The sequence below is a fragment of the Qipengyuania pacifica genome (assembly GCF_019857205.1).
Classification (GTDB): domain Bacteria; phylum Pseudomonadota; class Alphaproteobacteria; order Sphingomonadales; family Sphingomonadaceae; genus Qipengyuania; species Qipengyuania pacifica.
Genome location: NZ_JAHWXO010000013.1, coordinates 1 through 48,703, shown reverse-complemented (window position 1 = coordinate 48,703; position 48,703 = coordinate 1). Strand labels below are relative to the sequence as shown.

The window sequence follows — 48,703 nt, the reverse complement described above, 5'->3', positions numbered from 1 at the left end:
AGGGTTCGAATCCCTTCGCCCGCTCCAGATTTTCTAAGAAAATCAGTAACTTGCTAGGGCATTCAAAAATGCCTCTCGGGCTAAAAAAGCTCGGGCTACAACCGGGCTACAACCGATTGCGGAAGCTTTGATGTCCGAAAATTCGGCTAGTGGCTATCGCGAGAATTGAGCGAGGTGCAGCTTCGATGGGATCGCCCACGTTTAGCTGACCGATTCCCGTTTGATGAGGCGGCGGTATCAGCACCCACCCTTCAACCTCTCGCCATTCAAGCGTGAGTCCTGCATCTAGAACAGCGATGACCGATCTCGATCCAGCAACTGCGGCCGCCGCCGACTTCTACGACCAGCACTACGCTTGCTGCAAACCTCTCTTCCTCGAACCCGGAATGAGATGCACACTCGGTAGCCCTGATCGTCCGAAGCACTGCCGCTTCTGTGGCCTCAGCGAACCCGAGGTTCAGTTCAAGACCGATGCCCATGCGCTACCGGCAGCCTTTGGCCGGATCGGCCTGTTCAGCAACTACGAGTGCGACGCCTGCAACAGCTATTTCGGTAAGGGAATCGAGAACGATCTGGGAAACTGGACCAAGCCCATGCGGACGCTCATGCGCATTAAGGGCCGCAGCGGCGTTCCGACCATCAAGGAGCCTGGCGGTGGCAAGGGTTGGCGAGTCGAATACTCCACTGGAGCCTTCCAGCTCAGCGAGTATGAGGGCGACCCCCATTTTACGATCGACGAACAAGCAAAGCAGCTCCGCTTCGAGCTTCACCGCGATCCCTATATCCCGGTCGCCGCACTCAAGGGGCTCGTGAAAATCGGCCTGACCCTGCTTCCTGAAGTCGAGTTGGCCCATTTCTCCGAGACGTTCGACTGGATACGCAACCCCGATCATAGTCAGAGTTTCGTCGCGGAATTTCCAATCATCCGCACCTTCATTTCGGGTCCGATGCCCAACGACAAGGTGACGCTGATGTTGCTGCGCCGCCGGTCGGGCGTCACCACGGTCCCCTATGCCTTCTATGTGATCGGCCTCGGCAACGAGGTGCTGCAAGTCTTCATCCCGTCGCTCTCCCAAGACCAATGCATCAACGGACAACCGCTGAGTCTGGTGCCATTTCCGACACCGGGATCGTTCGACGCGAAGGCTTATGGGCGCCCCAGGGTGAACACCATCGACCTTACAGGGCGGGAAACGGTTCGCGGCGAGAAGGTGCCCGCGACCTTTGGTTTCGACGGCATCGTCCAACCCGAAGCGGATAGCAACGCCGGGGGTGCTGGACAATGATCGCCACGCCGATCGACGTGTGGAACGTCGCAACTTTCGACCAGGGCATTAACGAAAGGCTGCGGGGAGCGTCCGACCTCATACGCAAATACTTTGAGACCGACCGGCGCCAGCAGCGCGAACGCACCCTGTCGCACCATTGCGGCCCGCCCCCGAGCAATCCCTTCGCTGCCGGGTTCCTCAAATTTCAGGAGGAGTTGTCGGCCCAGATCGCTGACCGGACGATCCGAGCCTGGCACTATACGCGCCTGATGGATGATGAGGCTGACGCAATCATCGTGCGCGGTGCGGTGCCCTCGACGCTAGAGACAATCAAGGCCCGCCTCGACCGCCAGGTCGGCGCCGGATTGTTCACCTCCGAGATGGCCGACGCCCTATTCACTGCCAGCCCCTTTCACGGCAGCCAGCACGATGCCCGCGCGGGGAAATTCTGGTTGACGTCTCTTCCAAGGACGATCGACGATGGCGGTGTCGAACTGCTGCTCTCAAGCTGGGGTGGCGAAGCCGTCTATTTTTGGCAGGATGACGAGATGCTCCAGGCGCAACTCGCAACCCTCGGCCGACCAAGAGTGATCGAGGCCGCGGTGCCACTTGCCCTGACCAATCATCGCTATGACGCGAGTTGCGCGCTGGTGGCGAGCTTCGCTCGAACGCTCGGCTGCCAGACCGACACTCCCTCCTTCGACCTCTATGTGACACAGCCACTCGGTCCCGAGGCAATCCTTGCCGTCCACAGTGAGGGGGACATGATCTTCGACCAGATCGGGCGCGGCTATCCTACGGACTTTGCCTCGGACATATAGCGCCGAACGGCTGTGGAACGCTAAACTTCTGGCGCTCGCCCGGCTGGGATCAGATTTCCTTTTCGGGAGCCGAAGCCCTGTAGCCCCACGCCCGCAATCGTCGGGCACGCATGGGTGACTTGCCCGCGATCCGCGTCAGAGCCTCCTGGAGCGATGATTTCATGGACGGGTCTTCGTGCTCGTGGCGTGCGGCGATCTGTAGCGCCGTTTGGACGACCAGACGCAAATCCTTGCCCTCCGTTTCCTCAATCATGGCCTCGAAGGCGTCGATGGTAACATTCGCCAGAAGCCTGACGTCCTCATCCCGCCAAGGCTCGCCTCGGCCAATGGCCAGCAGCACCCCCTTGGGATCGCGCTCATCCTTGAAGCTCGACTGCCGTGCCTCAAACGCGGCTTTCAATGTCGGATCGACAGGCGCGTCCGTTGAAAAATGGTGATAGCTCAAATCGAAGAAGCGGGGATCGTCAGGCTGTGCCGCAGTGTAAGCACGAGCAAGCTCATCAGCCTCATCGTTGCGGCCGAACTCGCGCAAGAACAATATGGTGCCATTGATGTTAAGAGAGTCGATCGTGGCTAGGTTTTCCATTGCGCTCTGGTAAAGCGTATCGAGCACCACTTCGTCGTCGTCCGTCAATGACTCGTGATAGCGGTCCCAAGCTCGGGCGAAACTGTTGTCGCGGCTGTTGCGGTTCAGCGCTTCCTCTAGGATCTTCGCCTCTTTCAGCAAGCGAGCTTCGTCAAAATAGCCGGCCGAAACGCCCTCGAAGATCGTTCGGTCGAAATCGTCCGGGTGCGAGAATGGCAGCGCGGAGAGCTGATCGCGCCATCGCACTATCTCATCTGTGGGGTCGTTGTCGCGATCTTGCATGGCTGCGATGAGCGCATTGTAACTCTGGATAAACTCCATCGGCGGCGCGTGATCGCGCTCAAACACTGCCCAGCCGGACAGCAGGCAAGCTGTGACAGCCTGTGTCAGAACTTCCGGGCGATAGGGTTGCAGATAGCCGGCGAGCCGATGTGCGAGCCGTTCGATCTTCTTGATGACGCGGATATTGGTGATGCCGAGCGCGACAACGCCGCCCCGTAGCAGGGCACTCACGGGCTCATCATCGACGATGGCGATCCTGGCCGCTTCCTCAGCGGTCGGGGCGAACACGATGGATGTGTCGATCGCTTTTTCCAGCAGGCGTTCGAAATCCTTCCGCTTCTCCTGTTCCATCGCTTCATCGTTGAGCAGCAGCACGACACGGCAGTTGCGCTGCTCCTTCAGAAAGGAAACGAGCCCCAATACATCACGCGGCGTCAGATCCACGCCCGCACGTTCGAGATCATCGAGGCAAACGAGCCGGTCGCGCACCAGCAGGAAGGCGGATCGCGCCAGGGCGTTTCCAATCTCGCCAAATCCCACGGCACTGAGAGCCGGGCCGATCCAGCCCCGCGCCTGCCGCCCGACGGATTTTCCTTTCTTGATCAGCGCCCCGAATGTTTCGGCATCGGGGCCGGTAAGCGCCTGTGCGGGTGAAACCGTGCTCTCGAAGATCGCATAGCGCAAGTCGTCGAGTGAATTGAGGCCGAACAGGGAAACGTAGGCATAGTCCTGTTGGTAGAGATCGCCGCTTTCCTGGGCCTTTTCGAGATAATGGCGCCAAGCGTAAGTCTTGCCAACACCCCAGCGCCCCTTGATGCACAGAACCTCAGCATCCTTGCTGGCGAGGAATCGCTGAATCTCTTTGATGACCAATTCTGCGGACATGCCTGCTTCTATCCGGCTCGGGTCGCTGACGGTAGGCCCAAACCGGCAACGGCGGTTCGCGTCCGATTGAAAACACGATGGGCGTGAGGGGAAAGCGTTCCCCTGATCGGGAGCCCGATGGTCTCCCGCTACCCCTTCGAGCGGGGACACCCCGCAACGCCCCGTTCGGCGCCTCCGCGCCGATCCGTAAATCCGTTTGGGCGGATTTGCGTCTTTCCTGAATCTTCGGAGATCGGGCCAGGGCGTTCGCCGGCCCGATCGCGTTTGTTTGTGACTCTCCCCGTCGGTGGGGTGGGCGGGCGCGTCCTTTAGGCCCGCCGCGCCGGGGCGCAACGCGCGGCAAGCCGCGCTTACCTCCTCTGCGTTCCAGCCCTTCGGGTGCGCCCCGGCTCCGCCGGCGGGCCTGCCGGTCGCTCTTTCGCCGCCCACCCCATTCCGGGGTGAGTGCGGTTTGAAGGAGTAAGGAAGATGAACGCTGTTACCCCAACGACCGCTGTTGAGCCTGTGTCGGGCATCGAGATTTTCGTGCCGCTGAACAAGCTCAAGAAGTCCCCCAAGAACGCCCGCAAGGTGCCGCATGGCGAGGCCGCCATCGAGGCGCTGGCCGCTTCCATCGAGCATAAGGGCTTGATCCAGAACCTTGTGATCGAACCGGAAATGAAGAGCGAGAAGCCGACCGGCGCCTATTTCGTCACTGCTGGCGAAGGCCGCAGGCTGGCCTATCTGTTGCGCGCCAAGCGCAAGCAGATCAGGAAGAACCACCCGGTTCGCTGCCGCCTCGACACCGAGAACGACCCGTCCGAGATCAGTCTGGACGAGAACGTGACCCGGACCCCGATGCACCCCGCCGATCAGTTCGAGCGGTTCCGCGAGCTTTCCGAAGACAAGGGATGGGGCGCGGAGGAAATCGGCGCGCGGTTCGGCGTGTCGGGCGGTGTGGTGAAGCAGCGGCTTCGCCTTGGCGCTGTCAGTCCGAAGCTGTTGCAGGTCTATCGCGAGGACGGGCTGACCTTGGATCAGCTTATGGCCTTCGCCATCACCGAGGACCACGCCCGGCAGGAGCAGGTGTTCGAGAACCTGCACCACAACCGGGAGCCGTGGATCATTCGGCGCGACATGACCGCCAACAACGTGCCCGCCGATGATCGCCGTGCGGTGTTCGTCGGGGCCGACGCCTATATCGAGGCGGGCGGCAACATCATCCGCGACCTGTTCAGCGAGGATCGAGGCGGTTTCTTCGAGGATGCGGGCTTGCTCGACATGCTTGCCGTCGAGAAGCTGCGCGAGGTCGCGGACGGAGTGCAGGCCGAGGGGTGGAAATGGGTTGAGGCCCATATCGACTATCCCCACGCCCACGGTATGCGGCGCTTCTATCCGCAGGCCGTGGACCTGTCCGACGAGGACGAGGCCCGGCTTGAGGCCCTGTCCACCGAGCATGACGAGCTTGCCGAAGGCTATTCGTCCTATGACGAAATGCCCGAGGACGTGGCGGCGAAGCTGGAAGCAGTGTCCGATGAGATCGACGCCATTTCGGCCAAGCGTTACGCCTACGATGCCAACGTGATCGCACATGGCGGGGCGTTCGTGGTGCTTCACCATGACGGCACGGTCAGGATCGAGCGGGGTTTCGTGCGTCCCGAGGATGAGGCGCTTGCCGATCCGCAGCCCGAGGACGAGGTGGAAGCCATCGACCCGGAGGCCGTGGAGGATGAGCAGGCCGAGGACGGCGACGAGGACGTTCAGGATTTCGAGGATGAGGACGAGGAACCGGGCAAGCCCATTTCCGACAGCCTCATTCGCGACCTGTCCGCCCACCGGACGCTGGCCCTTCGCGTGGCGCTTGGCGAGCAGCCCGGCATTGCGTTGATCGCCCTGACCCACACGCTCACGGCGCAACTGTTCTACAGCTACGCCGAGGCCGGTTGCCTTGAAATCCGTCCGACCGTGACCCCGCTTGGTGGTCATGCGGCGGGGATCGAGGATACGCCGCTGGCGGCGCGGGCGAGCGAGGCGCATGACGCATGGGCCGAGCGCATGCCGCGTGACGTGGCCGACCTGTGGGGCTTCATCGTCGCACTGGACGATGAGCAGCGGCTGGCGTTGCTGGCGCATTGCGCGTCCCGCACCGTCAACGCCCTGCGCCTGCCGTGGGATCGCAAGCCCCGGACGCTGCAAACGGCGGACAGGCTGGCGAGCGCGCTGGCGCTGGACATGGCGAAGGACTGGACGCCGACCGTGGGCAGCTACCTTGGCCGTGTCACCAAGGCGCATATCCTTGAGGCCGTGGCCGAAGGGGTGTCGGAGGATGCGGCCCGCCGTATCGCGGACAAGAAGAAGCCGGACATGGCCGAAGCCGCCGAGCAGCGTCTTGCCGGGAAGGGCTGGCTTCCCGCTGTGTTGTGGACGCCGGAACCGGAGGCCGAACCCGTCGAGACGGAGGACGCCGAAGGGATCGCGCAGCCGTCCGAAGCGGAGGCCCGCGATACCGGAGCGCAGGACGGCGAGGCCGTGGAGGTCGAGGCGGTGGAGCTGCCGACCGAACCCGAAGCGGTGGACGAGGAAGCCGCCTACTCGGTTGCTGCTGAATAGGTGATGGAGCCGGGGCCGCTCTGGCGGTTCCGGCTTCCCTTTTCCCCACGGCCAGACAATTCGCGGCCGCGCCCCTTACCGGGCGCGGCCGCTCTGTCATGGGATGATCGTCGCTCGCCGGGCATGGCCCGGCTCGCGTCTATGAATCCTCACTCAGCAGGCTCTCGAAGTCCCGACCGCCGTAGAAGATCCCGACAATGACGACCGCCGTGTCTTCCACCGCAAAGGCGATGGTGACACGACGCCGCCAGGCCGTCGTTCGCAAGCCGGGCCGCAGATCGTCGCGCATCGTGCCGCGCCGGGGAAAGCTGGTCAGCTTGCCGATATGATCGAGGATGCCATCGGTGAAGCGTTGCGCGATGTCCGGGGACGCGGCGGCAGCGATATAATCGTAGATGGCATCGAGATGGTCACGCGCTTCCGGCGTGAGGATAATGGAATGTCCCACGTTCAGCCGCGCTTGACGGCTCGCTTGTGTCGCTCGGCCAGACCGGCCCGCACGTCGTCGAGCGGAATGCCGCGCGAGGGATCGGCCTTGTAGGCGTCATAAGCGGGGACGACCTCATTGCGCAGCCATTGCTCGACGGCCCGGTCGCGCGCCTGGAGCGCGCGCAGCCCGTCGCGGATCACTTCGCTTTCGCTGGCATACTCGCCCGACGCCACCTTGGCACGGACCTGCGCCGCCATGTCGTTCGGCAGCGTTACGCTGAACTGTTGAGTCGTCCGCATGGATAGCACTCCTTACGGGTAGGATTTAATCCTATTCGTCCGAATCTTCAAGGTTGCTCGCCGCAGCCTTACGCGAACAGGCCGGGCAACTCCGGCATGGGCTCGCCGTGCGCCATCGCACGCGCCGCATTGCCGGGCGCGGCCACCGTCACCCATTCCACGCTCCAGTCGAGCCGCAGCACATCGCTGTCGCCGTCGCGCTGAATCCGCACGATCCCGGCGCCTTCCTCGCTGACAGCGAACCGGCAATCATCATCCTCGCCATAGGCCGCTTCGATCAGTGTCCCGTCCGAGAAGCTAAGCCAGCAGCGCCCGGCGCTGTCGGCCGGAACCGCCAGATCGGCTTCCACATCGCCCATGACCTTCAATCTCGTGCGGCCCTGGCCGCGGATCATCACGCTCATACGCCGTTCCTCGATCTCGATTCGGAAAGGTGCAGTATGGAACAAAGGACGAACATCATGCAATGTGAAGTGTCGCCATAGTCGGATGGCGGGGAAGGGAGCGCCCCGCCCATTCCGGGCGAGACGCTGCGCCGACCAGCGCGGTCAACCCATATTCGCCAGCAGTCCCGGCCCCGAATCCGGCGCCAGGCCGGCATCGCATCGACCGGGCCTGAGCCTGTCTGAAACGTAGGCCGCGCCCCTCCCGCTGGTTTTCCGCCAGACGCCGCCGCGCTCCGCTGCATCGACCGCAACAACGCGAAAGCCGGCGCCACGTCGCCCTGCACCTCGCCCGCGCGAAACCCGCCCATCACGCCTGCCTCGGGCACCAGACCATCGCCGGCGCCGCCACGGCCGGCGGCGGCAAAGCTGCCGCAGAACATCCCGTCAGCGCCATGATCTTGCACGTCGCCGCCGCCACGCGGCCTCTCGAAAGGCTTGTCTGGCCGAAGCCCGCCCGTCTTCCCGCAACGGCGCCGGGCGATTTTTTTCCGCCGCCGGCCATGCCGGCTTTGCATCGCGAAAGCAAAAAAACCGCCCGCCGCCGCCAGCCACTCCGTTCCGCCCTGCGGGTGCGGGCCGGTCGTCCCCCGTCCGATCGACAGCCATCGAGGCCGCGACAGGCGCGGTTCCGAGGCAAGAAAGGACTGACGTTATGATCTGCGGAAACTTCACTACCACCGACCACGGCTTCTCCGGCGAAATCCGGTTCTTCGGCAAGCGCGAACAGGTCGTGCTCCTCCCGATCGAGGGCCAGGACAACGAGAAGGCCCCACACTTCCGCATCGTCGCAGCCGACGACGAGCGGATCGAGTTCGGCGCCGCCTGGCGGAAAACCAGCAAGGAGAAGCGCGACTACATCTCGTTCAAGCTCAATCCCGTCGTTGCTCAGCCGGTCTATCTCCGGCTTTTCGAGTCCGAGACGGTGGCCGGCGAATACGAGCTGCTCGCAAGCTGACCGGCTCCGCGCCCCGCCCGAAATGGGCGGGGCGCTCTCTTTCCTTCCAGCTTCTTAGGAAAGGGCCGCCAGATGCTCTCGACTTGCAGCGATCACGCCGGCCACGAAGGTGAAGCTGGTCGCCAATACCGACTCCAGCGATACTTCCTCAATGTCCTCGCCAGCTACGCGGTAGTTCGTGAGGATTTGGACTCCGACGTTTGGAAAGGGCTCGGGGGCCTCCCAGATCGTGTAGCTGTCGTTCGCGGAAAAATGATCTGCTGGCATCTCTACGATCCGGTGCTGTTGCGATCCAGGCGGGAACCATTGAACGGCGAGCGCTCCGGCGGTCCCGGCGATCAGTTCCCAATGCTTCGACTCGCGCGAAAGAATCCGAACCAATTGGAGATAATGGAGATAGGGGCGGTGCGCCTCGCGTGCGGCAGCGAAGATGTCGATCCAAGGCTGGTCGATGTGAATTGCGACCTTCTTTTCGATGGCCTTGGCATAATCGTCGTCGTCGCGCTCGATCGGGAAATAAAGGTTCCTCGGGTTGGGGAGACCAGCAGATTTACGCGCCGCAGCCGTAACATGGTCGAGCGCGTGAACGAGATTGTTGGCAACATCAGCCAGGATCGGCTTGGCCCGGCGCTGTGCGCCCCGGTCGATCCTCAGCTCGGCGCGATGTTGGCCATCGGCCGAGATTGAGCGTCCGATGTTCCACAGGAGGCCGGGACCGGCACCTAGGAGACCGCCAAGCTCTCGCTTGTGCGTCTGGGCACGCTCGAACAGCAATTGCGCATCGTCCAGAAGATCCGTTGCCACCATAGGCTAGTCTTAGCTGGCGAGATGTCTCCACGCCATCACAACCCCGAGCGCAAGGAGCGAGAATCCTTGTGCGCCGCAGACGCGGCGCGGGGTTGCTAAGGGCGTTGCCCTCGCGCCGGGCAAGGTAAGTGGAACCGTCCGGGGCGGTATCCCCAGCCTTCCGCGCGTCGCTTGTGCAGGCCGGGTGATCCCCCTCCGCCCCGGCCGCCCTTGCCCTTTGCTACCCCTGGCTCGCCGCCGGGCAGGGTTTCAGCGCGGCGCTTCCCGCTGCGCGGAAACCCAGACCCAAGGAAGGAAAGACCTATGAGCATCCATCACCTTGCTACCCGGTTCGGCCGCAACAGCCATCAGATCGGCGGCTATGAGGCGCTCGACAACGAGGCGCTGTATCGCCACGTCCCGTCCATCTTCGCCCGCGAGGCGCACGACAGCCGTTCCGAGCGGTATGTCTATGTCCCCACCATCGACATAGTGGAGGGGTTGCGCCGAGAAGGATGGTTCCCGTTCTTCGCGGTGCAGTCTGTCCCCCGCGACGGCAGCCGCCACGGCCACGCCAAGCACATGCTGCGCCTGCGCCGGGATGACGGCATCGGCAAGCCGGAGGCCGCCGAGGTCATCATCGTCAACAGCCATGACGGGACCAGCGCCTATCAGATGTTCGCCGGGATGCTGCGTTTCGTCTGCACCAATTCCATGATCGCAGGCGAGCGGTTCGAGGAGGTCCGCGTGCCGCACAAGGGCAATATCCAGCATGACATCATCGAGGGCGTTTACACCGTGGCCGAAGACTTCCCCCGGCTGATCGACGCCAGCGAGACGATGAAGGAGGTTCGGCTTTCCGAGGATGAGCAGCGCTTGCTAGGCGAGGTCAGCCTTGTCGCCCGCTACGGCGACGACGAAAGCCCGCTCACCCCCGAGCAGATCATCGAGCCACGCCGCTACGAGGATCGGGGCGATAGCCTGTGGACCACGTTCAACGTGATACAGGAGAACGTCATTCGGGGCGGATTGCATGGCCGCAAGCGCAACGCCGAGGGCCGTATCCGCCGCAGCCGTTCGCGTCCGATCAACGGCATCGACCAGAACGTGACGCTCAATCGCGCGCTCTGGACGCTGGCCGAGGGGATGCAGCGCCTCAAGACGGGTTGAACCCCATTGCCGCAGGGCTGGACCGTCCGGCCCTGCGGTTTCCCTTCCCATCGCCCGCATGACGCCGCCGATCCGTTCCCTCGGATCGGCGGCGGCCGCGCGTCCCGATGGTCCGCGCGGCCGCAGGGCGGGCTCGCCGGGCGAACGCCCGGCTCGCCGTTAGCCTATTCCCATTATACCAAGACGACTATAATAGTCGTTTTCATGGCGAATGGCGCGTGGGTTGTGGAGGTGATCGTGCATGATCACTTCCCGCCAGGTGCGGGCCGCTCGCGCACTTCTTGGTTGGACGCAGGAGATGCTTGCAGACGAGGCCCTTGTTGCTCTGACCGCGCTCAAGCGGCTCGAATCAGAGAACGAACTGCCTGTGCGCGAGGATACCCGGCATCAGGTGGCCAAGGCGCTGGAGGCGGCGGGGATCGTGTTTCTCGATTCGGATCGGGGCCAGGGCGTGCTGCTGGTGAGCAATGCTCAGGGCGAATCGCGAAAGTAACACGCCGTCACGCTCGCCGGATTATCCTGTCGTCATCATGGCGTCATAGCGAGCATGGTATGATTACTTCCCTCCATTATGGTGTATGTTCCGTAAATCGGCGCGTGCAGGAAGCAATAGTTGCAGACGGGACGAGGCGATGGCGATAGGCGCTTTCGAGGATCGCGCGCCCGACGCGCCGCATGTCACCGACTATGACGAGCGCCACCATCAAACCTATTGGCGCTTGCTCGATGCGGCGGCTGAAAACGCCGACTGGCGCGAGGCCGTCTGGATCATCTTCGGGATCGACCCGGCGGCCGAGCCGGAACGCGCGCGCATGGTCTATGACTCCCATCTCGCCCGCGCCCGATGGATGACCGAGACCGGCTACCGTCATTTCCTGCGTCCGTCCGGGTCGTAGAAGCCGATCCCGGCGACCCCGCGACCGCGCGGGAAAACCATCCAGAACGCTGACTTGAATCCGCTATGCGCCGGCCCGCTCGGCAGGGCTTCTCCACAGTCTCGGGCTTGAGAACATCTCCTGACGCGCTCCGCAGAGGGCCATGCTTGGGAGGATTTCGATGCCGCCTGAGAAGGACTGGCGCGCGCCCCCGGACGAGGCCGGGAACGACGCGCTTGCTTATTCCGACATCGCCATCGGCTATCTCCGCCGCAACCCCCGCTATCGCGCCGACTATTACCGTGCGCTCGGCCGCGTGAAGCGCGGCGCGATCACCGCCGACGAGGCGACCGCCGCCCTGGTGCGGCGCTGGGGCGTCAGTTTCCACGCCGCGCCAGCTTCCGCCTTCGATCCCAGGCTCGCGGTCGCGCAACCCGACCTGTCGCCGGCCAGTATCGTCCTGGCGCCCGCGCGCGCCGGTATCGGCGCCGAATGTCTCGACATGAAGGCGCTGGGCGACGTTCGCGCGCGGATCAGGATCGGCGACTTCCTGCACGTCATTCTCGCCGACAGCGATGGCGACGAGCATCTGTGCATGTGCGGCTCGTGCCAGGGACCAATGGCCGTGATGCTGCCGATCGGCCCCGATCCCTTCGCGCGCCTCGCATCCGCCGAGCGCCTGTGCCGCCGCCTGAACGGCATGGCGGCAGGCCCGCCGGCGCTGCGCCCGCCGCCCTACCGGCGCAGGCACCTTCTCACCCTCCTGCAAGTGCTCGACGGCCACCGTGCTGGCGCCACCCGCCGCGAGCTGGCCGCCGCGCTCATCGACGATGACGTGCGCGACTACAGCGCCGCCGAATGGGCCGACAGCCGCGAGCGCAAGCGCATCAACCGATGGATCGCCGAGGCCGTCGAGCTGCGCGACGGCGGCTACATCCGGCTGCTGCGCGGCGGCTGAGGGGGACATTTCCGACCCCCTTGCCGGCGTCCCTTCTTCGGCCGGGGGTGGTTTCGCCACCATCGCCTCCTGTCCGCCGGTCCCACTTTTCGGGGGCCGGCCATCATCAGGAGGATCATCATGGCCGAGCCTGTTGCCGCTGCCACGCCACGCTATCTCAAGACGCCCGATGCGGCGATCCATCTCGGTTTGTCGGCCCGGACGCTGGAAAAGCATCGCTGTTTCGGCACCGGCCCGGTGTTCCGCAGGCTCGGCGGCCGGATCGTCTATGCGATCGACGACCTTGACGCCTGGGCTGCGCTAGGCACGCGCCGCTCGACTTCCGATCCCGGCAATGGCGTGGTTCATCCGGCCAAGCGCCTGCCCAGCGATTGCGTGCGCCGCTGATCGTCACATGCGCACCGCACCCTCCCATTCCAGCCGGTCCAGCGTCGAGCGGACGCAGCTAGAGCTGTTCCGTTCCGTGCCCGGCGATCTTGCGCCGCGGGACGCGCAGGATTTGATGGCCTGGCCGTTCTTCAGCCTCGCCAAGACCAGGCGCGTCACACCCATCGACTTCCGCATGGGCGGGACATGGATCTCGGTCGAGGCCGTGCCCGAGCATGGCATGGCGACTATTTGGGACGCCGACGTGCTGATCTGGGCGGCGAGCCAGCTCATCGAGGCGCGTGACGCCGGGCGGCTGACCTCGCGCCTCATGGTGACGACGCCGCACGAGATTCTGGCGTTCACGCGGCGCGGGACCGGCAAGGCCAGCTACGAGCGCCTGAAGGCTGCGCTCGACCGGCTGCAATCCACCACCGTCGCCACCTCGATCCGGCAGCAGCATCAGCGCCGCCGCCATCGCTTCTCGTGGATCAACGAGTGGCGCGAGCTGGCGGACGGCAAAGGCCGGGCGCTCGGCATCGAGCTGATCCTGCCCGACTGGTTCTATGCCGGCGTGCTCGATCGCGCGCTCGTGCTGACGATCGACCGCTCTTATTTCGACCTGACCGGCGGGCTCGAACGCTGGCTCTACCGGATCGTGCGCAAGCATGGCGGCCGGCAGGAAGGCGGCTGGAGCTTCGACGTTCCGCACCTTCACGTCAAATCCGGCGTGCTCTCGCCGCTCCGCCGTTTCGCGTTCGAGCTGCGCGCCATCGTCGCCCGCCAACCGCTCCCCGGCTACGTCCTCACGCTCGAACACGCGCTCGGCCGCGACCGGCTGAACTTCGCTCCGATCCCCGTCGATCCACTCGACGCCGCCATGCGCCGCGTCGGCCTCAAGCCTGTGGAGAACTGGCCATGAGGTTCGGACTATCGGGAACGGCCGGATTCGGACCATCAGGAACGCCGGACACGGACTATCGGGAACGCGCGGGCTTCGCAAACCCGCAGAAATCCTCGCGGAATCGTCCCCCCTCTAACGGTGCTAATAGAAAAGAATCCTTCGGATTCTTGCTAACGGCGCGCGCGGCTGTGGACAGCGCGGCCCCGTTCGAGGGCTCGGCGCTCGCTCGACGGACGAGCCGCCGGCCTCGCACCGCACCCATCGCGACCCCCATCCCCGGAGACCTCCCATGATCGACGACCGGCCCCCGGCCGTGCGCGGCGGCGGCGCGTTCAGCGCGCTCGCCAGCGACGGCCTCACCCATGTCGAGCTGACCTGGATCGAGAAGAAGCTGGAGCACTGGATACGCTTCGGCCGCGTCGCCCAGGACCGCATCCTGACACGCCGAACCCGCGTCGTCGGCTTCCGTCCGGGCGCCGTCTTCGCGTTCGTCCGCTGGGCGTCGAACGACTTCGGCACGATCGTCTCGCGCATCGACGTGGTGCGCGCGGTCGCGGCGAACGAGTCCTATACGACGCTGCCGTTCGTGCGGCCGGGCGGCGACATCCTGCTCAAGATAGAGGGCTGGCCCAAAGTCCAGCAGGTGCTCGCTGCCATCGACGCGGTGGAGGCGGCCGGCGTCGATCCCTGCGACGCCGCGCCCGATCACTGGCGGCACATCCATAACCGCATCGCCGCCGGCCATCAGCCGCGCCTCTACACGGTCGAGCGTCATAGCGCCTGGCTCAAGCGCCGGGAGATCGAAGGATGACGCGCCGCCGCTATGTCATGGCGACGGCCTTCGTCGCCTTGGCCTTCGCCGTGTCGTTCGTCGTGATCGCCGTCGCCGATCCGCTCCCGCGCGTCATCTGGAACGCCAGCGCCAGCGCGCCGATCGGACTCTACCGCATCCATCCCGACCGCGACCCGCCCACCGGCGCGCTGGTCGCCGTCGCGCCGCCTGAACGGCTGGCGCGCTGGCTCTCGGCGCGCGGCTATCTGCCCGAGGGCCTGCCGCTCCTGAAGCATGTCGCAGCGAAAGCCGGGCAGCGCGTGTGCCGCAGCGGCGACGTGGTGAGCGTCGATGGTCAGCCCGTCGCCAGCGCCCGCGAGCGTGACGGCCGAGGCCGTCCGCTGCCGGTCTGGCAGGGCTGCCGGACGCTCGGCACGGGCGAACTGCTACTGCTCAATCCCGACCATCCCGACAGCCTGGACGGCCGCTATTTCGGCCCGCTTCCGGCCTCCGCCGTCATCGGCCGCGCGACGCCGCTGCACCTGCGCGCGCCGGCCGCACCGCCTTCACCCCCCAGCGAAAAGGAGATCGGCCATGCCGACCAATATCTTTGAACCCACCGGCGACGGCTATGCCGGGCGCACCCGGCTGTTCGGAATCAACGAGGCGATCGTGCTTGTTGCGCTCGATCCGACCGACACCGAGAACGCGCCTGACTATCGCATCCACCTCGACGACGAGGACGGCCCCGAAGTCGGCGGCGCGTGGAAACGGGTCGGCGAACGCGCCGGCAACTACATCGCGCTGGAGATCGACAGCCCGCTCTTTTCAGCGGTGTTCCGGCCCGTCCTGTTCCGCGCCGACGACGATGGGCGGACGTTCAGGCTGTCGTGGAAACGGCCCCGGCCGCGCGACGATTGGAGCTGATCGGTGTCCGTCCCGATCATCCCTTTGTTCGCGGAAAAGCCGTCTCATCCCTTCGTCCCGCTCGGTCGCAGGCCGGCCAGCGCGCACAGCGAAGGTCAAGGGCGGCCCCCGGCCGGCGCATCGCGCGCACCCTTTACCGGAGCGAGCACGCTGGCAGGCTGGCGGCGGAGCGGGGTCGGGGCGGCTGTCGGTCTGGCGGTCCTGCTGCTGGTCTCGCCGGGCGCGGCGCTGGCGCAGAACGCGCCGGCCGAGCGAGCGGCCGCGCGTCATCCTTATGCCGTTCATGTCACCGACGCGGCACGGCGCTTCGGCCTCCCCGAAGCGTGGATATGGGCCGTCATGCGCGTCGAGAGCAACCGCGACGCGCGCGCCGTTTCGTCTGCTGGCGCGCGGGGCCTCATGCAGATCATGCCCGCCACATGGACCGGGCTGCGCGCTCGCTATCGCTTCGGGCGCGATCCCTTCGACCCCCGCGACAACATCATGGCGGGCGCGGCTTACCTGCGCGAAATGCACGACCGCTACGGCAACGTGACGGCGATGCTGGCCGCCTACAACGCGGGACCGGGCCGCTATGACGAGCACCTGTCGCGCGGCCGTCCGTTGCCCGCCGAGACGCGCGCCTATCTCGCAAAGCTGGCGTCGATCACCGGCGGGGCGGGCGACACGCAGCTTGCCGCCGCGCCACCGTCCGATCCCTACGCCTGGCGTCGTGCGGCACTGTTCCCGGTGCGCGCGGACGCCGCTTCGGATCGCGGTGCGAGCGCCGAAAGCGGGGCCACGCCCACGCTGTCCGAACGTTCGCCGGCCGACCGCTCCTCCGTCGCGATGGCCGCCGTCGCCTCGCCTTCGCTCGGCCTGTTCGTCCCCCTGTCCGGCGAGCGGCCCCGATGAGCGGCCCCGGCGCGCTGTGGCGGGCTCCCTCGCAGCCTTTCGCAGCGTTGGAAGGGGGGAAGGCCCTGATTTTGCAGGGGGAAGGCCGAGGGCAAGATAAAGGGCGGCAATGTGCGAAGCCCATGCGCCCCGGTTGTGGCCTTGATTCTCAAGGCTTTCGGGCATTGCTGCGCAATGTGTGCGGATTGCCCGCACTGTGCGGCGCTGGCGAAACGCCAGCAGCCGCAAGGGTTTTCCGCACATTGCGGAGCGCCGCGCCATGAGCGGCGACGAGGATTTCCGCATCCGGCCTGGGCGCATCCGCTCGCGCGGCAGTCAGCGGGTGCTGCCCATCATCACCCAGGCGCTCGTCGCCGCGCAGCGGGCCGGCGGCCACGTCTCGCGCAGCGGCCGGATCATCGCGCCGGGCCGCTCGACCTTCGGGCGCGGCCGGGTCGCCAGCCTGCGCGCCACGCACCGGCTCGGCCACCGCTCGCGCCAGGTCGTCGTCAAGGCGCGCGTCGTCAAACATGGCGGCCGCGCCTCGCTCGCGGCTCACCTCAACTATCTGCAACGCGATGGCGTCACCCGCGACGGCGAGAAGGGCGTGCTGTTCGGCGCCGAGGCCGAGGGCCTCGACCGCAACGCCTTCGCCGCGACGTGCGAGAACGACCGGCACCATTTTCGCTTCATCGTCTCGCCCGAGGACGCGCCGCAGATGGGCGACCTCAAGACCTTCACACGCGAACTGATGACGCAGATGGAAAAGGATCTCGGCACCCGGCTCGATTGGCGGGCCGTCGAGCACTGGAACACCGACAATCCCCACGTCCACATCATCGTGCGCGGCGTCGGCGAGGACGGGCAGAACCTCGTCATCTCGCGCGACTATATCCGCGAAGGGATGCGCGCCGTCGCCCGCGAGATTGTCACCCGCGAGCTGGGGCTGCGCACCGACCTCGAAATCCGGGCGTCGCTGGTGCGCCAGGTCGAAGCCGAGCGCTGGACCGAGATCGACCGTGACCTGTCGCGCACCTTGCAGCGCGAGGGCATCATCGACATGGCGCCCGAACCGGGCGTGCGGCCGGACGGCGACCATGCGCTGCGGATGGGCCGGCTGCGCAAGCTGGAGGGCCTCGGCCTCGCCAGCGAGATCGCGCCGGGACAATGGACGCTCGCGGACGACGCCCAGGCGGCCCTGCGCGAGATGGGCAACCGCGACGACATCATCAAGCGGATGCACAAGGCCATGACCGATCGCGGCATCGACCGGGGCGCCGCCAGCTATGTGCTGGACCTCGACCCCGCCCAACCTGTCATCGGCAAGCTGGTCGATCGCGGCCTCCACGACGAGCTGACCGGCCGGGCCTATGCGATCGTGGACGGGATCGACGGGCGCACCCATCACGTCCAGCTTCCCAACATTGAGGCGACCGGCGATTGCCGGCCAGGCGCGATCGTCGAGCTGCGCCGCTTCGAGGACCGCAAGGGCCGGCAGCGCGTGGCGCTCGCCGTGCGCTCCGACATGGACCTCGACGCCCAGGTCCGCGCACCGGGAGCCACCTGGCTCGACCGCTGCAACCTCGCGAGCGACGGCCGCGATCTCGGCGGTGGCTTCGGGACCGAGGTGCGCGCCGCGATGGAAGCGCGCGCCGAGCATCTCGCCGACGAGGGCCTGGCGCGGCGGCAGGGCCAGCGCGTGATCTTCGCGCGGAACCTGCTCGACACGCTCAAGCGGCGCGAACTGGACGCCACCGCCAAGGCGCTGTCGGCCGAGACCGGCCTGCCGCACACGCCGTCCAAGGCCGGCGAATATGTCGCCGGCACCGTGCGCCAGCGCCTGACGCTCGCCTCGGGCCGCTTCGCGATGATCGACAACGGGCTGAGCTTCCAGCTCGTGCCCTGGTCCCCGTCGCTCGACAGTCAGATCGGCAAGCACATCTCCGGCGTCATGCGCGCGGGCGGCGGGGTGGATTGGTCGTTCGGACGCGGCCGGGGGCTGGGCCTGTAGGGCGGAGCGCAGAGACTCGGGCGGCGACCCGGCTATCGAGCGAATAGCGGTCGAGTAACGACGATCACGATCGGAAATATAGCAGGCAGAACTACGCTGCTCCCTGTCTTTCTACGCTAGACTTTCCCCCATGATAACAGTGACTTGATTTGGCGTCCGGCACGCATCGACTTCGATGCCATGTCGGCAACCAAAATCCTCTGGGGTCAGGTCTTCGCGGTCTTCCTGATCGTGCTCGCAGCCGTGTGGGCCGCGACGCAATGGACCGCCGCGGCGCTCGCCTATCAGCCCGAGCTTGGGGCGCCCTGGTTCATGCTCGGCGACTGGCCGATCTATCCGCCGCCGGCCTTCTTCTGGTGGTGGTTCTCCTTCGACGCCTACGCGCCGGAGATATTCCAGACCGGCGCCTTCATCGCCGTGTCGGGCGGGTTCGCCGCGATCGTCGTCGCCATCGGCATGTCGGTGTGGCGTGCGCGCGAGCTGAAGAACGCCGAGACCTATGGCTCGGCGCGCTGGGCCACCCGCGGCGAGATCGCCGCCGCCGGGCTGCTGGGCGACAGCGGCGTCATGCTCGGCCGGCTCGGGCGCGACTATCTGCGCCACGACGGCCCCGAACATGTGCTGTGCTTCGCGCCGACCCGGAGCGGCAAGGGCGTCGGCCTGGTCGTGCCGACGCTGCTCACCTGGCCGGGCTCGGCGATCGTGCATGACATCAAAGGCGAGAACTGGCAGCTCACCGCCGGCTTTCGCGCCCAGCACGCGCGGGTGCTGCTGTTCGATCCGACCAATGGCGCGTCGGCCGCCTACAATCCCCTGCTCGAAATCCGCAAGGGCGCCTGGGAAGTGCGCGACGTGCAGAACGTCGCCGACGTGCTGGTGGACCCGGAAGGTTCGCTGGAGAAGCGCAACCACTGGGAGAAGACCTCCCATGCCCTGTTGGTCGGCACGATCCTCCATGTCCTCTACGCCGAGGCCGACAAGACGCTGGCGGGCGTCGCCGCCTTCCTGTCCGACCCGCGCCGCCCGATCGAAAGCACCCTATGGGCGATGATGACGACGCCGCATTTGGGCGAGGCGGGCGTGCATCCCGTCGTCGCCTCGGCCGCGCGCGAACTGCTCAACAAATCGGCCAACGAACGATCGGGCGTGCTCTCGACCGCCATGTCGTTCCTCGGCCTCTATCGCGATCCCGTCGTCGCGCAGGTCACGCGCACCTGCGAGTGGCGGATAAAGGATCTGGTCGAGGGCGAGCTGCCGGTGACGCTCTACCTCGTCGTGCCGCCGTCCGACATCTCGCGCACCAAGCCGCTCATCCGCCTCATCCTCAACCAGATCGGCCGCCGGCTCACCGAAGACCTGAAGGCGCGGCAGTCGCGCTACCGGCTGCTCTTAATGCTCGACGAGTTTCCGGCGCTCGGCCGGCTCGACTTCTTCGAGAGCGCGCTGGCGTTCATGGCCGGCTACGGCATCCAGAGCTTCCTCATCGCCCAGAGCCTCAACCAGATCGAGAAGGCTTACGGGCCGAACAACGCGATCCTCGACAATTGCCATGTGCGCGTGTCGTTCGCCACCAACGACGAGCGCACCGCCAAGCGCATTTCGGACGCGCTCGGCACCGCCACCGAAATGCGGGCGATGAAGAACTACGCCGGCCACCGTCTCTCGCCCTGGCTCGGGCATTTGATGGTGTCGCGCTCCGAGACAGCCCGCCAGCTCCTCACCCCCGGCGAGATCATGCAGCTTCCGCCCGACGACGAGATCGTCATGGTCGCGGGCATCCCGCCGATCCGGGCGAAGAAGGTCCGCTACTTCAAGGACCGGCGGTTCACGCAGCGGGTGATGTCGCCGCCCGACAGCAATGTCGGCGGCGGCCCGCCGCGGCCCGACGACTGGAGCGGCCTGGCGCCAATCGAGGCGCCGCCGATGCCCGAGCCGATCGAGCATGACGCGCCGAAGAAGCCGAAGAAGAAAAAGGCCGCCAAGAAGGCGGATGCTGAGGACGATGCCGCCAATGCGGACCTGCTCCGCGAGCCGGCGCTGGAGCGCCATATCGACATTGCGCCGACGCCCCGGCCCGCGCCCGCCAATGAGTTCGAGCTGGATGAGCCCGACCCCGATAGCGATGCGGCACGGCAGGCGACGGTGCGCCGCCAGATGCAGCGCGTGGCCCGGCAGGCGTCGCTCGATCCCGATGACGGCATCGAGCTATGACGACCAAGACGCCGCTGTCGGTCTATCTCGACCCCGAGCTGATGCGCGCGCTCGCCGCCTATGCCGACCGGAGGGACAAGTCGCGCTCGCTGATCGCCGAGGCGGCCATCGCCTCCTTCCTGTCGCCCGACGCCGATGAGCAGCGCGAGGCCGCCATCGCCAAGCGGCTCGACAAGCTGGACCGGCGCATGACCCGGATGGAGCGCGATGTCGGGATCGGCGTCGAGATGATCGCGCTGTTCGTGCGCTTCTGGCTGTCGAACACGCCGCCGCCGCCCGAGAGCGAACGGGCCGCGATGCGCCGGCGAGGCGGCGACCGCTACGACGCCTTCATGGAGGCGCTCGGTCGCCGACTCGCAAAAGGTCCGAAGGTCAGACAAGAAATCGGCGAGGACTTTCCGCACCAAGAAGAATGAGCTGACTACGCCAGTTCTTGTATCTCTACGCCAGACTACGACGACCACATTTACTTGTTGAAGCACGGCATTTTCTGTCTCTCTTGATGTGCCCCTGACGCCGGGCGGCGGTTCGCCCGGCCCTCATCAGGGGCTTTTTCTTGACCGTCCACCCGATCCGTTCCGAGGCGAAGTCACGCGGCGCGCGGATGCTGCGCACGGCGCTGGGGCCGTCGATTGCGTCCTGGCTGGATGATCCCGCCGTGATCGAGGTGATGCTGAACCCGGACGGCCGGCTGTGGGTCGATCGGCTGGGCGAAGGGATTTCCGACACCGGCATGACGCTCGGCGCGGCGGATGGCGAGCGCATCATCCGTCTGGTGGCGCACCATGTTGGCGTCGAGGTTCACGCCCGGTCCCCGCGCGTCTCGGCCGAGCTGCCCGAAGGCGGCGAGCGGTTCGAGGGGCTGCTGCCGCCCGTCGTCGCCGCGCCCGCCTTCGCGATCCGCAAGCCCGCCGTCGCGGTGTTCACGCTCGACGACTATGCGGCGGCCGGGATCATGTTGCCGGCCGAGGCCGCGGCGCTGCGGACAGGCGTCACTGCCCGCGCCAACATCCTCGTCGCGGGCGGGACCGGCAGCGGCAAGACCACGCTGGTCAACGCGCTCCTGGCCGAAGTCGCCAAGACCTCCGACCGCATCGTCCTGATCGAAGACACGCGCGAGCTTCAGTGCGCCGCGCCCAACCTCGTCGCCATGCGGACCAAGGATGGCGTCGTCACGCTGTCCGATCTCGTGCGGTCCAGCCTGCGCCTGCGTCCCGACCGCATCCCGATCGGCGAGGTGCGCGGCGCCGAGGCGCTCGATCTCCTCAAGGCCTGGGGCACCGGACACCCCGGCGGTATCGGCACGATCCACGCCGGCACCGCGCTCGGCGCGCTGCGCCGCATGGAGCAGCTCATCCAGGAGGCCGTCGTCACGGTCCCGCGCGCGCTGCTGGCCGAGACCATCGACCTCATCGCCGTGCTCGTCCGCGACGGCCACGGCCGCCGCCTCGCCGAGCTGGCCCGCGTCGAAGGACTCGACGCCGCCACCGGCGACTACCGCCTCACGCCGCTCACCACCCCCCAGACCGGAGACCTGCCATGATCCATGCCTTGTCGCATGGCGCACGCCGCGCCATGCTCGCCGCCACCGCCAGCGTGATCGCGCTGACCATCTCGGCTCCCGCCCATGCGGGCGGATCGTCGATGCCGTGGGAAGCGCCGCTCCAGTCGATCCTCGAAAGCATCGAGGGGCCGGTGGCGAAGATCGTCGCGGTCATCATCATCATCGTGACCGGCCTGACCCTGGCGTTCGGCGATACGTCCGGCGGCTTCCGTCGGCTGATCCAGATCGTGTTCGGCCTCAGCATCGCGTTCGCAGCCAGTTCCTTCTTCCTCAGCTTCTTCAGCTTCGGCGGCGGAGCGCTGATCGCATGACCGGCGCGGCCGATCCCGTCGAGCCGATCGCGGGCTTTTATGCCCCGGTGCATCGGGCGCTGACCGAGCCGATCCTGCTCGGCGGCGCTCCGCGCGCGCTTGCCATCGTCAACGGCACGCTGGCGGGCGCGATCGGACTCGGCCTGCGCCTTTGGATCGCCGGCCTCGTCATCTGGGCGATCGGCCACGCGCTGTCGGTTTGGGCCGCGCGCCGCGATCCGCAGTTCGTGGACGTGGCCCGCCGACACCTCCGCTATCCGGCGTGGATGCGGCCATGATGTCCTTGCGCGAATACAGGAATCGCGCCGCCCACCTGGCCGACTTCCTGCCTTGGGCCGCCCTGGTCGGGACAAGCGTCGTGCTCAACAAGGACGGCAGCTTTCAAAGGACCGCGCGATTCCGTGGCCCCGATCTCGACAGCGCCACGCCCGCCGAGCTGGTCGCCACCACCGCGCGGCTGAACAATGCGCTGCGGCGGCTCGGTTCGGGCTGGGCGATCTTCGTCGAGGCGCAGCGCACACCCGCGCTCGACTACCCGAAATCGGCGTTCCCCGATCCCGTCTCGGCGCTGGTGGACATGGAGCGGCGCGAACAATTCCGCGAGGAAGGCGCCCACTTCGAGAGCGCCTATTATCTGACGCTCTTGTGGATGCCGCCGGCCGAGGAAGCCGCCCGTGCCGAAAGCTGGCTCTACGAGGGCCGGTCCACCACCGGCGTCGATCCGTGGGAGCTGCTCAAGGGCTTCGCTGATCGTAGCGACCGCGTTCTCAATCTGGTCGAGGGCTTCGTCCCCGAGGTCCGCTGGCTCGATGACGCCGAAACGCTGACCTACCTGCACAGCACGATCTCCACCCGGCGCCAGCGCGTGCGCGTCCCCGAGACGCCCATGCATCTCGACGCGCTGCTCGCCGACGAGCCGCTGACCGGCGGGCTGGAGCCGCGCCTGGGCGATCATCACCTCCGCACGCTCACCATCGTCGGATTCCCGAGCGTCACGTTTCCCGGCCTGCTCGACGAACTGAACCGGCTCGCCTTCGAGTATCGCTGGGCGACGCGGGCGATCATGCTCGACAAGACCGACGCGACCAAGCTGCTGACCAGGATCAGGCGGCAATGGTTTGCGAAACGCAAATCGGTCGCGGCCATCCTCAAGGAAGTCATGACCAACGAGGCGTCCACGCTGCTCGACAGCGACGCCTCGAACAAGGCGGCCGACGCCGACACCGCCCTGCAGGAGCTGGGCGCAGACTATGCCGGCATGGCCTACGTCACCGCGACGGTGACGGTGTGGGACCGCGATCCCGCCATTGCGGCCGAGAAGCTGCGGCTTGTCGAGAAGGTCATCCAGGGCCGCGACTTCACCGTCATCCCCGAGGGCATGAACGCGATCGAGGCATGGCTGGGGAGCCTGCCCGGCCACACCTACGCCAACGTCCGGCAACCGCCGATCTCCACCATCAATCTCGCCCACCTGATCCCTCTGTCAGCGGTATGGGCGGGGCCGGAACGGGACGAGCATTTCGGTGAACCCCCCTTGCTCTATGGCAGGACCGAAGGCTCGACCCCGTTCCGGTTTTCCCTTCACCCCGACGGCAGCGATGTCGGCCACACGCTGATCGTCGGGCCGACCGGCGCGGGCAAGTCGGTGCTGCTCGCGCTGATGGCGATGCAGTTCCGTCGCTACGAGAAGGCCCAGGTCTTCGCCTTCGACTTCGGCGGCTCGATCCGCGCCGCCGCCATCGCCTGCGGCGGAGACTGGCAGGATCTCGGCGGCGGATTGTCCGACGACAGCGATGGTGGTGTGCAGTTGCAGCCGCTCGCTCGGATCGACGATCCGGCCGAGCGCGCCTGGGCGGCCGAATGGCTGGCGGCGATCCTCGCCAGCGAAGGCGTCGCCGTCGATCCGCAAGCTAAAGAGCATATATGGTTGGCGCTGGGCTCCCTCGCCAGCGCGCCGCCGGCAGAACGGACGCTGACAGGGCTCGCGGTCCTGTTGCAGAGCCAGCATCTCAAGCAGGCGCTCGCGCCCTATTGCATCGGCGGGCCGTGGGGCCGGCTGCTCGACGCCGAGGCCGAGCGGCTGGGCGAAGCCGACATGCAAGCCTTCGAGACCGAGGGCCTGGTCGGCGCCGGCTCGGCCGCCGCGGTGCTCTCCTATCTGTTCCACCGGATCGAAGGGCGGCTGGACGGCTCGCCGACGCTCATCATCATCGACGAGGGCTGGCTGGTCCTCGATAGTCCGGACTTCGCCGCGCAGCTTCGCGAATGGCTGAAGACCTTGCGCAAGCGCAATGCCAGCGTCGTCTTCGCGACGCAGAGCCTCGCCGACATCGAGACGTCGAGCATCGCGCCGGCCATCATCGAATCCTGCCCGACGCGCATCTTCCTGCCGAATGAGCGCGCCGCCGAGCCGCAGATCGCGGTGATCTATGAGCGGTTCGGGCTCAATGCCCGACAGATCGAAATCCTCAGCCGGGCGACACCCAAGAGGGATTATTACTGTCAAAGCAGGCGCGGCAATCGCCTGTTCGAACTGGGGCTGGGTGAGGTCGCGCTGACCTTCGCCGCCGCGTCGTCGAAGACCGACCAGCTCGCCATCACCGACATCATCGAGACCTACGGCCAAGCCGGGTTCGCGGCCGAATGGCTGCGCCATCGCGGCTGCGCCTGGGCCGTCGAGCTTCTTCCCCCCGATCCCCAACGCCAACCTCAGCAGGAGCTACCTCTATGACCGGATTCCCCCTGCGCCGCGCCATCCTGGCCGGCGTCCTCGCCAGCGCGGCCGTCGTGCCGATGATCGCGCCCATGCCGGCCTACGCGCAGTTCGGCGGCATCGTCTATGACCCGACCAACTACGCGCAGAACGTGCTGACGGCCGCCCGGTCGCTTCAGCAGATCAACAATCAGATCCAGCAAATCCAGCAGCAGGCGACGAGCCTCATCAACGAGGCGCGCAACCTCGCCAGCTTGCCGCTCTCGACGGTGAGCACGCTTCAGCAGCAGATTCAGCAGACGCAGCAACTGCTCGGCCAGGCGCAGCGCATCGCCTACGACGTGCAGGACATCCAGCAGGCGTTCAACGGCCGCTACAAGGGCGCGGCGCTGACCGGCGATCACGCGCAGATGGTCGCCAACGCCAATGCCCGCTGGGAGGATAGCGTCGGCGCCTTTCAGGACGCCTTGCAGGTGCAGGCCGGCGTCGTCGGCAACATCGAAAGCGCCCGCACCACGATGGACAGCCTGGTCTCGGCCAGCCAGTCCGCGACCGGCGCGCTCCAGGCGACGCAGGCGGGCAACCAGCTCCTCGCGCTGCAATCGCAGCAGCTCGCCGACCTGACCGCCGCCGTGGCGGCGCAGGGCCGGGCGCAGGCGCTGCAATCCGCCCGCCAGGCGGCCGAGGAGGCCGAGGGGCGCGAGCGGTTCCGCCGCTTCATGGGCAACTGAGACGCCCAATGCCGCGCACGGCGAAGATCGCGGGGGTGGCGGCGCTGGCCGGGCTGATGATGACGGTGGCGATCGCCGCCGCCGTCCAGCCCGATGAGCCTGCGCCCGCGCCGCCGCTTGTCCTGTCGGCGGACGATGGCCAGGCCAGGCTCGCCCGCGAGCTGGATCGCTGCGCCTCGCTCACCATGCCGGACAGCGGCTGCGAGGCGGCCTGGGCCGCCAACCGCCGCCGCTTCTTCCGCCAGGACGAGCCCGCGCCCGAGATCGAGCGCGGCGGCGACACGGCGCCGGATGAAGGCGCCGCGCCATGAACGACACCGGCGTTATCGACAATTTCCTCAATGTCTTCACCGGCTACATCGACAGCGGATTCGGGCTGCTCGGCGGTGAGGTCGCGTTCCTCTCGACCACGCTGATCGCCATCGACGTGACGCTCGCCGGCCTGTTCTGGGCCTGGGGTGCGGACGAGGACGTGCTTCAGCGCCTCGTCAAGAAGACGCTCTACATCGGCACTTTCGCTTTCATCATCGGCAATTTCGCGCTGCTCGCGACCATCGTGTTCGAGAGCTTCGCCGGGCTCGGCCTCCAGGCCAGCGGCGGGGCGATGACGATCGACGAGTTCATGAAGCCCGGCACGATCGCGGCGAAGGGGCTCGAAGCCGCCAAGCCGCTGCTCGATGCGGCGGGGCAGTTCTCCAGCCTTTGGGCTGTGTTCTCGAACCTCGCGCTGATCCTCGTGCTGCTGCTCGCCTGGGTGATCGTGGTGCTCGCCTTCTTCATCATCGCCGTGCAGGTCTTCATCACGCTGATCGAGTTCAAGCTGGTGACGCTCGCCGGCTTCGTCCTGCTGCCCTTCGCCTTTTTCAACAAGACCGCGTTCATGGCCGAGAAGGTGCTGGGCCATGTCGTCTCGACCGGCATCAAGGTGCTGGTGCTTGCGGTCATTACCGGCATCGGCACCACCCTGTTCAGCCAGTTCACCGGCGCGGCCCTCGGCCCCGCGCCCGACATCAATCAGGTCATGGCCATCGCGCTCGCCGCGCTGTCGCTCCTGGGCCTGTCGATCTTCGGTCCTGGCATTGCGAACGGCATCGTCTCGGGCGGCCCGCAGCTCGGCGCGGGTGCGGCGGCCGGGACCGCGCTGGCAGCAGGCGGCGCGCTGGTCGGTGGCGCAGCCGCCGCACGGCTTGGCGTCGGGGCCGCCGGCTCCGCGCTCGGCACGGCCGGTCGGATGACAGGCGCCGCCGCGCGTGGCGGCGCTCAGATGGCTGGCGGTGCGACCAGCGCCTACAGCCTCGGCTCGCTGGGCAAGAGCGGCGCGGGCGCTGTCGCGGGCGGCATGGCCGCGGTCGGCCAGGCGGCGGCGGGAAGCGCGGCGAGCGCCGTCCTTTCACCGCTGCGCGCGGCCGCCGCCAAGGGCGGCGCGGCAATGAAGTCCAACTTCCGCTCCGGCGCCCGTGCCGGGTTCACCGCCACCGGCGGCACGATCACCGGCGGACCCGCGCCCGCCGGCCCGGCCGCCGCAACCGCTGGCGGTTCCGCATCGACCGGCTCGTCGGCCCAGCCTCAATGGGCCGCCGCGATGAAACGCCGCCAGGCCGTCAGCCACGGCGCGACCGTCCTCGCCCACACCATGAAGGCCGGCGACAGCCACGGCGGCGGAGCCGGTCCCGACATCAAAGAGAAGGACTGACCTCCGATGTTCCGACGCCCCACCATCCGCTATGGCCAGACCGCCGAACCCGCCACACCCTATCAGCGCGCCGCGCAAGTCTGGGACGACCGCATCGGCTCCGCCCGCGTGCAGGCGAAGAACTGGCGCCTCGCCTTCTTCGGCGCGCTGGCGCTCTCGGGCGGTCTTTCCGCCGGCCTCGTCTGGCAGTCGGCGCGTGGGCATATCGTGCCCTGGGTGGTGCAGGTCGATCGGCTCGGCGAGGCCCAGGCCGTCGCCCCCGCCGAAGCCGGCTACCGCCCGACCGATCCACAGATCGCGTTCCATCTCGCCCGCTTCATCGAGCAGGTCAGGGCGATCCCGGCCGATCCGGTTATCGTCCGCCAGAACTGGCTGCGCGCCTACGACTTCACGACCGATCGGGGAGCGGTGGCGCTAAACGACTACGCCCGCGCCAACGACCCCTTCGCCAATGTCGGCCGGGTGCAGGTCGCGGTGGACGTGTCGAGCGTGATCCGGGCATCGCCCGACAGCTTCCGCGTCGCATGGACCGAGCGGCGCTATCAGGACGGTAGCCTCGCCGCCACCGAACGCTGGTCCGCGATCCTCACCATCGTCGTGCAGCCGCCGCGCACGCCCGACGCCCTGCGCAAGAACCCGCTCGGCGTCTTCGTCAACGCTTTGAATTGGTCAAGGGAGCTGTCGCAATGACGCACACGCCATTTCGCCGTTCCGCCTCGGCGGTCCTGCTTGTCTCCGCCACCGCGCTCGCCGGCTGCGCCACCACCTCGGCGAAGCCGCCCGCCATCGCCTACGACGATCCGCCGCGCGAGATCGCGGCGACGCCGGCTGCGGAACCGCCGCGCCCCGTCGAGGTGGTGACGATCCCCGAACCCCTGCCGCTCCCCGGCCAATTGAAGCCGGTCGCGGCCGGAGCGGCGACTTCCGAGCCCGCCGATCCGCGCCGCCGCGTCGGGGCCGCCAACGCCGCCGCCCGCGTGCAGCCGGTGCGTGACGGTTTCCTCAACGCCATCCAGCAATATCCCTGGACGGACGGCGCGCTCTATCAGGTCTATACCGCGCCCGGACAGGTAACGGACATCGCCTTGCAGGAAGGCGAGCAGCTCGTGGGGTCGGGGCCGGTCGCGGCCGGCGATACGGTCAGGTGGATCATTGGCGACACGGTGAGCGGCAGCGGCGCGACGGCGCGCGTGCATATCCTCGTGAAGCCGACGCGGCCCGACCTTTCCACGAACCTCATCATCAACACTTCCCGGCGCACCTATCATCTGGAGCTGCGCGCGACGGCTTCGACCTACATGGCGTCGGTCTCGTGGACCTATCCGCAGGACCAGCTCATCGCGCTGCGCGGCGCCAATGCCGAAGCCGCCGCCTCGGCCCCCGTCGCGACCGGCCTCGACCTCGCGGCGCTCAACTTCCGTTACCGGATCGAGGGCGACCGCGTGCCGTGGAAGCCCGTTCGCGCCTTCGACGATTCCGCCCAGGTGTTCATCGAGTTTCCGGCCGGGATCTCGCAGGGCGAGATGCCGCCCTTGTTCGCGACCGGCGCGGCCGGCGACGCCGAGCTGGTCAACTATCGTGTGCAGGGCCGCTACATGGTGGTGGACCGGCTGTTCGCCGCCGCTGAGCTGCGCCTGGGCGACCGGCGCAGCGAGCAGCGCGTCCGCATCGTGCGCGACGACGGACGCAGGGGGCGGCCGTGACCGATCCGGCCGACAATTCCCCGCCCGAGGCCGCCGCACCGCAAGCGCCGCGCCCCGATCCTCAAGCCTTCCAGCTTCGCGGCGACCCGCCGCGCGTCATGCGCCTGTCGCGCAAGGCTCTGGCCGCGATCGGCGTCGTCGCCAGCCTCGGGATCGGCGGCTCGCTGATCTATGCGCTGAAGCCGGCAGGCGAGAAGGAAGCAAAGGAACTCTACAGCACGGACAGCCGCGCCACCTCCGAGACCATCACGTCGGGACCGCGCGATTACAGTCAGGCGCCGAAACTCGGCCCGCCGCTTCCCGGTGATCTCGGCGGCCCGATCGTCTCGGCGCAACAGCGCGGGGAGAATGTCCCGGTCCCGCCGGTCGGCGCCCAGCCCGATCCGCGCGCCCAGGCCGAGGAAGCCGCCCGCCAGCGCATCAGCCAGGAGCGCGACGCGGCGCGCATGAGCGGCGTGTTTCTCGGCGGCGGTAGCGCCGGGGCCGCTGCCATGCCTTCGCTGCCGAACCTCGCAATCGCAACGCCCGACGCTGCCGCTCCGCAGCCAGCCGATTCCGCGCAGGGCGACCAGGCCGCCAAACGCGCCTTCATGGCGCAGGCGTCCAGCCAGCGCACGGTGAGCGTCGAGCGGCTTGTCGCGCCGGCTTCGCCCAACATCGTGCAGGCCGGCAGCATCATTCCGGCCGCGCTCATCACCGGCATCCGCTCCGACCTGCCCGGCCAGATCACCGCCCAGGTGACGGCGAACGTCTATGACAGCCCTACGGGCCGCATCCTGCTCATCCCGCAAGGGGCGCGGCTGATCGGCGAGTATGACAGCGAAATCGCCGCCGGCCAGACGCGCGTGCTGCTGGCATGGGATCGGCTCATCATGCCGGACGGCCGCTCGATCGTTCTCGAGCGCCAGCCCGGCGCCGATGCGGCCGGCTATGCCGGATTGCAGGATCGCGTGAACCAGCATTGGGGCAACCTGCTGAAAGCCGCCGCCGTCTCGACGCTGCTTGGCGTGGGGGCCGAGCTGGGCGCGGACAGCGAGGATGACCTGACTCGCGCCCTGCGCCGCGGATCGCAGGACACCATCAACCAGACCGGCCAGCAGATCGTGCGTCGGCAGCTCAACGTGCAGCCGACGCTCACCATCCGGCCGGGGCATCCGTTGCGCGTGGTTCTGACCCGCGACCTCGTATTGGAGCCGGTTGGAGGCGCACGATGAGCAAATTGAAGCTGGGGCCGCTTCCCGACGAGAAGCCGATAAAGGCCACGGTGGACATTCCCGCTGCGGTATATCGCGAGCTGACCGCCTATGCGGAGGCACACGCGGCCGAGACGGGCAGTTCGCCTGTGCCGCCCGAGAAACTGCTAGTGCCGATGGCCATTCAGCTCATGGCGACGGACAGGGGCTTTCGCCGGTGGCTCGCGCAGCGGAAGTGAGAGCGCGCCGCCTGCCGTCAGTTGCCCATGAACTTCTTGAACCGCTCGCGGCCTTCCGCCTCGATCACCGCTTGCTCGGCGTTGGCGCACTCGTCGCCGCGGGCCGTTCCTTCCGCGCATTGCGCCACGACCTGCCGGGCTTCATCGAGATGCGCCGCGAAATACTGCATCGCGCGCGGCTCGGCCGGCGTCGGCGCGGCGGCAGGCGGGTCGGCGACGATCGCCGCTTGGTCGACGGGCACGATCACCGGGCGCAGGACGAAGCCCGCGCCGAATCCGATGACCAGCACGATGATGAGTGTCTTACTCTGTGTCATGGCTATTTTTTCTCCGGTTGGTGATGTGATGGCTGGGGCGTGGGAATGGGTGGCAGCGAATAGCGAACGGCCACGAAATCGAGAAACCGGCGCAGGACCGCATTCTCGTTGTCAGCCCGCCAATACCCCGAAAAGCCTATCCGTATGTGGCTGCCAGTCTCATGGACCTCGCGAAACACGACGCCTGGAATCTGGATGCCGAGCGCGGATTCCGCGACGATCGAGATATGGCCGCCCAGCGCGATGGCGCTAAGCACCGTGTCGCGGCCGATGTCGTCCATTGCAATCTCGGGCGTGTAGCCCGGCATCCCAAGCTTCCCTAGCAGCATGTTACGGGTTTCGGGGCCGGGATCGCGCTCGGTGAGCAGGAAGCGTTCGCCGCTCAGGTCCGGCCAATGGATACGCTCGCGCGCGATAAGCTGATGGCCTTCCGGCATCGCCACCAACATGCGCTCACTCCACAAGGGGCGGCTCATCAACTCCCGATAGGGTGTCTCGCCGGTCATGATCGCGATGTCGAGCAGGCCGTTCTCGATCCCGGCCAGCAGCATATCCCGGTCGCGCTCGAAGCCGGACACTTTCACCTCGGGATAGCGTTCGCCGAACTCGCTCAGCGTCGCCCGCAAGTTGCCGGCAGAGAAGGACGTATAGAAGCCCACCGCCAGCTTGCCGGCATGGCCGTCGTTCGTGGCGCGAACCCAAGCGTTCAGCTCCTCGAACTCCCTGACGATGCGCTGCGCCGTCCGCAGATAGGTTGTGCCGTTCGGTGTCAGCGTGGCACCGCGCGTCTTGCGGTCGAACAGCGCCATACCCAGCCGCTTCTCGATTTCGAGGATATGCCTGCTAAGCGTTGCCTGCTTGATATTGATGCTGCGCGCCGCGCGGCTGAAGCTGCCAGCCTCGGCGGCCGCAATCAGGTAGCGAAGCTGGCGCAGCTCGATCACCGGGTTAACGGATCATCAGGCGGTGCCGCGAACTCCGTCCAGCCGCCGCCCAGCGCCTTGTAGAGATTGATGAGATTGCTAAGCCGCACCAGCTTGGAGCGGACCAGGGCTTGCTGCGATCCGTAGAGCGTGCGCTGGGCTTCGAGCAGGGCGAGATTGTCGTCCTCTCCTGCTTTGAACCGCTGTTCCGCGAGCGCATAGGCGTTACGGCTCGCATCGACCCGCTGCGTTTCCGACCGGATTTGAGCGTCCAGAGTGCCTTTGCCAGCGAGGCCATCGGCCACTTCGCGGAATGCGGACTGGATTGCCCTTTCATAGTTGGCGATCTCGATCCGCTTCTGCACTTCCGCACGGTCGAGATTGGCCCTGAGCGCGCCGCCGCCAAAGATGGGAAGCGGCAGGGTGATGCGCGGCATGAAGCTCCACGCGCCCGACCCCGACGAGAACAGATCGTCGAGGCTGGCGCTCGCTGTTCCCGCCGAGCCGGTTAGGCTGATCGTCGGGAAGAATGCCGCGCGGGCCGCGCCGATATTGGCGTTCGCGCCGCGCAGCGTATGTTCGGCCGCGCGAATGTCGGGACGGCGCGTGAGAAGGTCCGAGGGCAAGCCAGCGGGCAGATCGGCGGGCATGATCCCGTCGGGCAACGTGTCAGCCGCATCAAGCCGGGTGGTCAGCTCCGGCGACAACGGCTCACCCAGCAGCAGAACCAGCGCATTGCGGTCCTGTGCGGCAAGACGAGTAAAGGTCGCGCGATCCGATTCCGCCGTGCGGAGCGCCACCTCGGCGCGTTCGAGATCGAGCCGGGCAAGATTGCCCACTTCGGCAAGCTGCTTCGTCAGCGCATAGCTGCGTTCCTGGGTGGCAAGCGTTTCGTTGGCGAGGCGGAGCAGTTCCTGATCGGCGCGCAAGGTCAGATAAGCGTTGGCGACTTCCGCAACGAGACTCATCTGCGAAGCCTGCCGGGTGGCATCCAGCGACAGATAGGACTCCAGCGCCTGATCGCTCAGGCTGCGGACGCGGCCCCACAGGTCCAGCTCCCAGGCCGAAGCCATCGCCCCCACCTGATAGCTGCGGCGGTTATAGAACAGGTCGGATGGCAAGCGCTGGGCTGTCCCTTCCGCCCCGACGGCGATGGTCGGCAGCAGTTCGGATCGCTGGATGCGGTATTGCGCGCGCGCCGCTTCCACGTTCAGGGCCGTCACGCGAAGGTCGCGGTTATTCGTCAGCGCCTTTTCGACCAGCTCGTGCAACAGCGGATCGTCGTAGAAGTCGCGCCACCCGATGTCCGCTCCCGCGCTCGCCTCGGAAGGCTGCACGCCCTCATACGCCGCGCCGGTCGGGAAGGATGGGCTCACCGGCGCTTCCGGGCGCACATATTTCGGCGCCATGGAGCAACCGGCGAGCGCCGCCGAGCCGAGCAGAAGGATGAGCTTGCCACTCAGGGCATTCAGTCGAGCGTTCATGCGTTTTGCTCCGAAAGCGGGGCCGATGGCTGACGTGCCTCGCGGCGGACCGCAAAGCGCCGCACAGCGACGTAGAAGACGGGCGTGAGGATCAGGCCGAACAGCGTAACCCCGAGCATCCCGGCGAACACGGCGATGCCCATGGCGTGACGCATTTCCGCGCCCGCGCCGCTCGCGATCACCAGCGGAATGACGCCGGCGATGAAGGCGATCGACGTCATCAGGATCGGCCGCAATCGCAGCTTCGCCGCTTCCAAAACCGCCGGTAGCGGCTCCATGCCTTCCTGTTCCTTCGCGCGGGCGAACTCCACGATCAGGATGGCGTTCTTGGCGGCCAAGCCGACCAGCACGACGAACGCGATCTGTGTGAAGATGTTGTTGTCGCCGCCTGAAATCCACACGCCGCCGATGGCGGAGAGCAGCGCCATCGGAGCGATCAGCAGCACGGCGAACGGCAGCGACCAGCTATTATATTGCGCCGCCAGGATCAGGAAGGCGAGCAGCACCGACAGCGGGAAGACGATAAGCGCCGTGTTGCCTGCGGCCTTCTCCTGATAGGTGAGATCGGTCCATTCATAGGTCATGCCGGGAGGCAGCGTTTCTTGGACGATGCGTTCGATTGCCGCCGTCGCCTGACCCGACGAATAGCCCGGCGCAGGGCCGCCGCTGATGTCGGCCGACGGATAGCCATTATAGTGCATGACGCGATCCGGCCCCGTGCTGCGCGTGATCGTCACCAGCGACGACAGCGGGATCATCTCGCCCGTCGCGTTGCGGACCTGGAGCTGACCGATATTTTCGGCCTGCTGGCGGAACGGCGCGTCGGCCTGGACCATCACCCGGTAAGTGCGGCCAAAGCGGTTAAAGTCGTTCACATAGAGCGAGCCGAGATTGACCTGCATCGTCTCGAAGATCGCGGTCAACGGCACGCCTTGCGCCTTCGCCTTCACCCGATCGACATCGATCTGGACCTGGGGCGCGTTGGGCTGGAAGCTCGCCAGCATCCCGGCCAGCTCAGGCGTCTGCATGGCGCGCGCCATGATCTGCCCTTGCGCCTGCGCGAGCGCGTTGAAGCCAAGTCCCGCGCGATCCTCGATTTGCAGCTTGAAGCCGCCCATTGCGCCAAGGCCCGGCACAGGCGGCGGCGGGAATACACCCACGAAGCCGTCGGGAATCTGGCTGAACTTGCCCATCAGCCTGCCGGCGATGGCGTGGGCCGAGAGGTCCGCGCCTTTCCGATCCTCAAAACTGTCGAGCATGATGAACATGACCGCCGAATTGGGCAGGTTGGCCGCGCCGTTCACGTCGAGGCCGGGAAAGGCGACGACGCTTTCGACGCCCGGCTCCGCAAGCGCGGTTTCTGACATTTGCTGCACCACTGCTTCCGTGCGGTCGAGCGAGGCTCCGGCAGGAAGTTGGGCGATGCTGAGCAGATAATATTTGTCCTGCATCGGCACGAAGCCTGCGGGGACTTGGTGGAAGCCCAGCCAGGTCAGCCCCAGGAAGCCGGCATAGAGCAGCCCAACGATTCCACTCGCCCGCACCGCACGGCGCACCGTCCCCACATAGCGGTCGGACAGCTTGTCGAAGAAGCGATTGAACCGCGCGAAGACGCCCCCGAATACACGGTCGATGAAGCGGGTAAGCCGATCGCGCGGCGTGTCGCCGTGATGCGGTTTCAGCAGCATACCGGCCAGCGCGGGGGAGAGCGTCAGCGAATTGATGGCCGACAGGATGGTTGAAATCGCGATCGTCAGCGCGAACTGGCGATAGAACTCACCCTGCAATCCTGACAGAAATGCCGAGGGGATGAATACCGCCGCCAGCACCGAGGTAATCGCAAGGATCGGCCCCGTCACCTCGTCCATCGCCTTTCGGGCCGCCTCCTTGGGAGACTGACCCAAAGCGATGTGTCGCTCGACATTCTCGACCACCACGATCGCGTCATCGACGACGATGCCGATGGAAAGCACCAGTCCGAACAGCGACAGCGTGTTCAGCGAGAAGCCGAACAGATACATGATGGCGAATGTGCCGACGAGCGACACCGGCACGGCGACCAGCGGAATGATGGACGCGCGCCAGCTCTGGAGGAAGATGACCACGACGAGAACGACGAGCAGCGTCGCTTCAAGCAGCGTCACCGCCACCGATTTGAGCGAGGCGCGCACGAAGATCGTGGGATCGTAGGCGATCTCATAGCCGATGCCTTCCGGGAAATCGGCCTTGAGGCGTTCCATCGTGGCCCGCACCGCACTCGACGTGTCGAGCGCATTGGCGCCGGGACTCATGAGGATTTGCATGCCGACGGCGGGCTTGCCGTTCAACATGCTGCGCAGAGTATAATTGTCCGCGCCCATCTGGATGCGGGCGACGTCGCGCAGGCGGGTGATTTGCCCATCTTCGCCGCTCTTGACCACAATATCGCCGAACTGCTCCTCGGTGGTCAGCCTGCCCAGCGCATTGACGGACACCTGATAGGCGGCCTGCGCATTGGGTTGCTGGCCGATCGAACCGGCGGCGACCTGAATATTCTGCTCGCGGATCGCGGCGACGACGTCGCTGGCGGTCAGGCCGCGCGCCGCCACCTTGGTAGGATCGAGCCACGCGCGCATCGCATACTCGCCTTCACCGCCGATGATGACGTTGGCGACGCCTGGAAGGCGCGCCAGTTCATCCTTCACACGCAGCGAGGCATAGTTGGACACGTAGAGCGGATCGTAACGATCGCTGGTGGCGCGCATATGCATGACCATCAGGATGTCGGGCGAGGTCTTGTCCGTCACAACGCCTATGCGCTGCACCTCCTCCGGCAGTCGGGGCAGCGCGCGCGAGACGCGGTTCTGCACCTGAATTTGCGCGACATCGGGATCGGTTCCCTGCTTGAAGGAAATCGAGATCGTCATGCGCCCGTCGGTCGCAGACTGCGAACTCATGTAGAGCATGTTCTCGACGCCGTTGATCGCCTGTTCGAGCGGCGCGGCGACGGTTTCGGCTATGACCTCCGGGCTGGCTCCCGGATAGGCGGCCGTGACCTGCACCGTTGGAGGCGTGACCGAGGGATACTCGCTCAAGGGAAGCTGAAACAGGGTGATGCCCCCGGCGATCAGCATGAGCACCGATAGCACGACCGCGAAGATCGGGCGGTCGACGAAGAAGCGTGGAAATGTCATTGACCCGCCTCCGCAGAAGTAGCCTCAGCGGCGGGACGGTTGCCCGCACCCGAAGCCTCGCCCTGGACCATCGGCCCCCTGCGCGGCGTGACCTGCATCCCAGGACGCACAAGACCCTTGATGATGATGCTGTCGCCCGGCCTCAGTCCCGATTTGACGACGCGAAGGCCATCAACCACCGGACCGAGTTCGATCGGCCGATACTCGGCCTTGTTGCCCTGGCCGACGACCAGCACATAATTCCTGCCCTGGTCGCTTCCGACAGCCTGATCGTTGATGAGGATGGCCTGTTGGGGTGCGCCGAGCGTGAGCCTCACGCGAGCGAACAGACCCGGCGCGAGGTCCCCACCGGGGTTGGCGATGATGGCGCGGGCACGGATGGTCCCTGCGCTGCGATCAATGCCATTGCCCAGGAAGTCGAGCGTGGCGCTGTGCGGATAGCCCTGCTCGGTCATCAGACCGATTTCGACCGGAAGGGGCGCGGTCGAACCGCCACGTCGGGCCTGCTCGACAAAATTGAGATAGGTCGCCTCGTCGATGTCGAACAGGACATGGAGCGGGTTGACCGATTTGATGGTGGTGAGCGGTGTCGCGCTGGCGCCTGCGCCCACGACGTTGCCCGCCGTGACAAGCACGCGATCGACCCGGCCGTTGATCGGCGCCGTAACCTGGGTGAAGGAAAGGTCGAGACGCGCGGCGGCGACGGCCGCGTTGCCGACCTGAACCTGTGCGCGGGCGGCGTTCCGCTGCGCCACGGCGTCGTCATAGGCTTTGCGCGAGATCGCGCCGGTCGAGACGAGCTGTTCCGAGCGGCTGAAATTGCTTTCCGCGAGTGCGGCCGAGGCTTGCGCCTGGCGAAGCTGCGCCTGCGCCTGATCGAGCACGACCTGGAAGGGGCGCGGATCAATGCGGAACAGAAGCTGCCCCTTCCTGACGATCGCACCTTCAGGGACGTGGACGGAGACGATCGCGCCGCTGACGCGAGGCCGCAACTCGACGCTTTGGGGCGCGGCCAATGAACCGTTGAACTCGGCCGAGGGCGCAAGCTCGCGCACCACGACTTGCGCCACCGGCACTTGCGGCGCGGCGGCAGCCGCCTGCGCGCCCTGATCGCTGCCCGATTCGCTACAGGCCGAAGTAAGGCCACCTATAGCCAAGGCCACGGAGGCCAGGAGAAGTGCGCTTTTTGCTCGCATGATTTTGCCCTTCAACGGTGCCGCGCCCTGCTCATCTGTTCCGCGGCGTCTGATTGATTCTTGTGCGGTTTGCGGTTTCCAACGTTGGCAAGGTCAAGGCTTTTATGTCACCCAGATTCATATGAATATGTGTTCATATGTAATATGTCAACGATTGGCGGAGGATCGAGAGATTCGCACCCGCATGGCGCGTCGATCCGAACCGCAAGCCAGTGGCTTGCAGCCGGATCAGCCGCCTCAAGTGTGCGGCGGTCGCCGTTCTAGTGGGGACGGCGTCGCATCACGAAGCGGCGCCGAATAGCCAGTTCATTCAGGGGCGATGTCGGAGGCGCCCTGTTCCAGCCGTAGCCGGGCTCGGCACTTCCTGCTCCCCGCTGGGTTCTTCCAGATCGGCAAGGATCGGGCAGTCAGGTCGATCATCGCCCGCGCAGCAGTCGACCAGCGTGCTGAGCGTCGCGGCCATCTGTTCCAGATTTTCGATCCGCTCCTGAAGCTGAGCGATATGCGCCTGGGCGATCCGCTTCACGTCGGCGCTCTGGCGGGACGTGTCCCGCCAGAGGCTCAGAAGGTCGTTGATCTCCGCGACCGAGAAACCGAGATCGCGCGCCCGCCGGATGAACCGCAGCATGTGGACATCCGACGGCGAATAATCGCGGTAGCCGGAGTCCTTGCGATCGGCTTTCGGAATGAGGCCGGTCTGCTCGTAATAGCGGATCATCTTGGCGGAGACGCCCGATGCCTTGGATGCTTGCCCGATATTCATGATGCTGCTCCTGCCTCAATCGTGCCTGACCGAAAACCGCGCAGGCGCAGCGAGTTGCCCAAGACAAAGATACTCGACATCGCCATAGCACCCGCCGCGAAGACCGGCGACAACAGGATGCCCAGGCTCGGATAGAGGACACCCGCCGCGACTGGGATCAGCGCCGTGTTGTATGCGAACGCCCAGAACAGGTTCTGGCGAATATTGCCGATCGTCGCGCGCGAGAGCGCAATGGCCGTCGCCACGCCGTTCAGATGGCCGGACATGAGCACGACGTCCGCCGCCTCGATCGCGATGTCCGTGCCGGTGCCGACCGCAAGGCCGACATCGGCCGCCGCCAAGGCGGGCGCGTCGTTGATGCCGTCGCCAACGAAGGCGACACGGCCATGATCCGCCTTGAGCCGGGCGATCGCGTCCACCTTGCCTTCAGGCAGGACTTCGGCCACCACTTCATCAATGCCGAGCTGGCGGGCGATGGCCTGCGCCGTCATGCGGTTGTCGCCAGTCAGCATCGCGACCTTGAGGCCAAGCGCGTGTAATGCGGCGATCGCGGCCGGGGTGGTTTCCTTGATCGGGTCGGCCACGGCGATGATTGCGGCGAGCTTGCCGTCGATCGCGGCGTAGAGCGGCGACTTGCCTTCCTGGCCCAGCCGCGCGGCCGTGTCGGCGAAGGCGGCGACGTCCAGCCCCAGTTCGCGCATGAAACGATCGGCGCCGATCTGGACCAACTCGCCGCCCGCCACGGCCTTTACCCCGAAGCCGGTGATCGATTCAAAGTCGCCAATCGCGGGCAGCGCGATGTCTTCCGCCTTCGCGGCGTCGACAATGGCGCGGGCAATCGGATGCTCCGACTTGTTCTCGACGGCGGCAACCAGACCCAGCACCGCCGCCCGGTCGAAGCCGTCCGTCACCTGAAGGTCGGTGAGCGCGGGGCGTCCCTCGGTCAGCGTGCCGGTCTTGTCGACCGCGACGACCCTGGCATCCTTCAGAAGCTGGAGGGCTTCACCCTTGCGGAACAATATGCCCAGCTCCGCGCCGCGCCCTGTGCCGACCATGATCGCGGTCGGCGTCGCGAGGCCCATCGCGCAGGGGCAGGCGATGATGAGGACCGCCACGGCATTGACCAGCGCGAAGGTCAGCGCGGGCGACGGGCCGAACCACAGCCACGCCGCGAACGTCAGCGCCGCCACGGCGAACACGGCGGGAACGAACCACATCGTCACCTTGTCGACCAGCGCCTGGATCGGCAACTTCGACCCCTGCGCCTGTTCGACCATACGAATGATCTGCGCGAGCATCGTCGCGCCGCCGACAGCGGTGGCGCGGAAGGCCAGCGCGCCTTGCTGGTTGACCGTGCCGCCGACCAGCGTGGCGCCCGCGACCTTGGCGACCGGGATCGGCTCGCCGGTAATCATCGACTCATCGACATAGCTCTCGCCTTCGATCACTTCCCCGTCGACGGGGATGCGTTCGCCGGGGCGCGCTTCGATGATGTCGCCGGTGACGACTTCGTTGATGGAAACCTCCACCACGGAGCCATCGCGGCGAACGCGGGCGGTTTTGGCCTGCAATCCCACGAGCCGCTTGATCGCTTCGGACGTGCGGCCCTTGGCGCGGGCTTCCAGATAGCGGCCGAGCAGGATCAGCGCGACGATGACGGCCGCCGCCTCATAATAGACGTTCACCGTGCCTGCGGGCAGCAGGCCGGGCGCGAAGGTCGCGACCAGCGAATAGGCATAGGCGGCCAGCGTGCCGACCGACACCAGCGAGTTCATGTCGGGTGCCAGCCGCGCCAGCGCGGGCAGACCCTTCTCGTAGAAACGGATGCCGGGGAAGGCGAGGACCAGCGTCGTGAGGACGAACTGGATATACCAGCTTGTCTGGATGCCGATCGTGCGGTCGATCAGTGCATGGGCGCCGGGAATGACATGGCTGCCCATTTCGAGCAGGAACACCGGCAGCGCCAGTGCTGCGGCCATGAAGAAATCCTGCTTGAGATCGCGGCGCTCAGCATCCTTGCGTTCGGCCGTTTCTTCATCACCGGCGACGCTCGTTTCGATCGGGCGCGCGGTGTAGCCCGCGCCCGCGATTGCCGCGATCAGCGCCTGCACATCGGCCGTGCCGCGCACGCTCGCACGCTCGGTCGCCAGATTGACGGTCGCCTCAGTGACGCCGGGGACGGCTTTGAGCGCCCGTTCCACCCGCCCGACGCAGGAGGCGCAGGTCATCCCCTCCACCGCCAGCTCGATGCCGGTGGCAGATGGCACATTATAGCCGGCGTCTTCGACGGCCTTCACCAGCGCCTTCCGGTCAACGGAGTTGCTGGCCTGAATGTCGGCGCGCTCGGTCGTCAGATTGACGCTGACGGACTGCACGCCCTCGACCTTGCTCAGCGATCGTTCGATGCGCGCGACGCAAGAGGCGCAGGTCATGCCTTCAATGGGCAGGCTGATCGCCGAATCGGCGCGATCCGCCAAGTTTCCCTGGATTTCCGCGGCTCTCATTGCTCGATACTCCACACTTTTCGATTGAATTTGCATCAAGATGCAGGTTCCAATCGTGGGAAGGTCAAGGCAAAATATATGCCGGCCAAATATGGCCAGCCTGCATCTGAAAACGCATGGGTGAATGCGGGAGCCGCATTTTCCCTTTCCGACAGCAATCGCGAAAACGGCCTTGACCTTCCAACGATGGGAAAGGTTAGCTTGTGATTCGTCGTTAGGAAAAATGGAGATTTTCAATGCAATTCCACGTCGAAAACATGAGCTGCGGTTCGTGCGTCAAGCACATCACGCAAGCGATCGCCGCGATCGACCCCAATGCAAAGGTCGACGTGAATATCGCGGACAAGAAAGTCACGGTCGATAGCGTCGCCAGCGCGCAGGACATCGAAGCGGCGCTCGCTGAAGACGGTTATCCCGCGCGCGTTATTGAACAGGTATAGGAGACAGGCATGAACAAGCTGACGCCTATCTTCATCGCGGGCGCGCTGTTGGCCGTCGGCGTTCTCGCATACACGCAATCCGGCATCGGCCCGCAAACGACCAGCGTTGCGACGACACAAAGCGGACATGGCGGACACGCCAGCCCGGAACGCTCGGCCAATCCGGTCATTCGCGATTACCAGATTGCCAATGACAAGATGCACGCCGACATGGGAATCGAGTTTACCGGCGACGCCGACGTCGATTTCATGCGCGGCATGATCCCGCACCACCAGGGCGCGATTGATATGGCGAGTGTCGTTCTCCAGCATGGGAAAGACCCGGAGGTTCGCAAGCTGGCCCAGGACGTCATCACCGCCCAGGAAGGCGAGATCGCGATGATGCAGAAATGGCTGGCCGATCGGGGCAAGTGATTGTCCCGATATAGCTGGCCGATCGATCCTCGCGCGCCAGCGCCACCAAGAACAGCCCCCTGATGTCATGCACGACATCGGGGCTTTTTTGTTCTGACAGAGGAAACGGTCGAGCCGAATGCGGCGCGGCCAGCGGCGATCAATCGTCGCCGTGGTCCTCTCCAATATGGCTCGCCATGTCGATGAGCATGGTGCTCACATGGGCATCGGCCACTTCATAGAATATCTGCTTGGCTTGCCGCTCGCTACGGACCAGGCGCGCGCCGCGCAGGAGGCGCAGATGATGGCTCACCAGCGTTTGAGACAGATCGAGGCTTTTGGCGATGTCCCCCACCGATCGCGGACTTTTCAGGCAATAGAGCAAGATACGCAGGCGGGAGGGGTCACCCAGCAAGCGGAACGTTTCGGCCAGGATCGTAACACCGTGGCTCGATAATCCCAACGAATGCTCGGGATTACCATGATCGTCAGAGGTAGTGGGGTCGGACATTGGAACACTCATACATGAAGATATGACGATGTGTAGATATATGGTCTTTTCTATCGCCACTCGGCGTCGAGGGCCGCCCCATTAAGCGCCTTCCCGAAGGGAACCGAACGGCCGCACAGAGGATTGCATAGGCGATGTCACAGGCTGACCAATCCTATGGCGGCGGGCATGACAAAGAGACTGCCCACGGCCGCCCCTATTTGATGTTCTGGATCAACATGATCCTTGGCCTTGCGGTCATGTATGCGGTCATGTTCACCATGATCGACGGCTGGCATGACTTCAGGAACAATCTGAACATGCTCTACATGGCGGTGACGATGTGGGCGCCGATGGGCATCTTCATGCTCGCCACCATGCCCGGCATGTTTCCCGACAGGAAAATGAATATCGCGCTCTACGTCCTGTTCGCCGTGCTGACCGCCGGGTCTTTTTGGGCGACCCGCGCGCAGGCGGCGATTGATGACCGTCAGTTCATCGCCTCGATGATCCCGCATCATTCGGGAGCCATCCTTATGTGCCGGGAGGCAAGGCTCAGCGATCCCGAACTGACCAATCTGTGCAACGCGATCCGCAAGGCGCAGCGCGAAGAAATCCAGCAGATGCAGAGCATCGCGGATCGGTTGCGCTGACGGCCTGTCAGTGGGAGCAAGCCTTTCCTGACGCGCCGTGACTGTGGCCGAAATGATCGTGGTCATGGTCATGCCCATTGTCCCGCTTGTTGCCGGGAGCCAGGCTGCACGTTTCGCCTTCCTCGTTCCAGTCGACCGCCACGGTCGCGTGTTCGATCTCGAAATGGTTCTCCAGCTCGCGCTCGACGGCGCGCACAACGACGCGGGCCTCGGCGTCGCTTGTGGGGCGGACGTGCATCGTTGCCAGCGTGCGGCCTGACGTGATCGACCACACATGGATATGACCGACCGCAGCGACGCCCGGCACATGCTCCAGAAGATGACGCTCGATCTTCTCCGGCGCCGCGCCGTCGGGCGCACCTTCGAGCAGGATGTGAAGCGACTTGGCCGCCAACTTCCACGCGCTACGCAGGACCAGTAGGGAGACGACGACCGAGAGGATGGGGTCGATCGGCGTCCAGCCCGTCAGATAGATCACGATCGCCGCGCCCACGGCCCCGACCGAACCGAGCAAGTCGCCCATGACGTGCAGCGCCGCGCCCTTGATGTTGACATGCTCGCTGTCGCCGCGCGTCAGAATCCAGAAGACGAGGATATTGACCAGCAGCCCCGCGACCGCGACGCCGAACATCGGCCCGGCAAGGATCGGCTGCGGCTCCTGAAAGCGTTCCCAGGCTTCATAGACGATCCAGCCCACGATCGCGAACAGGGTGACGGCGTTGACGAAACCGGCGACCACCTCGAAGCGCAGATAGCCGAAGGTGCGCTTGGAATCGGCCGCGCGCTGACCGAAGCGGAAGGCCGCATAGGCGAGTGCCAGCGCCGCTGCGTCGGTCATCATATGCCCGGCATCTGCCAGCAGAGCGAGTGAGCCCGAGATCAGGCCGCCCACGACCTCGACCACCATGAAGGTGAAGATCAGGCCGAACGACAGCAGCACCTTGCGCTCATTATCGCTGGTGATGGTCGGCGTGTGCGAATGATCGTGGTCGTGATCGTGGCCGTGACCATGATCGGCGTGCGAATGGGCCATTATAGAGCTTTCATACTATACTGAATGAACATATGAATATGTGTTCATATGATAGATGTCAATATATTATGCAATGGGCCAGCGTGGATGCAGTTCGTCGATCACGAAAGCGTGGCGTGCGCGACCGCCCGGATGCCCTTCGAGAAGATGGGGATGATCGCGTGGCAGATCGTCATGCGTGTGCGCCAGCACCTCAACATCTGCCGCCGGCCAAATCCAGAAGGCGATCACTGTGCCGATCAGCGCCAGCGCGGCGGCTGCCCCGAAAGCTGTCCCCATGCCTTCAATTGCGCCGGCCTGTCCGGCGAGTGGATAGGCGATGAGCCAGCACACATGACTGAGCGCGAATTGCGCGGCGAACAAGGCGGGGCGATCTTCCTCCGCCGATGATCGACGCAGCAGCCGTCCGCCCGGCGCTGTTCGAATAGGCGATGCCCAGCGCCAGCCAGCCCACGAGGATGACGCCCCAATAGCCGGACGAAGCAGGCTCTATGCGGCGGCGCGATGCGAAGCTAACGCATCGACCAGCGCCCGGCCAACAGAGCTGATCGTCCACCATGCCAGCAAATCGCTGGGGCCAATATCAGCGATGGCGAAGCCCCGCCTGGCAAGCATAGCGAGGGCCGGATCGTTGGCCGAAGCCAGAAATCCCTTGTCCTCAGCGGACAACGCGGCAAGCTCGACCAACGCTTCCCATTCGGCATCAGGGAGTAAGCCATTGCTGGCTGGGGCCGCTTCCTTGATTGGTATGGGCTCGGCTGCCTTGCGACGCTTGCGGGGCGCAGGCTTGGTTTCACCGGCCAGTGCCGAGGCGATACGACGGCCTACGCGATTGGCGGCCTTCACCGATGGATCATGCTGAACATGGGCATAGATCATCGTGGAACGTAGATTTGCATGGCCGAGGATTGCGCCGGTCAGCGCCAGCGCCTCGCCGTGCGAGGTGGCTGTGGCACCCACCGTATGACGCAGCGTATGCGGGGTGACGCCGGGCAGTTCGGCCTTCTTCACGATCTTCGGCCAGATGTTCTTGGTGCCTTGGAAATAGCTGTTGCCCTCATCGGCGGGAAACACATAGTCTGTGTCGTCCACTTTCTCGACGCTTTTGAGCAAGGTCGCCGCGGCGAGGCAGAGCGGACGGATCGACTTGCCGGTCTTGCTGTCGTCGAGGACGAGCAGACCATTATCCAGATCGACCTCATCCCATTTCAGCTCCGCTATTTCATTGCGGCGGCAGCCGGTCAGCACCCACAACCGGGTGATGTTGAGCGCCTTGCTGTTGACGCCCTCCGCTTCCAATGCGTCACAGGCCGCGCCCAAGCGTGCGACTTCCTCAAGCGTAAGGAAGCGTGTGCGCTTGTTGTCGGACTTGTTCACCACGGCCTTCTCGCAGGGGTTGGCTGCGACGATCTCGTGCCGCTTGGCGAAGCTGAATACGGCCGACAGATCGCGGAACACCTTGCGCGCCGCACCAGCGCCACCCTTGACGATGATCCGCGTGCGCGGCCCCGTCTTCTCATTCTTCGCCGTCTTGCCAGCTTCGACATCGCGGAAGAACCGCTCGATGTCGGCCGCGCCGATCTCCGTCACGCGCTTCCGGCCGAGCAGCGGCACGACATGATGGCGCAGCCGGGCGATGGTGTATTTCTTGGTCAACGACTTCATCGGCTGACCCTGGCGCTTGCCGCGCTGGATGAAGCAACCCTCGGCTTCATACAGGTCGATCAGCGCACTAATCCGCATTTCCTTACGCTTGGCATTACGCTCCGAAACGGGGTCTTTGCCCATCAGCGCGGAAGCCACGATCTCCTTCGCGCGCTTACGCGCCAGCTCGACGGTAAGCGGGCCGAATTGCCCAATCGTGAAGAAGCGTTGCGGCGCACTCCGGCCGCCGCCTTCGGCGAGATACTTGACCACAAAGGTTTTGACCCCGCTCACTCCGATGCGAATACCAAAGCCCTTGGTATCGCTATCCCACAGCACATAACGCTTTGCGCCTGGCTCAGCGGCGTCCACCACCGTTTTTGTGAGCTTTATTTCAGACTGCTTTGCCATTTTTCTGTGTCTTTCTGCGGGCCTTTGCCATTTATCAGGCTACAACCGGGCTACAACGCCAAAGTGGAAAAGCGGGCTTCCTCTCGGCCCTGTATAGCGTAGAAAGATAAGAAAAGAAACGTAAAATCATACCGTTAATCGTAGAATAGCGCGGGGTGGCGTATCTTGGAATAGTGCCTATGCAACTTTGCCAAGGTTGGGGTCGGGCGTTCGAATCGCCTCGCCCGCTCCATTTTTCTTTCGAAAATTGAACCGCTTAAGCGGATCGCAAGTTGGCGGATCCTGCTTCCCCGGTCTGTCGGTTACTCCGGGGAAGCACGGGGGAAGCACAATTCGGAGTTTCGTGGCGCACTCTGGCGTTTGCATTGCGGCATTCTGAACCACCCGATTCCAAGGTGCAAGGGTTGGCTTGGCGTATGCCCAGCTTGGAGTGCGGTCGGTGAAAGTATCCAATCTAATTGCCCACTTCGCTTGTCATTTGAAGCGGCGGAATTGGGGCCGGTTACGGACCGTCCGCTTTCATCTGAAACCCGGTGAAAGCAGACGAACCAGCTAGCCCAGCCGGGCAATCGTCACCATGCGCACGAGATCGGAGAGGGTCTTCGCCTGCATCTTCATCATCGCATTCGCGCGGTAGACTTCAACAGTTCGGGGGCTGATGTCGAGATCGAAGGCGATCACCTTGTTGGCTTTCCCGTCCACAAGGCCATCGACCACCTGGCGCTCCCGCGCGGAGAGCAGAGCGAGACGGTCGAGCACTTCGCGGCGTTCGTTTTGTTTCTGCTCATCGTCGGTGCTCTCGTTCAGCGCCTTGCGGATTGCCGCTAGTATGGCCTCGTCGTCGAACGGCTTCTCGATAAAGTCCGCAGCGCCTGCCTTCATCGCCTGGATCGCCAACGGCACGTCGGCGTGACCGGTAATGACGATCACCGGCACAGTATCATCGCGCTCCTTCAGCTTACCGGCCAGTTCGACACCGTTCGTGCCGGGCATGCGCACGTCGGTCACCACGCAGGCGCCGGAAAGCGGAGGTGCGGATTTCAGGAAAGCATCGGCCGAGGCGAACGAGCGAACTCGGATTTCGGCGACGTCGAGAAGAAACTCCAGCGAGTGCCGTGCGCTCTCGTCGTCGTCGATTACGTAGACGATCGGATCACTCGCACCTCTACTCGCCATCGTATAGTTCCTCGCTTGCGACACGCTGGACCGTAAAGCCGAACTCCGCCCCGCTGCCGGGAGCTGGCCGGACCCAAATACGCCCGCCATGCGCCTCGACGATCGTGCGCGAAATCGACAGTCCGACGCCCATACCCCTGCGCTTGGTGGAGATGAAGGGCTGAAAAAGCCGGTCGGCGACTTCGGGATCGATGCCGGGACCGGTGTCGGTCACCGATACCTGTGCCATGTCCTCGTCGTCGGCTTGTTCGATCACAATCGTCAGATTACGTTTCGAAAACTCTGATTCCGCCATCGCATCGACAGCATTTCGCACGAGGTTGAGCACGACCTGCTGGATCTGAACCTTGTCGACCAGCACCAGATCGATTGCAGGGCTGAACTCATACTGCACCCGGATGCCATGCTCCTTGGCACCCACGAGCGCGAGAGCGCTGGCCTCCTCGACGAGCTTCGGCAGGCTCTCGATCGTGCGTTCGGTTTCTCCGCGGGCTACGAAATCCCGCAGCCGGCGGATGATGTCGCCCGCCCTGAGCGCTTCCGCGGCGGCCCGCTCAACGGCTTCCGCTACGCGCTCGTGCTGGACCTCCTCTCGCATGAGCAGCAACCGGCTACCCTTGAGGTAATTAGCGATCGCCGAGAGCGGCTGGTTGATCTCGTGCGCGAGCGCAGACGCCATTTCACCCAAAGCGGTAAGCCGCGAGACGTGCACCAGCTCGCTTTGTAATTCCTGCAATCTTGCCTCGGCCTGCTGGCGCTCGGTCAGGTCCCGGATGAACCCGGTGAAGAAGCGCTGCCCTTCGGCCTGCATCTCGCCCACCGCGAGTTCGAGCGGGAAGGTCGAACCGTCCTTGCGCTCGCCGACGACCACGCGACCCTTGCCAATGATCCTCCTCTCGCCGGTGCGATAGTAGCGCTCGAGATAGCCGTCATGCGCGCTGCGGTAGGGATTGGGCATCAACACCTTGACGTTCTCTCCGGCCACCTCTGCCGCATGCCATCCGAACATCCGTTCGGCCGCAGGACTGAAATCGCGGATCAATCCGGATTTGTCGATGACGATCATCGCATCTGGCACGGTGTCGAGGATCGATTGCAGATGGGCTTCACGCCGCGCGAGAGCGACGGCGGCGGTTTCAGTTTCGATCCGCGCGCGTTGAAACCATTCGCCGCCGATGGCCACGGCCAAGCCGATAAGCACGAAGGCTGCGGCGGCAATCAGGCTTCCGCCCTCGATCGGTCCGCTCGGCGCGTCGCACCATAGACCCGCGGCAGCGCCGACCACAGCCGCAAGACTTCCGGCTCGAATCCCGGAAAGTGCGCTCGCGACGACCACGCCGGGAACGAAGAAAATGAACGTCGCGCGTTGACCGAGTTCGTCGGCTGCCAGCAGGCGGACCGCCACGCCCGCCGCTATAGCGAGCAGTGCCAGTAACAGCGCGGTCGAAAACGACAGGCGCGGCAGGAAGCGGCTGACAAAGCTGGTGCGCCCTACTTCCGGTAAGGCCCTTAGGGTGCTTGGCGTAGGGCAATCATCCAAAT

At 65.6% G+C, this 48,703-nt stretch carries 49 protein-coding genes and 1 tRNA gene; 32 read left to right on the top strand and 18 right to left on the bottom strand.

Annotated elements, in window-relative coordinates; translation table 11 throughout:
- Positions 1 to 296 precede the first annotated feature (296 nt).
- Positions 297 to 1,286: an HNH endonuclease gene (locus KYK83_RS15660; RefSeq protein WP_159640254.1), complete on the top strand. Its 990-nt coding sequence runs from the start codon at positions 297 to 299 to the stop codon at positions 1,284 to 1,286.
- The gene (locus KYK83_RS15655) at positions 1,283 to 2,089 is read left to right on the top strand and encodes a hypothetical protein (protein ID WP_196847020.1); all 807 of its coding nucleotides are present in this window, start codon (positions 1,283 to 1,285) and stop codon (positions 2,087 to 2,089) included. The genes KYK83_RS15660 and KYK83_RS15655 overlap by 4 nt, the downstream gene beginning before the upstream one ends.
- Positions 2,090 to 2,138: 49 nt before the next feature.
- Here KYK83_RS15655 and KYK83_RS15650 read toward each other — a convergent pair whose 3' ends face one another.
- Positions 2,139 to 3,842, bottom strand: coding sequence for a hypothetical protein (locus tag KYK83_RS15650; RefSeq protein ID WP_159640260.1), 1,704 nt, complete (start codon positions 3,840 to 3,842; stop codon positions 2,139 to 2,141).
- Positions 3,843 to 4,310: 468 nt separating this feature from the next.
- Between KYK83_RS15650 and KYK83_RS15645 the strand changes: the two genes are divergently transcribed.
- Positions 4,311 to 6,431 carry a ParB/RepB/Spo0J family partition protein gene (locus tag KYK83_RS15645; RefSeq protein WP_159640263.1) on the top strand — a complete coding sequence of 707 codons (2,121 nt, stop codon included), beginning with the start codon at positions 4,311 to 4,313 and terminating at the stop codon, positions 6,429 to 6,431.
- Between the two features lie 139 nt (positions 6,432 to 6,570).
- Here the strand turns inward: KYK83_RS15645 and KYK83_RS15640 are convergent, their stop codons facing one another.
- From KYK83_RS15640 to KYK83_RS15630, 3 genes are all read right to left on the bottom strand, one after another.
- Positions 6,571 to 6,879, bottom strand: a complete 309-nt coding sequence (locus tag KYK83_RS15640) for a type II toxin-antitoxin system RelE/ParE family toxin (protein WP_159640266.1) — start codon at positions 6,877 to 6,879, stop codon at positions 6,571 to 6,573.
- A gap of 2 nt (positions 6,880 to 6,881) precedes the next feature.
- The gene (locus tag KYK83_RS15635) at positions 6,882 to 7,160 is read right to left on the bottom strand and encodes a type II toxin-antitoxin system ParD family antitoxin (protein ID WP_159640268.1); all 279 of its coding nucleotides are present in this window, start codon (positions 7,158 to 7,160) and stop codon (positions 6,882 to 6,884) included.
- Positions 7,161 to 7,228: 68 nt separating this feature from the next.
- Positions 7,229 to 7,564 (bottom strand): hypothetical protein, encoded by a 336-nt coding sequence (locus KYK83_RS15630; protein ID WP_159640271.1) that lies wholly within the window; start codon positions 7,562 to 7,564, stop codon positions 7,229 to 7,231.
- A gap of 694 nt (positions 7,565 to 8,258) precedes the next feature.
- Between KYK83_RS15630 and KYK83_RS15625 the strand changes: the two genes are divergently transcribed.
- Positions 8,259 to 8,561, top strand: coding sequence for a DUF736 domain-containing protein (locus KYK83_RS15625; protein WP_012049860.1), 303 nt, complete (start codon positions 8,259 to 8,261; stop codon positions 8,559 to 8,561).
- A gap of 54 nt (positions 8,562 to 8,615) precedes the next feature.
- Here the strand turns inward: KYK83_RS15625 and KYK83_RS15620 are convergent, their stop codons facing one another.
- Entirely contained in the window at positions 8,616 to 9,368 is a 753-nt protein-coding gene (locus tag KYK83_RS15620) for a hypothetical protein (RefSeq protein ID WP_159640274.1), read from the bottom strand.
- 303 nt (positions 9,369 to 9,671) lie between these two features.
- On the opposite strand from KYK83_RS15620, the gene KYK83_RS15615 reads away from it, so the two are divergent.
- The 24 genes from KYK83_RS15615 (at position 9,672) to KYK83_RS15500 (ending at position 30,561) form a co-directional block, all read left to right on the top strand.
- Positions 9,672 to 10,517 carry a DUF932 domain-containing protein gene (locus tag KYK83_RS15615; RefSeq protein WP_159640277.1) on the top strand — a complete coding sequence of 282 codons (846 nt, stop codon included), beginning with the start codon at positions 9,672 to 9,674 and terminating at the stop codon, positions 10,515 to 10,517.
- A gap of 241 nt (positions 10,518 to 10,758) precedes the next feature.
- Positions 10,759 to 11,010: a helix-turn-helix domain-containing protein gene (locus KYK83_RS15610; protein ID WP_159640280.1), complete on the top strand. Its 252-nt coding sequence runs from the start codon at positions 10,759 to 10,761 to the stop codon at positions 11,008 to 11,010.
- A 139-nt stretch (positions 11,011 to 11,149) separates the two neighbouring features.
- Positions 11,150 to 11,413, top strand: a complete 264-nt coding sequence (locus KYK83_RS15605; RefSeq protein ID WP_159640283.1) for a DNA -binding domain-containing protein — start codon at positions 11,150 to 11,152, stop codon at positions 11,411 to 11,413.
- 160 nt (positions 11,414 to 11,573) lie between these two features.
- A complete protein-coding gene (locus KYK83_RS15600; protein ID WP_159640286.1) occupies positions 11,574 to 12,350 on the top strand; it encodes a DUF2285 domain-containing protein in 777 nt (258 codons plus the stop codon).
- A gap of 120 nt (positions 12,351 to 12,470) precedes the next feature.
- A complete protein-coding gene (locus KYK83_RS15595) occupies positions 12,471 to 12,737 on the top strand; it encodes a helix-turn-helix transcriptional regulator (protein WP_159640289.1) in 267 nt (88 codons plus the stop codon).
- Between the two features lie 7 nt (positions 12,738 to 12,744).
- Positions 12,745 to 13,638 (top strand): replication initiator protein A, encoded by an 894-nt coding sequence (locus KYK83_RS15590; protein WP_159640292.1) that lies wholly within the window; start codon positions 12,745 to 12,747, stop codon positions 13,636 to 13,638.
- A 271-nt stretch (positions 13,639 to 13,909) separates the two neighbouring features.
- Complete coding sequence (locus KYK83_RS15585) at positions 13,910 to 14,431, top strand: DUF2840 domain-containing protein (protein WP_159640295.1); 522 nt, start codon at positions 13,910 to 13,912, stop codon at positions 14,429 to 14,431.
- Entirely contained in the window at positions 14,428 to 15,006 is a 579-nt protein-coding gene (locus KYK83_RS15580) for a S26 family signal peptidase (protein WP_159640298.1), read from the top strand. The genes KYK83_RS15585 and KYK83_RS15580 overlap by 4 nt, the downstream gene beginning before the upstream one ends.
- Positions 14,987 to 15,319 carry a DUF736 domain-containing protein gene (locus KYK83_RS15575; RefSeq protein WP_159640302.1) on the top strand — a complete coding sequence of 111 codons (333 nt, stop codon included), beginning with the start codon at positions 14,987 to 14,989 and terminating at the stop codon, positions 15,317 to 15,319. The genes KYK83_RS15580 and KYK83_RS15575 overlap by 20 nt, the downstream gene beginning before the upstream one ends.
- Before the next feature lie 3 nt (positions 15,320 to 15,322).
- A complete protein-coding gene (locus KYK83_RS15570) occupies positions 15,323 to 16,213 on the top strand; it encodes a lytic transglycosylase domain-containing protein (protein WP_159640305.1) in 891 nt (296 codons plus the stop codon).
- Between the two features lie 259 nt (positions 16,214 to 16,472).
- On the top strand, positions 16,473 to 18,203 hold the full coding sequence (locus tag KYK83_RS15565; RefSeq protein ID WP_159640308.1) for a relaxase/mobilization nuclease domain-containing protein: 1,731 nt from the start codon (positions 16,473 to 16,475) through the stop codon (positions 18,201 to 18,203).
- A gap of 180 nt (positions 18,204 to 18,383) precedes the next feature.
- Complete coding sequence (locus tag KYK83_RS15560) at positions 18,384 to 20,414, top strand: conjugal transfer protein TraG (protein WP_159640311.1); 2,031 nt, start codon at positions 18,384 to 18,386, stop codon at positions 20,412 to 20,414.
- Positions 20,411 to 20,830, top strand: coding sequence for a CopG family ribbon-helix-helix protein (locus tag KYK83_RS15555; RefSeq protein WP_159640314.1), 420 nt, complete (start codon positions 20,411 to 20,413; stop codon positions 20,828 to 20,830). Before KYK83_RS15560 ends, KYK83_RS15555 begins: the two co-directional genes overlap by 4 nt.
- A 140-nt stretch (positions 20,831 to 20,970) precedes the next feature.
- The gene (trbB, locus tag KYK83_RS15550) at positions 20,971 to 21,957 is read left to right on the top strand and encodes a P-type conjugative transfer ATPase TrbB (RefSeq protein ID WP_159640317.1); all 987 of its coding nucleotides are present in this window, start codon (positions 20,971 to 20,973) and stop codon (positions 21,955 to 21,957) included.
- On the top strand, positions 21,954 to 22,289 hold the full coding sequence (locus KYK83_RS15545; protein WP_159640320.1) for a TrbC/VirB2 family type IV secretion system protein: 336 nt from the start codon (positions 21,954 to 21,956) through the stop codon (positions 22,287 to 22,289). The genes trbB and KYK83_RS15545 overlap by 4 nt, the downstream gene beginning before the upstream one ends.
- On the top strand, positions 22,286 to 22,567 hold the full coding sequence (locus KYK83_RS15540; RefSeq protein ID WP_159640323.1) for a VirB3 family type IV secretion system protein: 282 nt from the start codon (positions 22,286 to 22,288) through the stop codon (positions 22,565 to 22,567). Before KYK83_RS15545 ends, KYK83_RS15540 begins: the two co-directional genes overlap by 4 nt.
- Positions 22,564 to 25,020 carry a conjugal transfer protein TrbE gene (gene trbE / locus KYK83_RS15535; protein WP_159640326.1) on the top strand — a complete coding sequence of 819 codons (2,457 nt, stop codon included), beginning with the start codon at positions 22,564 to 22,566 and terminating at the stop codon, positions 25,018 to 25,020. The genes KYK83_RS15540 and trbE overlap by 4 nt, the downstream gene beginning before the upstream one ends.
- Complete coding sequence (gene trbJ, locus KYK83_RS15530; protein WP_159640329.1) at positions 25,017 to 25,733, top strand: P-type conjugative transfer protein TrbJ; 717 nt, start codon at positions 25,017 to 25,019, stop codon at positions 25,731 to 25,733. Before trbE ends, trbJ begins: the two co-directional genes overlap by 4 nt.
- Before the next feature lie 8 nt (positions 25,734 to 25,741).
- Positions 25,742 to 26,044 carry a putative entry exclusion protein TrbK-alt gene (gene trbK-alt / locus KYK83_RS15525; protein ID WP_159640332.1) on the top strand — a complete coding sequence of 101 codons (303 nt, stop codon included), beginning with the start codon at positions 25,742 to 25,744 and terminating at the stop codon, positions 26,042 to 26,044.
- On the top strand, positions 26,041 to 27,426 hold the full coding sequence (trbL, locus tag KYK83_RS15520) for a P-type conjugative transfer protein TrbL (RefSeq protein WP_159640335.1): 1,386 nt from the start codon (positions 26,041 to 26,043) through the stop codon (positions 27,424 to 27,426). The genes trbK-alt and trbL overlap by 4 nt, the downstream gene beginning before the upstream one ends.
- 6 nt (positions 27,427 to 27,432) lie before the next feature.
- Entirely contained in the window at positions 27,433 to 28,116 is a 684-nt protein-coding gene (trbF, locus tag KYK83_RS15515) for a conjugal transfer protein TrbF (protein WP_159640338.1), read from the top strand.
- A complete protein-coding gene (trbG, locus tag KYK83_RS15510) occupies positions 28,113 to 29,129 on the top strand; it encodes a P-type conjugative transfer protein TrbG (RefSeq protein WP_159640341.1) in 1,017 nt (338 codons plus the stop codon). Before trbF ends, trbG begins: the two co-directional genes overlap by 4 nt.
- Positions 29,126 to 30,343 (top strand): TraB/TrbI/VirB10 family type IV secretion system protein, encoded by a 1,218-nt coding sequence (locus KYK83_RS15505; RefSeq protein WP_159640344.1) that lies wholly within the window; start codon positions 29,126 to 29,128, stop codon positions 30,341 to 30,343. Before trbG ends, KYK83_RS15505 begins: the two co-directional genes overlap by 4 nt.
- Positions 30,340 to 30,561 carry a DUF2274 domain-containing protein gene (locus tag KYK83_RS15500; protein ID WP_012049886.1) on the top strand — a complete coding sequence of 74 codons (222 nt, stop codon included), beginning with the start codon at positions 30,340 to 30,342 and terminating at the stop codon, positions 30,559 to 30,561. Before KYK83_RS15505 ends, KYK83_RS15500 begins: the two co-directional genes overlap by 4 nt.
- A gap of 17 nt (positions 30,562 to 30,578) precedes the next feature.
- Here the strand turns inward: KYK83_RS15500 and KYK83_RS15495 are convergent, their stop codons facing one another.
- The 7 genes from KYK83_RS15495 to KYK83_RS15465 form a co-directional block, all read right to left on the bottom strand.
- Positions 30,579 to 30,878, bottom strand: coding sequence for a hypothetical protein (locus KYK83_RS15495; RefSeq protein WP_159640347.1), 300 nt, complete (start codon positions 30,876 to 30,878; stop codon positions 30,579 to 30,581).
- A gap of 2 nt (positions 30,879 to 30,880) precedes the next feature.
- Entirely contained in the window at positions 30,881 to 31,822 is a 942-nt protein-coding gene (locus KYK83_RS15490; protein ID WP_159640350.1) for a LysR family transcriptional regulator, read from the bottom strand.
- Entirely contained in the window at positions 31,819 to 33,285 is a 1,467-nt protein-coding gene (locus tag KYK83_RS15485) for an efflux transporter outer membrane subunit (RefSeq protein WP_159640353.1), read from the bottom strand. Before KYK83_RS15485 ends, KYK83_RS15490 begins: the two co-directional genes overlap by 4 nt.
- Positions 33,282 to 36,458, bottom strand: coding sequence for an efflux RND transporter permease subunit (locus KYK83_RS15480; protein WP_159640356.1), 3,177 nt, complete (start codon positions 36,456 to 36,458; stop codon positions 33,282 to 33,284). The genes KYK83_RS15485 and KYK83_RS15480 overlap by 4 nt, the downstream gene beginning before the upstream one ends.
- Positions 36,455 to 37,654 (bottom strand): efflux RND transporter periplasmic adaptor subunit, encoded by a 1,200-nt coding sequence (locus KYK83_RS15475; protein ID WP_159647823.1) that lies wholly within the window; start codon positions 37,652 to 37,654, stop codon positions 36,455 to 36,457. The genes KYK83_RS15480 and KYK83_RS15475 overlap by 4 nt, the downstream gene beginning before the upstream one ends.
- A 310-nt stretch (positions 37,655 to 37,964) precedes the next feature.
- Positions 37,965 to 38,417: a Cu(I)-responsive transcriptional regulator gene (gene cueR / locus KYK83_RS15470; RefSeq protein ID WP_159640359.1), complete on the bottom strand. Its 453-nt coding sequence runs from the start codon at positions 38,415 to 38,417 to the stop codon at positions 37,965 to 37,967.
- Complete coding sequence (locus KYK83_RS15465) at positions 38,414 to 40,921, bottom strand: heavy metal translocating P-type ATPase (protein ID WP_159640362.1); 2,508 nt, start codon at positions 40,919 to 40,921, stop codon at positions 38,414 to 38,416. The genes cueR and KYK83_RS15465 overlap by 4 nt, the downstream gene beginning before the upstream one ends.
- Before the next feature lie 236 nt (positions 40,922 to 41,157).
- Here KYK83_RS15465 and KYK83_RS15460 point away from each other — a divergent pair, with 236 nt between their 5' ends.
- Positions 41,158 to 41,361, top strand: a complete 204-nt coding sequence (locus tag KYK83_RS15460; RefSeq protein ID WP_159640365.1) for a heavy-metal-associated domain-containing protein — start codon at positions 41,158 to 41,160, stop codon at positions 41,359 to 41,361.
- Between the two features lie 9 nt (positions 41,362 to 41,370).
- Positions 41,371 to 41,775: a CopM family metallochaperone gene (copM, locus tag KYK83_RS17480; protein WP_159640368.1), complete on the top strand. Its 405-nt coding sequence runs from the start codon at positions 41,371 to 41,373 to the stop codon at positions 41,773 to 41,775.
- 139 nt (positions 41,776 to 41,914) lie between these two features.
- Here the strand turns inward: copM and KYK83_RS15450 are convergent, their stop codons facing one another.
- Positions 41,915 to 42,265, bottom strand: a complete 351-nt coding sequence (locus KYK83_RS15450) for an ArsR/SmtB family transcription factor (protein WP_159640371.1) — start codon at positions 42,263 to 42,265, stop codon at positions 41,915 to 41,917.
- A 134-nt stretch (positions 42,266 to 42,399) separates the two neighbouring features.
- Here KYK83_RS15450 and KYK83_RS15445 point away from each other — a divergent pair, with 134 nt between their 5' ends.
- Positions 42,400 to 42,897 carry a DUF305 domain-containing protein gene (locus tag KYK83_RS15445; RefSeq protein ID WP_196847016.1) on the top strand — a complete coding sequence of 166 codons (498 nt, stop codon included), beginning with the start codon at positions 42,400 to 42,402 and terminating at the stop codon, positions 42,895 to 42,897.
- A gap of 7 nt (positions 42,898 to 42,904) precedes the next feature.
- On the opposite strand, the gene KYK83_RS15440 is transcribed toward KYK83_RS15445, so the two are convergent.
- The 3 genes from KYK83_RS15440 to KYK83_RS15430 form a co-directional block, all read right to left on the bottom strand.
- The gene (locus KYK83_RS15440; protein WP_159640374.1) at positions 42,905 to 43,930 is read right to left on the bottom strand and encodes a cation diffusion facilitator family transporter; all 1,026 of its coding nucleotides are present in this window, start codon (positions 43,928 to 43,930) and stop codon (positions 42,905 to 42,907) included.
- A gap of 66 nt (positions 43,931 to 43,996) precedes the next feature.
- A complete protein-coding gene (locus tag KYK83_RS15435) occupies positions 43,997 to 44,293 on the bottom strand; it encodes a hypothetical protein (RefSeq protein ID WP_283249976.1) in 297 nt (98 codons plus the stop codon).
- Between the two features lie 126 nt (positions 44,294 to 44,419).
- Positions 44,420 to 45,985 carry a tyrosine-type recombinase/integrase gene (locus KYK83_RS15430; RefSeq protein WP_159640377.1) on the bottom strand — a complete coding sequence of 522 codons (1,566 nt, stop codon included), beginning with the start codon at positions 45,983 to 45,985 and terminating at the stop codon, positions 44,420 to 44,422.
- A gap of 150 nt (positions 45,986 to 46,135) precedes the next feature.
- On the opposite strand from KYK83_RS15430, the gene KYK83_RS15425 reads away from it, so the two are divergent.
- Positions 46,136 to 46,217: transfer RNA gene (locus KYK83_RS15425), tRNA-Gly, on the top strand.
- Between the two features lie 320 nt (positions 46,218 to 46,537).
- Here the strand turns inward: KYK83_RS15425 and fixJ are convergent.
- On the bottom strand, positions 46,538 to 47,161 hold the full coding sequence (fixJ, locus tag KYK83_RS15420; protein ID WP_103022816.1) for a response regulator FixJ: 624 nt from the start codon (positions 47,159 to 47,161) through the stop codon (positions 46,538 to 46,540).
- On the bottom strand, positions 47,151 to 48,703 hold a 1,553-nt coding region (locus KYK83_RS15415; protein WP_346729477.1), incomplete at its 5' end, for a two-component system sensor histidine kinase NtrB. The genes fixJ and KYK83_RS15415, both read right to left, overlap by 11 nt.

Bases quoted from the DNA above. Each gene is read 5' to 3' on its own strand.
- KYK83_RS15595 (WP_159640289.1), top strand. From the start codon at position 12,471: ATGGCCGAGCCTGTTGCCGCTGCCACGCCACGCTATCTCAAGACGCCC.
- KYK83_RS15450 (WP_159640371.1), bottom strand. From the start codon at position 42,265: ATGTCCGACCCCACTACCTCTGACGATCATGGTAATCCCGAGCATTCG.
- KYK83_RS15590 (WP_159640292.1), top strand. From the start codon at position 12,745: ATGCGCACCGCACCCTCCCATTCCAGCCGGTCCAGCGTCGAGCGGACG.
- KYK83_RS15495 (WP_159640347.1), bottom strand. From the start codon at position 30,878: ATGACACAGAGTAAGACACTCATCATCGTGCTGGTCATCGGATTCGGC.
- KYK83_RS15555 (WP_159640314.1), top strand. From the start codon at position 20,411: ATGACGACCAAGACGCCGCTGTCGGTCTATCTCGACCCCGAGCTGATG.
- KYK83_RS15615 (WP_159640277.1), top strand. From the start codon at position 9,672: ATGAGCATCCATCACCTTGCTACCCGGTTCGGCCGCAACAGCCATCAG.
- copM (WP_159640368.1), top strand. From the start codon at position 41,371: ATGAACAAGCTGACGCCTATCTTCATCGCGGGCGCGCTGTTGGCCGTC.
- KYK83_RS15460 (WP_159640365.1), top strand. From the start codon at position 41,158: ATGCAATTCCACGTCGAAAACATGAGCTGCGGTTCGTGCGTCAAGCAC.
- trbL (WP_159640335.1), top strand. From the start codon at position 26,041: ATGAACGACACCGGCGTTATCGACAATTTCCTCAATGTCTTCACCGGC.
- KYK83_RS15600 (WP_159640286.1), top strand. From the start codon at position 11,574: ATGCCGCCTGAGAAGGACTGGCGCGCGCCCCCGGACGAGGCCGGGAAC.
- trbK-alt (WP_159640332.1), top strand. From the start codon at position 25,742: ATGCCGCGCACGGCGAAGATCGCGGGGGTGGCGGCGCTGGCCGGGCTG.
- KYK83_RS15565 (WP_159640308.1), top strand. From the start codon at position 16,473: ATGAGCGGCGACGAGGATTTCCGCATCCGGCCTGGGCGCATCCGCTCG.
- KYK83_RS15580 (WP_159640298.1), top strand. From the start codon at position 14,428: ATGACGCGCCGCCGCTATGTCATGGCGACGGCCTTCGTCGCCTTGGCC.
- trbF (WP_159640338.1), top strand. From the start codon at position 27,433: ATGTTCCGACGCCCCACCATCCGCTATGGCCAGACCGCCGAACCCGCC.
- KYK83_RS15500 (WP_012049886.1), top strand. From the start codon at position 30,340: ATGAGCAAATTGAAGCTGGGGCCGCTTCCCGACGAGAAGCCGATAAAG.
- KYK83_RS15480 (WP_159640356.1), bottom strand. From the start codon at position 36,458: ATGACATTTCCACGCTTCTTCGTCGACCGCCCGATCTTCGCGGTCGTG.
- KYK83_RS15465 (WP_159640362.1), bottom strand. From the start codon at position 40,921: ATGAGAGCCGCGGAAATCCAGGGAAACTTGGCGGATCGCGCCGATTCG.
- KYK83_RS15635 (WP_159640268.1), bottom strand. From the start codon at position 7,160: ATGCGGACGACTCAACAGTTCAGCGTAACGCTGCCGAACGACATGGCG.
- KYK83_RS15545 (WP_159640320.1), top strand. From the start codon at position 21,954: ATGATCCATGCCTTGTCGCATGGCGCACGCCGCGCCATGCTCGCCGCC.
- trbE (WP_159640326.1), top strand. From the start codon at position 22,564: ATGATGTCCTTGCGCGAATACAGGAATCGCGCCGCCCACCTGGCCGAC.
- KYK83_RS15660 (WP_159640254.1), top strand. From the start codon at position 297: ATGACCGATCTCGATCCAGCAACTGCGGCCGCCGCCGACTTCTACGAC.
- KYK83_RS15575 (WP_159640302.1), top strand. From the start codon at position 14,987: ATGCCGACCAATATCTTTGAACCCACCGGCGACGGCTATGCCGGGCGC.
- KYK83_RS15605 (WP_159640283.1), top strand. From the start codon at position 11,150: ATGGCGATAGGCGCTTTCGAGGATCGCGCGCCCGACGCGCCGCATGTC.
- KYK83_RS15430 (WP_159640377.1), bottom strand. From the start codon at position 45,985: ATGGCAAAGCAGTCTGAAATAAAGCTCACAAAAACGGTGGTGGACGCC.
- KYK83_RS15650 (WP_159640260.1), bottom strand. From the start codon at position 3,842: ATGTCCGCAGAATTGGTCATCAAAGAGATTCAGCGATTCCTCGCCAGC.
- KYK83_RS15610 (WP_159640280.1), top strand. From the start codon at position 10,759: ATGATCACTTCCCGCCAGGTGCGGGCCGCTCGCGCACTTCTTGGTTGG.
- trbG (WP_159640341.1), top strand. From the start codon at position 28,113: ATGACGCACACGCCATTTCGCCGTTCCGCCTCGGCGGTCCTGCTTGTC.
- KYK83_RS15485 (WP_159640353.1), bottom strand. From the start codon at position 33,285: ATGAACGCTCGACTGAATGCCCTGAGTGGCAAGCTCATCCTTCTGCTC.
- KYK83_RS15630 (WP_159640271.1), bottom strand. From the start codon at position 7,564: ATGAGCGTGATGATCCGCGGCCAGGGCCGCACGAGATTGAAGGTCATG.
- KYK83_RS15625 (WP_012049860.1), top strand. From the start codon at position 8,259: ATGATCTGCGGAAACTTCACTACCACCGACCACGGCTTCTCCGGCGAA.
- cueR (WP_159640359.1), bottom strand. From the start codon at position 38,417: ATGAATATCGGGCAAGCATCCAAGGCATCGGGCGTCTCCGCCAAGATG.
- KYK83_RS15585 (WP_159640295.1), top strand. From the start codon at position 13,910: ATGATCGACGACCGGCCCCCGGCCGTGCGCGGCGGCGGCGCGTTCAGC.
- KYK83_RS15645 (WP_159640263.1), top strand. From the start codon at position 4,311: ATGAACGCTGTTACCCCAACGACCGCTGTTGAGCCTGTGTCGGGCATC.
- KYK83_RS15655 (WP_196847020.1), top strand. From the start codon at position 1,283: ATGATCGCCACGCCGATCGACGTGTGGAACGTCGCAACTTTCGACCAG.
- fixJ (WP_103022816.1), bottom strand. From the start codon at position 47,161: ATGGCGAGTAGAGGTGCGAGTGATCCGATCGTCTACGTAATCGACGAC.
- KYK83_RS15560 (WP_159640311.1), top strand. From the start codon at position 18,384: ATGTCGGCAACCAAAATCCTCTGGGGTCAGGTCTTCGCGGTCTTCCTG.
- KYK83_RS15540 (WP_159640323.1), top strand. From the start codon at position 22,286: ATGACCGGCGCGGCCGATCCCGTCGAGCCGATCGCGGGCTTTTATGCC.
- KYK83_RS15620 (WP_159640274.1), bottom strand. From the start codon at position 9,368: ATGGTGGCAACGGATCTTCTGGACGATGCGCAATTGCTGTTCGAGCGT.
- KYK83_RS15445 (WP_196847016.1), top strand. From the start codon at position 42,400: ATGTCACAGGCTGACCAATCCTATGGCGGCGGGCATGACAAAGAGACT.
- trbJ (WP_159640329.1), top strand. From the start codon at position 25,017: ATGACCGGATTCCCCCTGCGCCGCGCCATCCTGGCCGGCGTCCTCGCC.
- KYK83_RS15440 (WP_159640374.1), bottom strand. From the start codon at position 43,930: ATGGCCCATTCGCACGCCGATCATGGTCACGGCCACGATCACGACCAC.
- KYK83_RS15475 (WP_159647823.1), bottom strand. From the start codon at position 37,654: ATGCGAGCAAAAAGCGCACTTCTCCTGGCCTCCGTGGCCTTGGCTATA.